51 protein-coding genes and 1 pseudogene (1 of these 52 only partly in view) are annotated in these 56877 nt (G+C 73.4%); 32 read left to right on the top strand and 20 right to left on the bottom strand.

Annotation, left to right across the window (positions count from 1 at the left end; genetic code table 11):
- Both B1H29_RS03020 and B1H29_RS03015 read left to right on the top strand, forming a co-directional pair.
- On the top strand, positions 1-883 hold the 3' portion of the coding sequence (locus B1H29_RS03020; protein WP_055421249.1) for a hypothetical protein. 596 nt of this gene lie to the left of the window's left edge; only the last 883 of its 1479 coding nucleotides appear in the window; its start codon lies off the left edge, out of view; the stop codon is at positions 881-883.
- 95 nt (positions 884-978) lie between these two features.
- Complete coding sequence (locus B1H29_RS03015; protein WP_055421250.1) at positions 979-1467, top strand: DUF5709 domain-containing protein; 489 nt, start codon at positions 979-981, stop codon at positions 1465-1467.
- Between the two features lie 145 nt (positions 1468-1612).
- Here the strand turns inward: B1H29_RS03015 and B1H29_RS03010 are convergent, their stop codons facing one another.
- Both B1H29_RS03010 and B1H29_RS03005 read right to left on the bottom strand, forming a co-directional pair.
- Positions 1613-1834, bottom strand: coding sequence for a hypothetical protein (locus B1H29_RS03010; RefSeq protein ID WP_055421251.1), 222 nt, complete (start codon positions 1832-1834; stop codon positions 1613-1615).
- Positions 1835-2041: 207 nt separating this feature from the next.
- Entirely contained in the window at positions 2042-3256 is a 1215-nt protein-coding gene (locus tag B1H29_RS03005) for a glycoside hydrolase family 64 protein (protein ID WP_055421252.1), read from the bottom strand.
- A 372-nt stretch (positions 3257-3628) separates the two neighbouring features.
- Between B1H29_RS03005 and B1H29_RS03000 the strand changes: the two are divergent.
- A pseudogene (locus B1H29_RS03000) lies at positions 3629-3886 on the top strand (hypothetical protein); the annotation flags it as partial.
- Between the two features lie 6 nt (positions 3887-3892).
- Here the strand turns inward: B1H29_RS03000 and B1H29_RS02995 are convergent.
- The gene (locus tag B1H29_RS02995; RefSeq protein ID WP_055421253.1) at positions 3893-4777 is read right to left on the bottom strand and encodes a Gfo/Idh/MocA family protein; all 885 of its coding nucleotides are present in this window, start codon (positions 4775-4777) and stop codon (positions 3893-3895) included.
- A gap of 639 nt (positions 4778-5416) precedes the next feature.
- Between B1H29_RS02995 and B1H29_RS02990 the strand changes: the two genes are divergently transcribed.
- The 13 genes from B1H29_RS02990 (at position 5417) to B1H29_RS02930 (ending at position 23949) form a co-directional block, all read left to right on the top strand.
- Positions 5417-6349: a bis(hydroxyethyl) terephthalate hydrolase gene (locus tag B1H29_RS02990; protein ID WP_055421254.1), complete on the top strand. Its 933-nt coding sequence runs from the start codon at positions 5417-5419 to the stop codon at positions 6347-6349.
- Positions 6350-6568: 219 nt separating this feature from the next.
- Entirely contained in the window at positions 6569-9316 is a 2748-nt protein-coding gene (locus B1H29_RS02985) for a helix-turn-helix transcriptional regulator (RefSeq protein ID WP_055421255.1), read from the top strand.
- A gap of 117 nt (positions 9317-9433) precedes the next feature.
- Complete coding sequence (locus B1H29_RS02980) at positions 9434-10720, top strand: PucR family transcriptional regulator (protein ID WP_055421256.1); 1287 nt, start codon at positions 9434-9436, stop codon at positions 10718-10720.
- Positions 10721-11220: 500 nt separating this feature from the next.
- The gene (locus B1H29_RS02975; protein WP_055421257.1) at positions 11221-12021 is read left to right on the top strand and encodes an alpha/beta fold hydrolase; all 801 of its coding nucleotides are present in this window, start codon (positions 11221-11223) and stop codon (positions 12019-12021) included.
- 22 nt (positions 12022-12043) lie between these two features.
- On the top strand, positions 12044-13273 hold the full coding sequence (locus tag B1H29_RS02970; RefSeq protein WP_199832450.1) for a SpoIIE family protein phosphatase: 1230 nt from the start codon (positions 12044-12046) through the stop codon (positions 13271-13273).
- A gap of 184 nt (positions 13274-13457) precedes the next feature.
- Positions 13458-15464, top strand: a complete 2007-nt coding sequence (locus tag B1H29_RS02965; RefSeq protein ID WP_055421259.1) for a flavin monoamine oxidase family protein — start codon at positions 13458-13460, stop codon at positions 15462-15464.
- A gap of 526 nt (positions 15465-15990) precedes the next feature.
- The gene (locus tag B1H29_RS02960; protein ID WP_199832451.1) at positions 15991-17388 is read left to right on the top strand and encodes an FAD-binding oxidoreductase; all 1398 of its coding nucleotides are present in this window, start codon (positions 15991-15993) and stop codon (positions 17386-17388) included.
- 618 nt (positions 17389-18006) lie between these two features.
- Positions 18007-18798 carry an ABC transporter ATP-binding protein gene (locus B1H29_RS02955; protein WP_055421260.1) on the top strand — a complete coding sequence of 264 codons (792 nt, stop codon included), beginning with the start codon at positions 18007-18009 and terminating at the stop codon, positions 18796-18798.
- Positions 18795-19595 carry an ABC transporter ATP-binding protein gene (locus B1H29_RS02950; RefSeq protein ID WP_055421261.1) on the top strand — a complete coding sequence of 267 codons (801 nt, stop codon included), beginning with the start codon at positions 18795-18797 and terminating at the stop codon, positions 19593-19595. Before B1H29_RS02955 ends, B1H29_RS02950 begins: the two co-directional genes overlap by 4 nt.
- The gene (locus B1H29_RS02945) at positions 19592-20488 is read left to right on the top strand and encodes a branched-chain amino acid ABC transporter permease (protein ID WP_055421262.1); all 897 of its coding nucleotides are present in this window, start codon (positions 19592-19594) and stop codon (positions 20486-20488) included. The genes B1H29_RS02950 and B1H29_RS02945 overlap by 4 nt, the downstream gene beginning before the upstream one ends.
- A 115-nt stretch (positions 20489-20603) precedes the next feature.
- Entirely contained in the window at positions 20604-21707 is a 1104-nt protein-coding gene (locus B1H29_RS02940; protein WP_055421616.1) for a branched-chain amino acid ABC transporter permease, read from the top strand.
- The gene (locus B1H29_RS02935; RefSeq protein ID WP_055421263.1) at positions 21704-22984 is read left to right on the top strand and encodes an ABC transporter substrate-binding protein; all 1281 of its coding nucleotides are present in this window, start codon (positions 21704-21706) and stop codon (positions 22982-22984) included. Before B1H29_RS02940 ends, B1H29_RS02935 begins: the two co-directional genes overlap by 4 nt.
- Positions 22985-23130: 146 nt before the next feature.
- Positions 23131-23949, top strand: a complete 819-nt coding sequence (locus B1H29_RS02930) for an SAM-dependent methyltransferase (RefSeq protein WP_055421617.1) — start codon at positions 23131-23133, stop codon at positions 23947-23949.
- Positions 23950-24002: 53 nt separating this feature from the next.
- On the opposite strand, the gene B1H29_RS02925 is transcribed toward B1H29_RS02930, so the two are convergent.
- Positions 24003-24923 carry a helix-turn-helix domain-containing protein gene (locus B1H29_RS02925; RefSeq protein ID WP_055421264.1) on the bottom strand — a complete coding sequence of 307 codons (921 nt, stop codon included), beginning with the start codon at positions 24921-24923 and terminating at the stop codon, positions 24003-24005.
- Positions 24924-25064: 141 nt separating this feature from the next.
- Positions 25065-25292: a DUF397 domain-containing protein gene (locus B1H29_RS02920; protein WP_055421265.1), complete on the bottom strand. Its 228-nt coding sequence runs from the start codon at positions 25290-25292 to the stop codon at positions 25065-25067.
- 179 nt (positions 25293-25471) lie between these two features.
- On the opposite strand from B1H29_RS02920, the gene B1H29_RS02915 reads away from it, so the two are divergent.
- From B1H29_RS02915 to B1H29_RS02905, 3 genes are all read left to right on the top strand, one after another.
- Positions 25472-26050, top strand: coding sequence for an ATP-binding protein (locus B1H29_RS02915; protein ID WP_055421266.1), 579 nt, complete (start codon positions 25472-25474; stop codon positions 26048-26050).
- Positions 26051-26078: 28 nt separating this feature from the next.
- Positions 26079-26627 carry a hypothetical protein gene (locus B1H29_RS02910; RefSeq protein ID WP_055421267.1) on the top strand — a complete coding sequence of 183 codons (549 nt, stop codon included), beginning with the start codon at positions 26079-26081 and terminating at the stop codon, positions 26625-26627.
- A gap of 187 nt (positions 26628-26814) precedes the next feature.
- The gene (locus tag B1H29_RS02905) at positions 26815-28584 is read left to right on the top strand and encodes an ABC transporter ATP-binding protein (protein WP_055421268.1); all 1770 of its coding nucleotides are present in this window, start codon (positions 26815-26817) and stop codon (positions 28582-28584) included.
- A 37-nt stretch (positions 28585-28621) separates the two neighbouring features.
- Here B1H29_RS02905 and B1H29_RS02900 read toward each other — a convergent pair whose 3' ends face one another.
- A complete protein-coding gene (locus B1H29_RS02900; protein WP_055421269.1) occupies positions 28622-29215 on the bottom strand; it encodes a TetR family transcriptional regulator in 594 nt (197 codons plus the stop codon).
- A gap of 186 nt (positions 29216-29401) precedes the next feature.
- On the opposite strand from B1H29_RS02900, the gene B1H29_RS02895 reads away from it, so the two are divergent.
- From B1H29_RS02895 to B1H29_RS02885, 3 genes are all read left to right on the top strand, one after another.
- Entirely contained in the window at positions 29402-29845 is a 444-nt protein-coding gene (locus B1H29_RS02895) for a nuclear transport factor 2 family protein (protein WP_055421270.1), read from the top strand.
- Entirely contained in the window at positions 29842-30687 is an 846-nt protein-coding gene (locus B1H29_RS02890; protein ID WP_055421271.1) for an NAD(P)H-binding protein, read from the top strand. The genes B1H29_RS02895 and B1H29_RS02890 overlap by 4 nt, the downstream gene beginning before the upstream one ends.
- 199 nt (positions 30688-30886) lie before the next feature.
- Entirely contained in the window at positions 30887-31150 is a 264-nt protein-coding gene (locus B1H29_RS02885) for a DUF5133 domain-containing protein (RefSeq protein WP_055421272.1), read from the top strand.
- A 102-nt stretch (positions 31151-31252) separates the two neighbouring features.
- On the opposite strand, the gene B1H29_RS02880 is transcribed toward B1H29_RS02885, so the two are convergent.
- Positions 31253-32221 carry a GlxA family transcriptional regulator gene (locus B1H29_RS02880; RefSeq protein ID WP_055421618.1) on the bottom strand — a complete coding sequence of 323 codons (969 nt, stop codon included), beginning with the start codon at positions 32219-32221 and terminating at the stop codon, positions 31253-31255.
- Positions 32222-32427: 206 nt separating this feature from the next.
- Here B1H29_RS02880 and B1H29_RS02875 point away from each other — a divergent pair, with 206 nt between their 5' ends.
- Both B1H29_RS02875 and B1H29_RS02870 read left to right on the top strand, forming a co-directional pair.
- The gene (locus tag B1H29_RS02875; RefSeq protein WP_055421273.1) at positions 32428-32931 is read left to right on the top strand and encodes a hypothetical protein; all 504 of its coding nucleotides are present in this window, start codon (positions 32428-32430) and stop codon (positions 32929-32931) included.
- Positions 32932-33039: 108 nt separating this feature from the next.
- Positions 33040-33255: a hypothetical protein gene (locus tag B1H29_RS02870; protein WP_055421274.1), complete on the top strand. Its 216-nt coding sequence runs from the start codon at positions 33040-33042 to the stop codon at positions 33253-33255.
- 110 nt (positions 33256-33365) lie between these two features.
- On the opposite strand, the gene tgmB is transcribed toward B1H29_RS02870, so the two are convergent.
- From tgmB to B1H29_RS02855, 3 genes are all read right to left on the bottom strand, one after another.
- On the bottom strand, positions 33366-34352 hold the full coding sequence (gene tgmB, locus B1H29_RS02865; RefSeq protein WP_055421275.1) for an ATP-grasp ribosomal peptide maturase: 987 nt from the start codon (positions 34350-34352) through the stop codon (positions 33366-33368).
- 16 nt (positions 34353-34368) lie between these two features.
- Entirely contained in the window at positions 34369-34560 is a 192-nt protein-coding gene (tgmA, locus tag B1H29_RS02860) for a putative ATP-grasp-modified RiPP (protein WP_055421276.1), read from the bottom strand.
- Positions 34561-34679: 119 nt separating this feature from the next.
- Positions 34680-35003, bottom strand: a complete 324-nt coding sequence (locus B1H29_RS02855; RefSeq protein WP_055421277.1) for a YkvA family protein — start codon at positions 35001-35003, stop codon at positions 34680-34682.
- Between the two features lie 219 nt (positions 35004-35222).
- Between B1H29_RS02855 and B1H29_RS02850 the strand changes: the two genes are divergently transcribed.
- Positions 35223-36653, top strand: a complete 1431-nt coding sequence (locus B1H29_RS02850) for a hypothetical protein (RefSeq protein ID WP_107095378.1) — start codon at positions 35223-35225, stop codon at positions 36651-36653.
- Positions 36654-36719: 66 nt separating this feature from the next.
- Here the strand turns inward: B1H29_RS02850 and B1H29_RS02845 are convergent, their stop codons facing one another.
- From B1H29_RS02845 to B1H29_RS02830, 4 genes are all read right to left on the bottom strand, one after another.
- Positions 36720-38849, bottom strand: coding sequence for a xanthine dehydrogenase family protein molybdopterin-binding subunit (locus B1H29_RS02845; protein ID WP_055421279.1), 2130 nt, complete (start codon positions 38847-38849; stop codon positions 36720-36722).
- Between the two features lie 28 nt (positions 38850-38877).
- A complete protein-coding gene (locus B1H29_RS02840; RefSeq protein ID WP_055421280.1) occupies positions 38878-39870 on the bottom strand; it encodes an FAD binding domain-containing protein in 993 nt (330 codons plus the stop codon).
- Positions 39867-40430 (bottom strand): (2Fe-2S)-binding protein, encoded by a 564-nt coding sequence (locus B1H29_RS02835; RefSeq protein WP_055421619.1) that lies wholly within the window; start codon positions 40428-40430, stop codon positions 39867-39869. The genes B1H29_RS02840 and B1H29_RS02835 overlap by 4 nt, the downstream gene beginning before the upstream one ends.
- A 355-nt stretch (positions 40431-40785) precedes the next feature.
- Positions 40786-41940: a hypothetical protein gene (locus B1H29_RS02830; RefSeq protein ID WP_055421281.1), complete on the bottom strand. Its 1155-nt coding sequence runs from the start codon at positions 41938-41940 to the stop codon at positions 40786-40788.
- A gap of 202 nt (positions 41941-42142) precedes the next feature.
- Between B1H29_RS02830 and B1H29_RS02825 the strand changes: the two genes are divergently transcribed.
- On the top strand, positions 42143-42937 hold the full coding sequence (locus B1H29_RS02825; protein ID WP_055421282.1) for an SDR family NAD(P)-dependent oxidoreductase: 795 nt from the start codon (positions 42143-42145) through the stop codon (positions 42935-42937).
- Here the strand turns inward: B1H29_RS02825 and B1H29_RS02820 are convergent, their stop codons facing one another.
- Positions 42938-44044: a YihY/virulence factor BrkB family protein gene (locus tag B1H29_RS02820; protein ID WP_055421283.1), complete on the bottom strand. Its 1107-nt coding sequence runs from the start codon at positions 44042-44044 to the stop codon at positions 42938-42940.
- Between the two features lie 367 nt (positions 44045-44411).
- Between B1H29_RS02820 and B1H29_RS02815 the strand changes: the two genes are divergently transcribed.
- From B1H29_RS02815 to B1H29_RS02800, 4 genes are all read left to right on the top strand, one after another.
- Positions 44412-44834, top strand: coding sequence for a hypothetical protein (locus B1H29_RS02815; protein ID WP_055421284.1), 423 nt, complete (start codon positions 44412-44414; stop codon positions 44832-44834).
- 5 nt (positions 44835-44839) lie between these two features.
- Entirely contained in the window at positions 44840-45616 is a 777-nt protein-coding gene (locus tag B1H29_RS02810; RefSeq protein ID WP_055421620.1) for a hypothetical protein, read from the top strand.
- A gap of 38 nt (positions 45617-45654) precedes the next feature.
- Positions 45655-46179, top strand: a complete 525-nt coding sequence (locus tag B1H29_RS02805) for a roadblock/LC7 domain-containing protein (protein ID WP_055421285.1) — start codon at positions 45655-45657, stop codon at positions 46177-46179.
- A gap of 62 nt (positions 46180-46241) precedes the next feature.
- Positions 46242-46616 (top strand): hypothetical protein, encoded by a 375-nt coding sequence (locus tag B1H29_RS02800; RefSeq protein WP_055421286.1) that lies wholly within the window; start codon positions 46242-46244, stop codon positions 46614-46616.
- A 75-nt stretch (positions 46617-46691) separates the two neighbouring features.
- On the opposite strand, the gene B1H29_RS02795 is transcribed toward B1H29_RS02800, so the two are convergent.
- Positions 46692-48056, bottom strand: a complete 1365-nt coding sequence (locus B1H29_RS02795) for an FAD-dependent oxidoreductase (RefSeq protein ID WP_055421287.1) — start codon at positions 48054-48056, stop codon at positions 46692-46694.
- A gap of 219 nt (positions 48057-48275) precedes the next feature.
- On the opposite strand from B1H29_RS02795, the gene B1H29_RS02790 reads away from it, so the two are divergent.
- Positions 48276-49745: an MFS transporter gene (locus B1H29_RS02790; protein ID WP_055421288.1), complete on the top strand. Its 1470-nt coding sequence runs from the start codon at positions 48276-48278 to the stop codon at positions 49743-49745.
- A 37-nt stretch (positions 49746-49782) separates the two neighbouring features.
- Here the strand turns inward: B1H29_RS02790 and B1H29_RS37040 are convergent, their stop codons facing one another.
- Positions 49783-49929 (bottom strand): hypothetical protein, encoded by a 147-nt coding sequence (locus B1H29_RS37040; protein WP_107095379.1) that lies wholly within the window; start codon positions 49927-49929, stop codon positions 49783-49785.
- Positions 49930-50082: 153 nt separating this feature from the next.
- On the opposite strand from B1H29_RS37040, the gene B1H29_RS02785 reads away from it, so the two are divergent.
- Positions 50083-50256 carry a CsbD family protein gene (locus B1H29_RS02785; RefSeq protein WP_079160684.1) on the top strand — a complete coding sequence of 58 codons (174 nt, stop codon included), beginning with the start codon at positions 50083-50085 and terminating at the stop codon, positions 50254-50256.
- Between the two features lie 116 nt (positions 50257-50372).
- Here B1H29_RS02785 and B1H29_RS02780 read toward each other — a convergent pair whose 3' ends face one another.
- From B1H29_RS02780 to B1H29_RS02770, 3 genes are all read right to left on the bottom strand, one after another.
- Positions 50373-51215 carry a chitosanase gene (locus tag B1H29_RS02780; RefSeq protein ID WP_055421289.1) on the bottom strand — a complete coding sequence of 281 codons (843 nt, stop codon included), beginning with the start codon at positions 51213-51215 and terminating at the stop codon, positions 50373-50375.
- A 129-nt stretch (positions 51216-51344) separates the two neighbouring features.
- A complete protein-coding gene (locus B1H29_RS02775; RefSeq protein ID WP_199832437.1) occupies positions 51345-54098 on the bottom strand; it encodes a SpoIIE family protein phosphatase/ATP-binding protein in 2754 nt (917 codons plus the stop codon).
- Positions 54099-54186: 88 nt separating this feature from the next.
- Positions 54187-56742 (bottom strand): SpoIIE family protein phosphatase, encoded by a 2556-nt coding sequence (locus tag B1H29_RS02770; protein WP_055421290.1) that lies wholly within the window; start codon positions 56740-56742, stop codon positions 54187-54189.
- Between the last annotated feature and the right edge of the window lie 135 nt (positions 56743-56877).

The following is a 56877-nucleotide window of genomic DNA, read 5'->3' as shown; positions in this document are numbered from 1 at the left end:
CCTGCCCCTGCTCGTCCTCGTCCTCGTACGCCGCCACTGGCTGCTGCTGCTCGCCCTCGCGGGCGGTCTCGCGGCCGGGGGAGTGGAGTGGGTGATCGAGGCGTACGGCTGGTACGGGGGCTTCGGGGAGCGGCTGTCTAGGGCCTCCGAGATCCAGGGCGGCCTCGGCTGGAACATCGCCGTCGACGACCAGATGCGCAGCCTGGGCGGCCGGGGCCTGTGCCGTCCGTGCACCGGCTCGATGCCGCACCCGGTGGTCACCCTGTGGTGGGTCGTCCTGCCGGCCGTCGCGGTCCTCGGGGTCGTCGTCGCGGTCCGGGCCCGGCGGGCCGCCCGCACGGTGATCCCGTTCGCCTGCGCGGTGACGGCCGCGCTGCCGTACCTGTTCATGATCGGCTACGCGGCACCCCGCTTCCTGCAGCCCGCCTACGCCCTGCTCGCCGTCCCGGTCGCCGGCGCGCTGTGGCACCTGGTCGGCACCGCGCGCGGCCGGTGGCGGCCGGTGGTCGCGCCGCTCGTCGCGCTCGCGCTGGCCGGCCACCTGGCGGTGCAGTTCGCCGTCCTGGTGGGCACCGTGGACCGCAACGTCGCGAGCCGTGAGGACTGGGCCCGCGTCGCCGGCGAACTGCACCGGCTCGGCGTCCGCCCGCCCTGTCTGATCACCGGCCACGAGTCCATCCCGATCGGCTACTACACGGGCTGTTCCTCCGGCGCCACCAGCGGCAACAACGAGAACACCACCGCCGCCGAGATCGTGGACACCGCCCGCCGCATCCCGGTGGCCGCCGTCACCGGTCCGGGCGGCACCCCGCCCGGCTACGCCCGCGACTGGGCCCCGCACCGCATCGCCGACCTCAGCATCCGCGTCGCGCCCCGGGAGTGAGGATCCCGGCCGGAACGGGTTAGAGAGCGCGTATCGGGAAACGCGAACCGCACACCCAGACCACCGAGCCGACGCAGCGCGAGAGGGAGGCGGCGATGGGCACGGACCCGATGGCCGACGACGTCTACCAGCCCACCGGAACCAACGAGGAGCAGGAGGACGCCGCGCCCCTCGACCTCCAGGACGCCGTCGACGAGCGGACCTACGACGACACGCTCGACGAGGGCTACTCCCCGCCGGAGAAACCCCTCGGCGTGACCAAGCACGGCACCACGGCCGCCGAGCAGCACGACGGCGAGACCCTCGACGAACGGCTCTCCCAGGAGACGCCCGACGTGTCCGCCCCGGACGGGGACGGCGTGGGCGACGAGCCCGGCGGCGAGGGCGAGCCGGTCGACCCCGAGGCGGGCACCGCCCGCTCCGGCCGCCTGGTCGCTCCCGACGAGGGCGCGCACGCCGACACGACGAAGGAGACCGTCGCGCAGGACGTCGGCGTCGACGGCGGAGCCGCGGGCGCCGAGGAGGCCGCCATGCACGTCGTGGAGGACGAGACGGAGCTGCCGGACAGGGAGGACGGCCGGTAGGCCCGGCCGCGCCGCCGACCCCTTCGAGCGCCCACCCGTCGCAGGGCCCGGACCGGTGCCGCCCGCGCCGGTCCGGGCCCTGTGACGCCCTGTGGTGCGCAGTGACGCCCTGTGGCGCCCTGTGATGCCGGGCGGCCGCCCGGGGTCAGGGCAGCAACTTGTCGAGGGCGGCGGGCCCCTCCTCGTCCAGCTTGCGCCTGGCCCATTCGAGGTTCTTCGGGGTGACGTCCCGGCCGGCCGCGAGGACGAGGTCCTCCGGGGACACGTCCGTGCCGTTGCGGGTGTGGAGCAGGTCGTCCGGGGTGACGCGGTCGTCCCCCGCGCGGGCTTCGGACGGTCGGGAGGCGTCAGGCTGTGACGTCGACATGATCAGTGCTCCTCGGATCGCTGCTTCGGTGCCGTGCTGTTGTCGGTCCCGAATATCCCGATAACACCATTCAATGCGGAAGCGGCCCCCGCATCCGGAGGCCGACGTGATCCAGCCCGGCCCGGCGCGCCGCGCTTGCGCCGGATCCACCAGCGGCACGCGGTCGGGCCGCCCGGCCTCCCGCACGCGGGGCGCCCCCGGTTCGGCCTAGAACGCGGTGAGGGTCAGCCGGAACCCGGTGGGTGCCGTGTCCTGGATGTAGGAGGCGAAGTCCGCCACGTCGTCGAAGGCGAAGCCGTACGCCCTGCCGTCCTCGGTGGCCGCGTGCACGGCCTTGGCGTAGTGGTTGGTCAGCGCGGTGGCGTAGAACGCCGCCGGGTCGGTCGTCGGGTGGTCGGCCGAGGAGAGCAGCGTGGAGCGGTTGAAGCCGGCGCCGAGGACCGCGGCGACGGGACCGGTCGTGCCGTCGTTGGGCGCGGCGATGGCGCCGTCGCAGAACAGCACGTCCCGGGTGGACGGCTTGGCGAACGACACCTGGGCGGGCCCGTCGAAGGTCAGCCGGTCACCACGCACCCGGCCGGTGAAGGTCCCGGCGTTGGTGGTGACCCTGAGGTCCTTGCCCGTGTAGGTGCTCCACACCTCGTCGATGTACGGGGCGAGGTAGTCCTTGGGGAAGAGACCGGCGTCCAGGCCGTGCCCCGGCGCTATCACCCGGGTGTCGTCCACGACCAGCGGGGCGAACTCCTCGACCCGGCGCATCGCCTCGAAGGCGGCCGCTCGTCCGCCGGCGCGCACGGTGCCCGTCGTCTGGTCCTTCGCGCCGGTCAGCCGGATGGCGAGCGGCACGCTGAACATGTCGACCATGGTGGTGTTGCAGAACATCCCGGCGGAGTTGTAGGTGAACTCGGCGCAGTCGTGCAGCACCCCGTAGTTGGGGTCGGACTCGACCCAGCCCGCCGGGTACTGCAGCGCCGGGTCGCCGGCGCCGTCGGTGACCACCTTGAACTTCAGTTTCCCCCCGAGCGACACGTAGATCCGGCCGGAGAGGTACGGCAGGTTCAGCTTCGTCTCGCCGCCGCCGGCGAGGCCGATCGCGTAGTCGGTGTAGCCGTCGGCGCCGTTGTCCGACAGCGCCACGGGCGCGACGGTGCCGTCGGGCGTGACGCGCACCTGCCGGCCGTCCTGGTTGCCGACGATGTAGACGTGCACGTCGGCGTCGCCGAAGGAGCCGGTGCCGTTGACGATCGTCAGCGGCAGGGCGCCCGCCGCCTCGGCCTGGGGGGTGGCCGTGCCGCCGTCCGAGCCGACGCCGGCGAGGGCGTGCGGGGCGACGGCGGCGGCGACGGGCGCGGCCACGACCGCTCCACCGAGGGCGACGAGCAGCTTGCGGCGGCCGAGCGGGCGCTGGTGACGAGGAGTCATGTGGGGGGTCTCCATACTGATCGGGGCATGACAGTGCGAAAGCGGAATTCTGAGAGCGCTCTCGCAACGTGGGCCGATGGTACGCACAACGGATGGCCCGGCCAACCGTCCCCGGGCCCCCTCAAGGCCGTTGCCCCTGCTGGGACTTGGGGTGCCCGCCGCCGCGCAGGGCACGCTTAAGCGCCGTTTAAGCCCGGGTTAATCCACGCCGGAACACCGGTGGCCGTGCTCGCTCGGTGTCCGTGCTGTCGAGCCACGCCCCGAGACGGACGGAAGGAGGGCAGAGCCGTGCAGTTCACCTCACTCCCGCGCTCCCTCCCCGTCGTCCCGGCGTACCTCGACTGACAGCGGGAGCGCGCCACGCACGACGCATGGCTGTCGGGCCGGTTCCGCGCCGGTCCGGCGTTCGGTGCCGTCCAGGACCTGTGCGCCCGCGAACTCGCCCTCGCGGAGCGGGACGGCGAGGGGCACTGGGACCGGTGGGAGGAGGTCTACGCCGAGATCGAACGACGTGTGCGGCTGGTTACTCCCGACGGGCCGGTCGCCGAGTATCTGCTGCACATCCAGGGCGACAGGGCTTGGTTCCGGTGGAGCGACGAGCCGTTCGAGCGGGAGCGGGCCGACACCTGACGACGGTCACCGAAAGTCGCTCAGCACAGCCTCGGCCTCGGCGAGGATCTCGGTGACCCGCAGGCCGAACGCGGCGTCGCACGGGTGGGGGCGTCCGCCTTCGGCGGAGGCGAGAAGCGCGTCCGCGGCCCGCAGCAGAGCGGGCACCGGCCCCTCGGTCGCCTCCGGCAGGAGCGTCACGCCCGCCCGGCCGCGCAGCTCCACCGTCGCACCCGCGGCGGCCGGCGGCGCCGTCAGACTGAGCGTGAGCGTGCTCGACGCGCCGCCGGTGTGGTCGAGGACGACATGGACGGTGTCCCCGGGGCCCGGCGCCGCCGCCGTCACCCGCCGGGCGTCACCGAGGACCGGCAGCAGCACGGACAGGGCGTGCGGTCCTACGTCCCACAGGGCGCCCTTCTCCCGCCGCCACGGCGAGTCCGCGAACGGGCTGTCGCCGGTGAACACCGAGCCGAGCCACTGCGCCCGCCCCGTGAACCAGTCGCCCCCGGCGGCCTGTTCGGTGATCCACGCCTCGGTCTCGGGCTGGAACCGGGTGGTGAAGAAGACGACGGAGGCGACGCCCGCCGCGCGCACCGCCCCGGCCACCGCCCGCCCCTGCGCCACCGTCGCCGCGAGCGGCTTGTCGAGCAGCAGATGGCGCCCGGCGCGCGCCGCGCGCTCCGCCAGTTCCGCCTGCACGGCCGGAGGCAGTGCGACCGCGACGGCCTCCACGTCCGCCAGCAGGGCGTCGACGTCGTCGTAGGCACGCGTGCCGTGCCGGTCCGCCAGTTCCTCGGCGGCGTCCGGGCGGCGCCCCCACACGCCCACGAAGTCCAGGCCGTCGTGCCGGCGCAGGGCGGGGGCGTGCGCCGTGTCCGCCCAGGGCCCGGTGCCGAGCAGTCCGATACGCATGCCGTCGCCTCTCCGCAGTGCCGAACCCGAACCCGGGCACGCCGATGTTCATCCCTGACGACCGGCGCGCGCCGGCCCGGCCGCTGCCGAGCGTGCCACACCGACCTGGTGCCCGGGCAAGACCGCGGCCTACGGGACGGCGGCCGGGCGAGCTGTCCGGCGGGGGCGGTGCGGGGGCGGGGCTGCGAGGTGCCCTGGGTGCACCTCCGGCCGCGGCCCGGCTCCCGGGGTGTCCGCGCGAGCGGGGAATACTTCGGGTGTCCCGTATTCCCGGGTGTGGTGCGTCCCGGGTGTCCCGAGCAGCGCTCTGCGCCGCCGCTGGGCTCCCGGGACGCCGTACGCGAGCCGCCCTCGTCCCCGCCCGACCCACCCGGCCCCAGGTCTGCCCGGCCTCAGGTCTGCCCGGCCCGAGGCGGTCGTCTCTCCCGGGCGTGTCCGTCCCCCGGGGCCCGCAGCCCGCCCGTCGCGTGAGGCCGGTGATTCTGCCGATCCCCGGGACCGCGTCGCGCGCCGACAGTGGCACCGCCAGCACATCGGCGACGCCCGTCCGGCGGATGTCCCGGGACGCGACCCCACGTGTTCCGGGCCGTGTGCGATCACCGGCCGGGCCCCTCGCCACGACAGAGAGGACGACTCCTCGTGGAGCAGAACCCCCACACCCACGCGGCCTCCCGGGCCACACGCCCGGCGTTCCGCGGAACGCGGCGGCGGCTCGCCGGCGTCACGGCGGCCGTCGCCGCCGTCGTCGCGCTCAGCACCCTCACCAGCCCCGGCGCCCAGGCCGCCGACAACCCGTACGAGCGCGGCCCGGCGCCCACCGAGTCCAGCATCGAGGCGCTGCGCGGCCCGTACTCCGTGTCGGACACGAGTGTCTCCTCGCTCGTGGTCAGCGGCTTCGGCGGCGGCACGATCTACTACCCGACCAGCACCAGCGACGGCACGTTCGGCGCCGTCGTGATCGCCCCCGGCTTCACCGCGTACCAGTCCTCCATGGCCTGGCTCGGTCCGCGGCTGGCCTCGCAGGGCTTCGTCGTGTTCACCATCGACACCAACACCACGCTGGACCAGCCCGCCTCCCGCGGCCGCCAGATGCTGGCGGCCCTGGACTACCTCACCGAGCGCAGTTCCGTCCGCGGGCGGATCGACGGCAGCCGGCTCGGCGTCATGGGCCACTCGATGGGCGGCGGCGGCACCCTGGAGGCCGCGAAGTCCCGTCCGTCGCTCCAGGCCGCGATCCCCCTGACCCCCTGGAACACGGACAAGACCTGGCCCGAGGTCACCACCCCGACGCTGATCGTGGGAGCGGACGGCGACACGATCGCCCCGGTCTCCTCCCACTCCGAACCGTTCTACTCCAGCCTGCCGTCCCGGACGGACCGCGCCTACCTGGAGCTGAACAACGCGTCCCACTTCTCGCCGAACACGTCGGACACGACGATCGCGAAGTACAGCGTTTCCTGGCTCAAGCGGTTCATCGACAACGACACCCGCTACGAGCAGTTCCTGTGCCCGCTGCCCCGGCCGAGCCTGACCATCGAGGAGTACCGGGGCAACTGCCCGCACGGCTCCTGACACTTCTCACGGCACCAACCGGCGGTGGTCGCGGGCACGTCGCGGCCGCCGCCGGCGTGTTGTGCCGCCGCACGGCCCGGGCCCGGGACCGCTGGGCGGCGGCACAGTGCGTATCCCGGCCGTACGGTGCACAACCGCAGGTGACAGGGCGGACCCCCCGGCGGGTGAGGGCGGACCGATGGCTTCCGTGTCAGGTTACGCGCGCGTAACCTCCCGTGAATGACCGGAGAGACGACCGTACGTACGGCCGTGCGGATCCACGGCCGGAGCGCGCAGCAGCAGGCGGTGCGTGCTCTGTTGGACGGGCTGGGCACCCACGGCGGCCACCTCGTCGTGACCGGCGAACCCGGACTCGGCCGGACCACGCTCCTCCAGTGGGCCGCCCGCTCCTTCCGGGCCGGCCCCGTACTCCACCTCGGCCCCGGCCCGGACCGCGGTGCCCGCGCCACCGGTGAGGAACCGCTCGACACGCTGCGGGCGGCGGCCGGCGGGGCACCGCTGCTCGTGTGCGTCGACGACGCGCATCTGTGGGACGCCCCGGCCCGGACCGCCCTGGGCCGCGCGGCCGAACACCTGGGCGGCACGGCCCGCGTCGGCGTGCTCCTGTCCGTCGCCGGACACCGCGCCGTCGACCCGGAGTACGCCCACCTGCCCGTCGTACGCCTGGACCCGCTCACGCCGCCGCAGGCCGAAGCCCTGCTCGACGACGCGACCGACGGCGCCGCCGACCCGGCCGTGCGCGAGCAACTGCTTGCCGAGGCGGAGGGGAACCCGGCCCTGCTCCTCGCCCTCGTCCGCCGGCTCACACCGGCCGAACTGCGCGGGCACCGTCCCCCGCCCAGACCCCTGGCCGACGCCGCGGCCCTGACCGAAGTGGCGGGAGAGGCGCTGACCGGTCTGTCCGCGGACGCGCACGACCTGCTGCTGACGGTGGCGGCGGCCGTACGCGCCGCGGACGGCCCGGACGTCGACGCGAGCCTGGTCCTCGACGCCGTACGGCACCTGCGGCCGGCGTCCACGCCGGCCCCCTCCCCGGGACCGCTCCCCGCGCCCCTCGCCCTGGCCGACGACCGGCTCCGCTTCCACGGCCCGTTGGTTCGCCGTACGGTCCACGCCACCGCGGCGCCGGACCGGCGCCGTGCCGCGCACCGCGCACTGGCCGATGTGCTGGAGGCCGGCGGCCGGCGGCTCCCGGGGCTGCTGCACCGCTCCTGGTCCCTGACCGGCCCGTCGCCCGCGCCGTCGCTCGCGGACCGGCTGGCGGCGGTGGCGGCCGACGCGGCGGTGCCGGCTTCGTACCGGCTGCGCGCCACGGCGTACGCCCGTGCCGCCGAGCTGACGGCCGACGGTCCGGCCCGGGCGGAGCGGTACACGGCCGCGGCCGAGCAGGCCCTGCTCGCCGGCCACCCCGACCGGGCCCGCCCGCTGCTGGCCGCCGCCCGCGGCTGCGCCGCACCCGCCGGGGTGCGGGGGCGGGCCGAGCTGGTGCGTGGCCTGACGGAACTCCGGGACGGGCCGGTCGGCGACGCCCATCAGTCGTTGCTGCTGGCCGCGTCCCTGCTCGCCGAGGACGCACCGGCCGACGCCGCGAGCGCCGCCCTGGCCGCCGCGGACGCGGCCTGGGCGGCGGGAGACCTGCCGCTGTGCCTGGCCACCCTCGCGCCCGAACCACGGGCGAAGACGCGGGCTGCCGCGCACGCCGAAGCACCACCCCCCTCGGCGCACGCGGCCGGCGCCGTGCGCGACCACCGGGTCGGCATGCGGGCGCTGCTCGAAGGGCGGCTCGACCGGGCCGTCGTACCGCTCGGGCAGGTGGTGGAGCGGGCCAGGACCGACGACCGGCCCGAGGGGCTGCTGCGGTCGGCGGCTGCCGCACTGCTGCTCGGGGACGTGGACGCCGCCCGCCGGGCCGGGGCACGGGCCCTGGCCGCCGCTCGGCAGCTCGGCTCGGACGCGCTGGTGCCGCAGGCCCTGGAGTACCTGGCCTACGCCGAACTGCGCGCCGGCCGGCACCCGCAGGCCCGCACCCACGCGGAGGAGGGGCTGCGCACCGCGCTGCGGGCCGGGCAGCGCAACACGGCGGCCCACCACCGGGCGGTGCTGGCCCTCGCGGCGTCGATCGAGGAGGAGCCGGACGTCGTCGCCCGGCATGTGACGGCCGCGCTGGCCACCGCCCGGCGGCACGGACTGGCGCAGGTGGCCACCCTCGCGGAGTGGGCGGCGGCCCGGGCCGACCTCGGCCGGGGGCGCCCCTTCGACGCCGCCGACCGGCTCGGTCTCCTGGTCCTTCCCGGGCCCGGGCGCGGGCACTTCGCGGTGTGGCGGCTCGCCGTGCCGTGCTTCGTGGAGGCCGCGGTCCTCGCCGGACGCCACGAGGACACCCGCGCGGTCCTGACGGATTTCGCCGGGTGGGCGGCGTTCGGCGCCGATCCGCAGGCCGCCGCGCAACTGGCCCGCTGCCACGCCCTCCTCGCCCCGCCGGACCGGGCCGACGACCTCTACCGGCGCGCGCTCGCCCGGCACGACGAGGCGGGCGGCGACTTCGAACGGGCCCGTACGGCGCTCCTGTACGGCAAGTGGCTGCGCCGGCGCCGCAGGCCCCGCGAGGCCCGCGGCCGCCTCGGCAGCGCGCTGGCCGGCTTCGACCGCTGCGGTGCCGGCGTCTGGGCCGCACAGGCGCGCGGCGAGCTGCGGGCGCTCGGAGCGGCCCCGCACGGCGGGGGCACCGGTGCACTGTCCCGCCTGACGCCGCAGCAGTTGCGCATCGCCCGGCAGGTCGCCGAGGGCGCCACCAACCGTGAGGTCGCGCTCACCCTCGCGGTGAGCACCCGCACCGTCGACTACCACCTCCGCAAGGCCTTCGCGGCACTCGGCGTACGGTCCCGCCTGGAGCTGGCCCGCATGGTCGAGCATGCCGAGCAGGGCGGACAGGCCGGGCGAACCGAAAAGACCGGTGCACAACCCTAGGGACCGACCGGACGGTATGCCATCCTTCGGGGCAGGACGAGTCAGGGGGCAGGCCCGGCGCGGGCGGTCAGCCCGTCGCGGGGCGCCTCCGCAAGCCCTGGCCTGGGGAGGACCGCGATGCAGCACGCCGTACGGTCACGAGCAGCGATCCGCACCGGGCTGACGCCCGTACCACGCCCGCGGACGCCGAGCGTCGCGTCACTGATGGACGCCGACGCCCTGCGGGTCCTGCACCGGGCCGCCCGCGCCCTGCTCGACGACCTGCCCGATCTGGCCGACCGGCTGGTGGCCCTGTTGCAGGAGCAGGAGCCGGCCTACCGCGCGGCCATCACGAAGGACCCCACCGCCACCTGGCAGGAGGTCCACCGCTCGCTGCGGCACAGCGTGGCCTCGCTGCTCGACCCGCGCGGCGCGCGGGACGCGGCCCGCCGCTGCTCCTGGCGGATCGGAGCCACCCGCGCCGAGCAGGGACTGCCGCTGGACGCGCTGCTGCACGCCTTCCGCCTCGGCGGCTCACTGGTGTGGCAGCGGCTGATCGAGGAGACCTCCCGCCACGCACCCGAGGACGTACGCCTCCTCGTGCACGTGGCCGCCGACGTGTGGAACTTCGTCGACGAGCACTGCACCATCGTGGCGGACGCCTACCGGCAGGCCGAGTGGCAGCTCGCCCGGCGCCGCGAGAACCGGGCCCGGCTGCTGGCGGCCGGTCTGCTCGACGGCACCAGCCGCATCGCCGACCTGCCCGAGGCCGCACAGGCGCTGGGCCTGCCGGAGCAGGGCCGGTACGTGGTCGTCGCCGTCACCGGCGGACGCCCCGCGCGGTCCGACGCCGCCCGGGCCGCGGCCGTGGCGCCCGGCGCACGCGTCCACTGGCACGCCGGAGCGGAGGTCGACTACGGCATCGTCCTGGTCGGCGCCGGCGACGACGGACTCCCGGCGCCGGAGGAACCCGGGTCCGGGCCGCGCGCCCCGTTCCCGGGGGTCCGGATCGGTGTCGGCAGCCCGGTCGACGGACTGGCGTCCGTCGGCGACGCCCGCCGGCACGCCGACACGGCCCTGGACATCTGCCCCGAGGCCGGTGGCACGGTCCGGCTCACCGACCATCTCCCGGCCGCCCTGCTCGTCTCCAGCCCCGAACTCGGCCGTGCCCTCGCCGAGAAGGTGCTCGGCCCCCTGCTGCGCCTGGAGCCCGCCGACCGTGAGGTGCTGCTGGACACCCTCACCACCTGGCTCGACTGCGACGGCTCGGCACAGCGGGCCGGTGAACGCCTCTACTGCCACCGCAACACGGTCCTCAACCGCCTCCGCCGCTGCGAACAACTGACCGGCCGGTCCCTGGCCCGCCCGGCGGACGTGGTGGAGATGAGCCTGGCCCTCACCGCCCGACGAGTACTGCACGACTGACGCACACACTCCGCCCCCCGGTGCCGATCCGACCTCGTCCCGGCTCCGGGTGGTGCCCCCGCCGGCCGTGGAACCCGGCGCCGACGTCGCCCGTACCGACCGCCGGGAGCTCTTCGTCGGCGCGTGGGCACCCACCTTCTTCGGCCTGGGCCTCGTGCTCGCCCACCTCGAACGGCAGGACGGCACTCTCGTCGACGCCGAGGTCCGCACCTTCCGCGAACGACGGAGGGCCGGCCGCACAGGACGCGCGACGGCGCCGCCCTCGCGGGCCCAGCGCCGTCGCGGGGCGTCGGCCCGGGGGTGTGAACGCTGCCGCCCGTCGCTGACCGCCGGACAGCGGCGGGAGGCGCCGGCACGTGAGCATGTGCGCAAGCGCGAAGACTCCCGCGTGCGGGGGTCGCGAAGACTCCCGCGTGCGGGGGTGAGGCGGTTGGGGCCGCTGAGGCCGCTGAGGCGCAACGCACAACGTGAGTCCGGCCGTGGCGTGTCACGATGGGTGGATGGACATACTCCGCAGGAACAACGTCCGCGTGATGGGGCCCGAAACCGGACGGCCCCTCGTCCTCGCGCACGGCTTCGGCTGTGATCAGAACCTGTGGCGTCTCGTGGCCCCCGGTCTCGCGGAACACTACCGCGTCGTGCTGTTCGACTACGTCGGCTCCGGCCGCTCCGACCTGGCCGCGTGGCGGGAGGAGCGCTACACGACACTGGACGGATACGCCCAGGACGTGTTGGACGTGTGCGAGGAGCTGGACCTGCGGGACGCGGTCCTCGTGGGGCACTCGGTCAGCGCCATGGTCGGTGTCCGCGCCGCCGCCGCGGCACCAGGCCGCATCGGAACGCTGGTCATGGTGTGCCCCTCACCCTCCTATATCGACGAGGAGGGCTACCGGGGCGGCTTCAGCGCAGCGGACATCGAAGAGTTGCTGGACTCGCTGGAAGCCAACTACCTCGGGTGGTCCGCGACCATGGCCCCGGTCATCATGGGCAATCCCGACCGTCCGGAGCTGGGTGAGGAACTCACCACCAGCTTCTGCGCCACCGACCCGGAGGTAGCGCGGGTATTCGCGCGCACCACGTTCCTCTCCGACGCACGACAGGACCTGAAAACGGTCACCGTCCCCACCCTGATCCTCGACTGCGAGCAGGACGCCATCGCCCCCCGCGAGGTGGGGGCCTACGTCCATGCCGCCATTCCCGGTAGCCGTCTGGTCACGTTGCCCGCCATCGGCCACTGCCCCCAGTTGAGTGCTCCGCAGGCCACTGCAGACGCGGTAACGGCGTTCTTGGAAGCCTCGTAGTGTGTCTCGCCCCGACCCGGACCTGCCACCCGACGGCGAGGCACAGCCATCCATCGACTCGGATGTCGTCGCCCTGCTGGAGGACAGTACTGAGGAGCTCTACGAGTCCGCTCCCTGCGGATACCTGTCCACTCTGATGGACGGCACCATCGTCAAGATCAACAAAACGCTGTTGGACTGGCTCGGCCTCTCGCGGGACGAGGTCGTGCGGCGCAGACGCTTCAGCGATCTGCTGACCGTGGGAGGCAAGCTCTACCACGAGACCCACTACGCGCCCATGTTGCGCATGCAGGGGGTGGCCGGAGGCATCGCGCTGGAAATGAAGGTCGCGGACGGGGCGCGGCTTCCGGTACTGATCACGTCGACCGTGAAACGCGGTGCGGACGACCGGCCCCTGCTGGTCCGCACGACCGTCTTCGACGCCACCGACCGGCGTTCCTACGAGAGGGAACTGCTTCGCGCCCGCCGCGAGGCGGAGAAGGCCCGCCGCCAGGCGGAGGCCGACCGCGAGCAGCTACGCGAGGCGCTGGCCGTACTGCAGCAGAGCCTGCTACCGGCCAGTCTGCCGGTCGTGCCCGGTGTGGAGACCGCCGTTCACTACCACACGGCCTCTCCTGTACGGCTGGGCGGGGACTTCTACGACCTGTTCCCCCTCGGCGACGAGCGCTTCGCCTTCTTCCTCGGCGACGTCTGCGGGAAGGGCCCGAAGGCGGCGGCCGTGACCTCCCTGGCGCGCTACACCCTGCGCACGGCGGCGCTCCAGGGTCTCGACCCCGAAGCCGTGCTGTCCACCCTCAACGCCGCGCTGCTCGAGCGGTACGCCGATGGTGACCCGCGTTACTGCACCGTCATCTTCGGCGTCCTGGAACCCGAAGGCCGGGCGGTCGGTGTCCGCCTGGCCTCGGGCGGACACCCGCCCGCGCTGATGCTCCGTGCGGACGGTGTGGCGCAGTACCTGCCGACACCCGCCGGGATGCTGGTCGGGGCCTTCCCCCAAGCCTCGTTCACCACGGTCCGCACCGCTCTCGAGCCCGGCGACACGCTGCTGCTCTACACCGACGGCGTCACCGAGGCGCGTACGGGGGCGGACAACGACCTGTACGGCTACGACGCGCTGCAGTCGTTCGCCACCGGTCTGGCCCCCGCGCAACCACGCGCCGTGATCGATGCCTTCGCCGGTCTCCTCGTCGGCTTCGGCGACGGGCTGAACGACGACACGGCCCTCCTCGCCCTGGGGCGCCCGCACCAGTAGACCTGTCGTCTGGATCATGCCGGCGTCGCGGGGCGCGGCACGGCCCTGCACCGGAGCAGGGGCGTAAGTGCGGGCCCCAGGTGAACACGGGTACCGGCTACGGACCCGGTTCGAGTGGTTTGAGCGTCTCGTCCGTGTGAGGGCACTACCTCCAGGGCGCTCGTGCACACAAGAGTGATGCGCGATGAACACTCAGAATGCGAACACCTCGGCTTCCGGCACTCACGACTCGTCGCTGCGGCGACCGGCACCGCATCTCACCACGCCCTCGCGGCGCTCGGTGGTCACGGTGACCGGCACTTCGGCGCTCGCCGTCGGGCTCACGGCCGCCTCCGCCGCCTCCGCGACGGCGCTCAGCCCCGCCACCGCGCCCGCGATCCCGCCGGCCGTGGTGCCGCCCGGCACCGCTCCCCAGGCGTACCGGGCGGTCGCCCGCGCCATCGCCGTGTACGACCAACACGACAAGCCTCTGGTCCCGGCCTATGTGAAGGCCGTCAACGGCGGTCTGCCGGCCAGCCGGGGGAAGGCCACCAAGCGCGTTCTGATCGTCGGGGCCGGACCGGCCGGACTGCTGGCCGCCGACCTGCTCAACCGGGCGGGACACGACGTTGTCGTGATCGAGGCCAACGGCAACCGGGTCGGCGGCCGTGTCAAGACCTTCCGCAGGGGAGGTCACGAGAAGGGCCGGCAGCCGTTCGCCGACCCTGCGCAGTACGCCGAGGCCGGGGCCATGCGGCTGCCCGACAGCCACCCGCTCCTCATGGCACTGCTCGAGAAGTTCGACCTCCCCCGCCAGGAGTTCTACCTGGTGGACGTCGACCCCGACGACCCGGCGAAGAAGACCAACCGCACCTGGATCCACGTCAACGGCGTCCGTGAGCGCCGGGCCGACTACGAGAAGAACCCGGAAAGGGTCAACGACACCTTCCACATCACCGGCGCCGACCGGAAGAGGACCGCCGCCGCCATCCTCGCGGAGGCGCTCGAACCCGCACACCGGCTCGTCCGGGGCAAGGAGGGAACCGCTCTCGTCGACGGGTGGGCCGAGGTCCTCGAGAGGTACGGACACTGGTCCATGTACCGCTACCTCACCGAAGCCGCGGGGCTCGACACCAGGACCATCGACCTGGTCGGAACCATCCAGAACCTGACCTCACGGCTGCACCTCTCGTTCCTCCACAGCTTCCTGTCCAGCGCACTGATCGACCCGAAGACCAAGTTCTGGGAGATCAAGGGCGGCACCGCACTGCTCGCCGACGCGCTGTACGCGCCGGTGAAGGGAAAGGTGCGGCTCGACCGGCGTGCCGTGCGCGTCGAACGCGCCGGCGGCAAGGTGCGGGTGCACACCGTCTCCGAGGACTGCCAGACAGGCAACGGGGGCACCACACAGGTCTTCGAGGGTGACGAGGCGATCATCACCGTTCCGTTCTCCGGACTGCGGCACGTCACTTTCGACCCCCCGCTGTCCTACGGCAAGCGCCGGGCCATCACGGAGCTGCACTACGACGCCGCGACCAAGGTGCTGCTGGAATTCTCCCGACGCTGGTGGGAATTCACCGAGGCTCAGTGGAAGCAGGCCCTCGACACCATTGAGGACGGCCTCTACGACAAGTACCGGGCGGGCAAGGTCACAGACGGCCGGTACCTCGGCGCACACAAGTCCGTGAAGAACCTGGGTGTGACGATCCCCGACGCGTACAAGCACTGCTTCGCCGCCTTCCGGCCCGCCGCGGACGGTGAACCCGAAGCCGCTCACGTCCGTGGTGGCGGTTCCGTCAGCGACAACGCCAACCGCTTCATGTACTTCGAGCACGCCCAGCCCATGGACGGCAGTGACGGCGGCATCATGCTGGCCTCTTACAGTTGGTCCGACGACGCCCTGAAGTGGGACGCCTACGCCGACGAGGAGCGCTGTCTGCGCGCCCTCGCCGGGGTGCAGGCGGTGTTCGGCCGCCGGTGCGAGGTCTTCTTCACCGGCAGGTGCCAGACCCAGTCGTGGATGCGTGACCACTACGCCTACGGCGAGGCGTCCGTGCTCTTCCCCGGCCAGCACACGGAACTGTTCCCCGACATCCCCACGTCCGAAGGCCCGCTGCACTTCGCTGGGGACCACACCTCCGTCAAGCCGGCCTGGATCGAAGGCGCCCTCGAGTCAGCCGTCCGCTCCGCCCTGAAGGTCCACACGGGCTGACGGAGAGGGCACGACGCGCACCGCGGGTCGCGGCCGTGCGCCGGCCGCGACCCGGAGCGAGTCCCCGCGGACGCGGGGCGGACACCGGGGGTACGGCGTCCGAGGCGGCCCTCGGGAGGAGGCACGGCGTCTCGCAGCGGACCGGCCGCGCCCAGTGAGTGCGGCCTCTGCGAGTAGGTGACCGGTCTCGGCCGGCTGCACACGCGCGGGGACTCCTCGGCCTCCTCGACGCCGGGGGTCTGCGGCGGGCGGGGGTTGCCGTGGGCGTCGGGGCGTGAGAAGGGTGGCGGACGATGACGTCCGCGCCCGCCCGCAGGGTCCGCACGGATGTCCATGACCCGCTTCATCCACAACTTTCCGCCGACGTGCGGAGTGTGGCGGACGGGTGAAGACTGGAGGCGGGCAGGGACGCACTCGCCGCATCGGTGCCGAGGCGCAAACAAACCCACGCCCGTCTGCGTGGACGTGATGTGTCTCCCATGGGTGCGGGGCTCATCAAGTTCATGTGGAAAAGGGGTCCTCGGCCATGGGCGGCATCGACGACACTGCTGTCGGCAGTCTGCGGGAGGCGCTGCGGGGACCGGTGATCACCCCGCCGGATCCGGGCTACGACGAGGCCCGCAGCATTTACAACGCGATGATCGATCGGCGGCCGGCCGCTGTCGCGCAGTGCGTGGACGTGGCGGACGTGCAGGCGACGATCTCCTTCGCCAAGGACACCGGAGCCGAGCTGGCGGTGCGCGGCGGCGGTCACAGCGGGCCGGGTCTGTGCCTGGTCGACGACGGGCTGATGCTCGACCTGTCGCCGATGCGCTGGGTCAGGGTGGATCCGGACGCGGGCACCGTCCAGGTCGGAGGCGGCAGCCAGCTCGGTGACGTGGATCATGCCACGCATGCCTTCGGACTCGCCGTGCCCGCAGGGATCATGTCGACCACGGGCGTCGGCGGTCTCACTCTGGGAGGCGGACACGGCTACCTCACGCGCAAGTACGGTCTGACGATCGACAGTCTGCTGTCGGCCGACGTGGTCCTCGCCGACGGTAGCTGCGTCACCGCGTCGGCCGAGAACCACCCGGACCTGTTCTGGGCGTTGCGGGGTGGCGGCGGCAACTTCGGCGTGGTGACGTCGTTCACCTTCCGGCCGCGACCGGCACACACGGTCGGAGTCGCGGTGACGGTGTGGCCCGTCGACCGTACGCCGGAGGTGCTGCGCTGGTACCGGGAGTTCCTGCCCGCCGCTCCCGAGGACCTCTACGGATTCTTCGCGGTGCTGGTCGTGCCGCCCGGCCCGCCCTTCCCCGAGCCGATCCACGGGCAGAAGGTGTGCGGGGTGGTGTGGTGTTACACGGGGGACCTCTCCGCCGAGCGTCTGGAGCAGGTGCTCGCAGTGGTCGGCGAACCGGCGCCGCCTGCCTTCCACTTCACGACCCCCATGCCCTACCCCGAGCTCCAGACGATGTTCGACACACTGATCCCCAAGGGCCTGCAGTGGTACTGGCGCGGCGACTTCTTCGACACGGTCTCCGACGCCGCCGTCGACGTACACCACACATTCGGGGAGAACATCCCGACGGATCTCTCGACCATGCACCTGTACCCGGTGGACGGTGCGGCTCACCAGGTCGGAGCCGATGACACGGCCTGGGCCTATCGCGACGCCGTCTGGTCCGGAGTGATCGGTGGCATCGACCCGGACCCCGCCCGTGCCGACCTGATCCGGCAATGGTGCGTGGACTACTGGACCGCTCTGCACCCGCACTCCATGGGCGGCTCCTACGTCAACTTCATCGGCGAGCAGGAGAGCGCGGACCGGGTCCGGACCACCTACCGGGGGCACTTCGATCGGCTGGCCTCGATCAAGGGTGCCTACGATCCGGACAACCTGTTCCACGTGAACCAGAACATTCCGCCCGTCCCGGGCTGATGGCGCGAACCGTCGAACGCCACCCCCTTACGAGCACGCCGTCCGTCATGCGGCACGATGCGAGGCCCCTGGCGCTCTGACACGGCGCGGACCCCGGCGCTCGGGTGGGTACGGAGAGGAGATTCGCGTCGGGTGTGACTACGGGCCCGACGTGCTGGCAGTGCGCCGGGCGCCCTCTCGCGGTGTGGTTCGGGGACACCGAGATCCGGCGCCTGCGCTCGGGCCGTGTCCCGCGATGGCCGCTCCCCCTCCACGGGCTCGGGCGGGCCCCACCCTCACCGCTGCCCGCTCTCGGTGCGGGCCCGGTGCCCTGGCCCGCGCGCGGGTGCCGTCGCAGCGCGCCGGCGTGACCGCGAACACCGACGTCCGGAACGCGGCGGCGGCGTCGCCCGCCAGGTGCTCGCGCCTCCCCGGCGATCCGGCACCCGCGTCGACCCGGCCCGGCTCCGATGCGGCGCCGCGGCCCGAGCCTGGGCATCCGCACAGACTCTCCGTCCCGGGACTGGGACGCCGCAGCGACCCGGGCCGCGGCTCTGTACCGCCACCGGCGCGCGTGCTGTCGTGAGCTCCCCCCTTCCCGTCACCGTGCCGACCCCGGCACGGTCCCAAGGAGCCGTGATGCCCGCAGCACCACCGGACGGCGAGCCCGCCCTGCGCGTCGATGGCCTCGACGTGACGTACGGGCGCGCACTGTCCGCCCTCCGTTCCGTGTCCCTGACCGTCCCCTACGGCGGCGTGGTCGCGCTGCTCGGTGCCAACGGCGCCGGCAAGACGACGCTGCTGCGGGCGGTCTCGGGCACACTGCGCCTGCACCGCGGCGCGATCACGGCCGGCCGGGTCCGCTACGGCGACACGGCCCTCGAAGGCCGGGACCCGGTCGCCGCCGTACGCGCCGGAGTCGTACAGGTACCCGAGGGCAGGCGGGTGTTCGCCGGACTCAGCGTCGACGAGAACCTGCGGGCCGGCGGGCTCGGACTCGGCCGGCGCGCCCCGGCCCAGGTCCGCGAGTCCCGGGAGCGGGTCTTCACCCTCTTCCCGCGGCTCGCCGAACGCACCCGCCAGGCCGCCGGCCTGCTGTCCGGCGGAGAGCAGCAGATGCTGGCCATCGGCCGTGCCCTGATGGCCGCACCCCGCCTGCTCCTCCTCGACGAGCCCTCCCTCGGGCTGGCCCCGATGATGGTCGACCGCATCGCCGAGGTCGTCCGCGAGATCAACACCCAGGGCACCGCCGTACTCCTCGTGGAACAGAACGCCGGCATGGCGTTGTCCCTCGCCGAACACGCCTACGTCCTGGAGGTCGGCGAGATCCGGCTGGCCGGCGCCGCCGGCGAACTCGCGCGGACGGACGCCGTGCGCCGCCTCTACCTGGGGGACACCACCGAGGCCACCGACGGCAAGGGGGCCGCGTGACCACCCGAACCGCCGCACCCCCCGCGCTCGAGGTCCGGAACGTGACCGTGCGCTTCGCCGGGCTGGTCGCCCTCGACGACGTCTCCTTCACCGTCGCCCCGGGCACCGTGCACGCCGTCATCGGCCCCAACGGCGCGGGCAAGTCCACCTGTTTCAACGTCCTGTCGGGCCTCTACCGGCCCACCGCGGGCACCGTGCGACTCGGCGACGCCGAACTGACCCGGCTCGCCCCGCACAGGATCGCCGCCCTCGGCGTGGCCCGCACCTTCCAGAACATCGTCACCACTCAGGGCACCGTCGCCGACAACCTGATGCTCGGCCGCCACGCCCTGTCCCACGCCGGCTTCGCCGCCAGCGCCCTGCGTCTGCCGCGCGCCGTGCGCGAGCAGCGTGAACACCTCGCCAAGGCCCGTGAGATCGCCGAACTCACCGGCCTGGGCGCCCACTTCGACGCACCCGTCGCCCTGCTGTCCTACGGCGACCGCAAGCGCGTCGAACTCGCCCGTGCCCTCTGTCTGGAGCCCCGTGTACTGCTGCTCGACGAACCCGTGGCCGGCATGAACGCCGCCGAACGCGCCCGCATGACCGAGGTCGTCCGGGAGATCCGCGCCGAACTCGGCCTGTCCGTAGTACTGGTCGAGCACGACATGGGACTGGTCATGCGGCTCGCCGACGAGGTCACCGTGCTCGACTTCGGCAAGGCCATCGCCCACGGCACCCCCGCCGAGGTCCGGCGCGGCCCCGAGGTGCTGCGCGCCTACCTCGGCACCGGCACGACCGGGGAGGACGCGGCATGACCGGCTTCCTCGACAACCTCCTCAACGGCCTCGCCCTGGGGTCCGTCTACGCCCTGATCGCCCTCGGCTTCGTCACCATCTTCAAGGCGTCCGGCGTGCTGAGCTTCGCCCACGGTTCCCTGCTCCTGCTCGGCGGGTACCTCGTCGCCGTCCTGCACGACGACATCGGCTTCGCCGGGGCGCTGGCCGTCGCCGTCCTCGTGACGGCGGCCGTGGCCGGGGCCCTGGACCGGCTGGTGCTGCAACGGGTCGGGACCGACCCGCACTCCGCCCACGTCCAGACCATCGTCACCATCGGCATAGACATCGTCCTGGTCACCGACCTGGCCCGGCGCATCGGCGGCGACCTGCTGCCGCTCGGCGACCCCTGGGGCAACTCGGTGACGGACCTGGGCCCGGTGACCGTCGCCGACAGCCGCATCGCCGCGATCCTGGTGTCCGCCGTGGCCATCGGCGGGGCCTTCGCCCTCTTCAGGTTCACTCCCTGGGGCCTGTCGCTGCGCGCGGCGGCCGAGGACGGGGAGGCCGCCGCCCTCATGGGCGTACGTCTGACCCGCGTACGCACCGTCGCCTGGTGCCTGGCAGGCGGACTCGCCGCGCTCGCCGCGGTCTTCCTGGTCGCCTTCCCGGCGCCCGGACTGGAGCGCACCACCGGGCAGATCGCCCTGAAGGCCTTCCCGGCCGCCATCCTCGGCGGCATGGCCTCCCCGGTCGGCGCCCTGGTCGGCAGCATGCTGATCGGCCTCACCGAGGCCTTCGTCGCGGGCTACCAGTCCGACCTGCACGTCCTCGGCGAGGGCTTCGGCGACGTCGCCCCGTACGCCGTGATGGTGCTGGTCCTCCTGGTGCGCCCCGCCGGGCTCTTCGCGGCGAAGGGAGCGGCCCGTGTCTGAACTCCCCGACTCCGGTCTCTCCAAGTCCGGTCTCTCCAAGTCCGGTCTCTCCAAGTCCGGTTTCCCCGGGTCCGGTCTCCGCCCAAGACGCGACCTCCTCAAGCGGGGCGCGCTCCTGCTGCCCGCCCTCCTCCTGTGCGCCCTGCCCTTCTACCTCGACGCCTTCTGGCTGCGCATCGGCCTGTTCTCCATGGCCGCCGCCATCGGCGCCGTCGGCCTGGGCCTGCTCAGTGGTACCGCCGGACAGCTCTCCCTCGGACACGCCTTCTTCCTCGCCGTCGGCGCCTACGGCTACGTATGGCTGGCGGGGGAGCCCGGACCGGGGCTGCCGCCCGCCGTCGCCGCCGTCCTCGCGGTGCTGCTCGCCGGTGCCGCGGGCGGCCTGTTCAGCCCCGTCGCCGGCCGGGTCAAGGGCATCTACCTCGGCGTGGCCACCCTCGCCCTGGTCTTCCTGGGCCACCACGTCCTGCTCACCGCGGACTCCGTCACCGGCGGCTTCAACGGACGTTCGGTGCCGCCCCTGGAGATCGGCGGGTTCACCTTCGCCGAGACCGACCCCGAACTGACCGTCCTGGGCGTGCCGTTCGGCGCCGAGGAACGGCTCTGGTACCTGGGTCTCGCCCTCTTCGCGCTCACCTGGTTCACCGCGCGCGGACTGCTGCGCGGACGCCCCGGACGCGCCCTGGTGGCGCTGCGCGACAGTGAGACCGCGGCGTCCGTCATGGGCGTGCACGTGGCCCGGTACCGCTCGGCCGCGTTCGTCGTCTCCTCGATGTACGCGGGCCTCGCCGGCGTCCTGCTCGCACTGTCCTTCCGCCGAGTCGTGCCCGACTACTTCTCCCTCCTCCTTTCCGTCGACTACCTCGCCATGATCGTCATCGGCGGCCTCGGCTCGGTGGCGGGAGCCACCGCCGGCGCCGTCTTCGTCACCGCGCTGCCCCTGCTGATGACCCGCTACGCCGACCAGTTGCCGCTGGTGGCGACCCCGGGCTCCGGCGACGGCTCGATCGGTCCGACCGAGGCCTCCCGCTACCTCTACGGCGCGGCGATCGTCGTGATCCTGCTCTACGCCCCCGACGGCCTGCACGGACTGACCCGTCGGACCCGCGCCCGCCTGCGCCGCAAGCCATCCGTCACCGGTCCTCCGGACGCCGGTGCCACACCCCGGCCCCCGGGCACCACCGCCAACACCGCACGAACCAAGGAGCACACCCCGTGAACGTCACGCACCCCAGGCCCCGCACCACCCGGACCGCCGCTCTGGCCGCGGCACTGGCCGCCGTGCTGCTCGCGGGCACCGCGTGCAGCACGAAGGCGGAGGGCGGGAGCACCGACGAAGCCGCCGACGGCGTCAAGGCCGGCCCCGGAGTCAGCGACAAGGCCATCAAGCTGGGCGCGCTGACCGACCTTACCGGCCCCTACGCCACCCTCGGCAAGAGCATCGTGCAGGCCCAGCAGATGTGGGCCGACGAGACCAACGCCGCGGGCGGCATCTGCGGCCGCAAGGTCGAGATCGTCGTCAAGGACCACGGCTACGACGTGCAGAAGGCGGTCACCGCCTACGCCGACATCTCCCCGGACGTCGTCGCCCTGCCCCAGGTGATCGGCTCGCCGGTGGTCGCGGCCCTGCTCGACGACATCGAGCGGGACCACATGCTGACCTTCCCGCAGGCCTGGGCCGCCTCGCTGCTGGGCAGGGACTCCGTCCAGGTCCTCGGCACCACCTACGACCTCGACATGATCGCCGCCGTCGACTTCCTGACCCGCACCAAGAAGATCGCCAAGGGTGACACGATCGGCCACGTCTACTTCGAGGGCGACTACGGCGCCAACGCGCTGGAGGGCTCCGAGTGGGCCGCCGAGCAGGCGGGGATGAAGGTGGTAGGCCAGAAGATCAAGGCCACGGACACCGATCTCACCGCGCAGGTCTCGGCGCTGAGCAAGGCCGGGGTGAAGGCGATCCTGATCAGCGCGGGCCCCGCCCAGACCGCCTCCCTCGCCGGCGTGGCCGCCGCCCGGGGCCTGAAGGTGCCGATCGTCAGCAGCGCTCCCGGCTACGCCCCGCAGTTGATGAAGACGCCCGCGGCGGCGGCGCTGGAAGCCATGGTCCACGTGGTCAGCGCCGCACCGGCGGTCAGCTCCGACCTGCCCGGCGTCAAGAAGATGGTCGCCTCCTACAACAAGAAGTACCCGGGCGAGCCGGTCGACTCGGGAGTGCTCTCCGGATACAACGCCGCCCAACTGATGGGCTCCGACCTGAAGAAGGCCTGTGAGGGCGGCAGCCTCACCCGTCAGGACGTGGTCAAGGCGCACCGCTCGCAGAAGAACGTCGACACCGGCCTCGGCACTCCGCAGAACTTCACCCTCGTGACCGAGCCGGCCAGCCGGTCCACCTACGTGCTGAAGCCCGACGCCGAGGCGGTCGGTGGCCTGGTCGGCCTGGAGGAGGCGCACAAGGCGCCCGGCGTCGACGCGTACCTGGCCGCTCGCGGCTGACCGACCCGAGCGGGCGCCAAGTCGACTGCGTGGCAGTCGACTTGGCGCCCGCTTCGCCGGGGCACTGGTTCCTCCGAACGCAGGGTCTCTAGGATGTACTCTCGGTCAGGCCAGAGCAGTTGGCGCGGTACGGAGCTGGGGGAATGATGCAAGCCGACAAGCGGTTGTCCACGGAGATCGACGCCAACGTGCCCACGGCCGCACGTATGTACGATTACTATCTGGGCGGCAAGGACAACTACGCGGCCGACCGGGCGGCGGTCGGAGAGCTGGACAAGGTCGTACCCAGCACCCGTCGGCTCGCGCTGAACAACCGGCGCTTCCTGCAGCGGGTCGTCAGGATCCTCGCGCAGGAATACGGTATCCGCCAGTTCCTGGACCACGGCTCCGGCCTGCCCACGCAGGACAACGTCCACCAGATCGCCCAGGGCGTCGCCCCCGACTCGCGCGTCGTCTACGTCGACAACGACCCGATGGTGCTGGTCCACGGCCGCGCGCTGCTCGACCAGAACGAACGCACCGCCGTCATCCACGCCGACATGCGTTCGACGGAGGAGATCTTCTCCCACCCGGACACCCAGCGCCTGATCGACTTCTCGCAGCCGGTGGCCGTCCTGTTCAACTCGGTCTTCCACTGCATCCCGGACAGCGAGACCGACGGCCCGATGGCGGTCGTCCGCCGCGTGACCGAGCGGCTGGCGCCCGGGAGCTACGCGGTGATGTGCCAACTGGTCAGCGAGGACGCCGAGGTGCGCGAGTCCGTCACGGAGTTCATGGACCGGGCGACCCAGGGGCACTGGGGCCGGGTCCGCGAGCCGAAGGACGTCGAGGCCCTCTTCGAAGGCATGGACATCCTGGAGCCGGGCCTGGTCGAGGTCTCGACCTGGCGCCCGGACACCGACGTGGTCCCCCGCCAGCTCACCGACGAGTGGATCGAGTTCGGCGGTCTGGGACGCATCCGCTAGCAGAAGAGCACGAGGGGCCTCGCACTACGCGTGCGGCTCTCTTGTGCGCTGCGCTACTTGTCGGGGTAGCGCAGCGCCATCGTCTCGCGCAGCAGCTCGAGTGAATCGCGCGGAGTGAGCGCCTCATCGGCCAGGCGGTCCAGCGCGACCCGGTACTCCTCGGTCTCGTCACGGTCCTCGAGGAAGTTGGCGCTCTTGATGTGCTCCAGGTAGACCACGTCGGGCAGGTCGATGCCGCCGAACCGCAGGTAGGTGACCGGAATCGCGGGTGCCGATGCGTTCGTCACGTCCAGCGGCACGATCTGCAGCGTCACATGCGGCTGCCCGGCCATCTCGACGAGGTGCGTGAGCTGTTCACGCATGACCTCGCGGCTGCCCAGTACTCGCAGCAGCACGGACTCGTCGATGATCGCCCACAACTGTGGCGCGTCAGCGCGGCCCAGCAACTCCGCACGGCGCATGCGCAGTTCGACACGCCGCTGGACCTCACCGGAAGGCGCGTTCGGCAGGCCCCGCTCGACCACGGCCCGGGTGTAGGCCGGCGTCTGGAGCAGTCCGGGAACGTACTGGATCTCGAAGGTCCGGATGGTCGCCGCGGCCTCCTGCAGTCCGACCAGGCGGTCGAACCACTCAGGCATCAGACGTTTGTCGTACCGCTGCCACCAGCCCGGTTCCCCGGCGCGTCGCAACAGCTTGAGCAGGACCGAGGCCTCGTAGGCATCGGTGCCGTACCGCTCCAGCAGTGCGCGGACGTCCGTCTCCGTCGGGGGCTTGCGGCCCTTGCCCGACTCGATGCGCGAGAGCTTCGCCGCGCTGAACCCGAGGTCGCGCGCCGCCTGGTCCTGGGAGAGGCCGGCGTCCTCGCGGAAGCCCGCAAGCTGAACGCCGACGAGCATCTTCAGCAGAGTCGGAGCCGGCTCGGCCCGTTCCAGATACGGCTCGAGACGGGAGAGGCGATGCGACGCGGCGGACATCCTGACTCCCAGCAGACCGGCAGACTTGAGAAACCACACTATCTCATCCCGCAGGTGCCCGCCGCATCTGCCCGTGGAAAACGGGTAGTTGGCCTCCGCTTGGCGCCGGCCATCCGCGTCGGCGGCCGTTCCCGCCCCCGCTCACAGCAGGTGGTCGAACTCGCCCTCCTTCGCCCCGGCCAGGAAGGCGGCCACCTCGGCGGGGGTGTAGACGAGCGCGGGGCCGTCCGGATCGCGGGAGTTGCGCATCGCGATGCCTCCGTCCACGAGGGCCACCTCGACGCAGTTGCCCTCGGCGTTGCTGTGCCGACTCTTCTTCCAGCAGGCGTCCAACAGGCTGGCCTGCACTCCGTTGCGCACTGGTGGCACCGCGGTCTCCTTGCCGTTCGGGGGAGTGGACCGAGCCTCGTCGGTCCCCGTGCGCTCCCATCCGATTTTTTCGCGCAATTTCTCGTGCAATTGCACGCGAGCGCTGTCAGCGTGGATAATAGCCGTGGCGTCAACCCCCTGGTCGGCGCCTTGTTCTGACGTCGCATCAGGGAGATGCCGTGTCGTCACCTGCGCATTCCGTGCTCCGGTCGCCCGGCGAACCCGCGTCGGAGGCAGGCGCGGCGAGCCCGCTCGGAGACCTTGCGCACACCGCGCGACCGGCCGCCCGCCGCGACGAGTGGCCGCTCCCAGCCCCGCACACCAAGCACTACCAGCCGGGCGGCCGGCCCGCTTCCGCGGTGCTGCGCATCGCGCGCGGCGGAGGGGGCTTCGCCCGGGCCCGGGGCTTCACGAGGGACACGTTGACCGGCTGGTCCCTGGACCGGTACGCCGACGACGCCGTCCTCGTGATCACCGAGCTGGTCTCCAACGCCGTGCGGCACGCGGTGCCGTCGGCGGCGGCCGGCACGCCCGAGGTCAGGCTGGGACTCGCCCTGGACCCCGGCCGTCTGACGCTGACCGTCTCCGATCCCGGGGACAACGCGCCCGTGTTCACCCCGTCCGGCGGCTCCGCACTCCAGGAGCACGGACGAGGCCTGTGCATCGTCGACGCCCTCGCGGAGGAGTGGGGCTGGACCCCGAGGCCTCCGGCCGGCAAGACCGTCTGGGCCAAGTTGTCGACCCGCCCCCTCACCTGATCCGACTGCCGCGGAAGGGCCCCACACCATGCGCAGCGCTCCGACACCCGAGCCGAGCACCCAGCGCACCGACCGTCAGCAGCAGCCGCCCGGCTCCCCCCGGACCGCCGCCCCCCTCGCGGGGCTGGACGGCGTGCCGTGGAGTGAGATCCAGGACTCCAGCGGCTCTGCCGCGGCGATTCCCGGGCTGCTGCGCAAAGTCGCCCGGGGCGACGCCGAGACCGCCCGTGCCGCCCTCGGCGATCTGCGCAAACGCATCTGCCAGTACGGCTTCGTCGTCGAACAGGCCACCGCCGCGACCGTTCCCTTCCTGTGGGAACTGGCGCAGTGGCCCCAGGTGAGCTGCCGGGCGCAGATCATCCAGTTGCTCAAGAACATCGCCGACGCCCGCCAGTGGGAGACCACCGCCGCCGCCTACCCCAAGCTGCTCAACCACCGGGAGAACCCCGTGGCGTGGGAGCGCGCGGCGCGGCAGGCCGTCCGCGCCCGGCGGGACGGGCTCGAGCGGCTGCTGGCCGAGGGCGACAGTGAGATCGCGCGGGCCACGACCGAACTGGCCCGCACACTCGGAGACTGAGGCCCGCGCCCTCCACGGGGGAGAAGGCGCGGGTCTCCGCACGACGCACCGGCACACCGACCCACCGCCACACCGTCTCGTACGCCGTTCCGGCCCGCGGAACGGTGTGGCGTACTCCTCGCCGAAGGGGTAGGAAAGCGCGGAAGGAAAGCGCTTGCCCCACTCGGTCACCAGGAGGACCACGCCCATGGCGTCGCCGCCCGAAAAGCCGCTCGACCACCGCTACCGGGGCGAACACCCGATACGCACGCTCGTCTACCTCCTGCGCGCCGACCGCCGCCGTCTGGCGGGGGCGGTCGCGGTCTTCACGGTCAAACACAGTCCCGTCTGGCTGCTGCCCCTCGTCACCGCGTCGATCATCGACACGGTCGTGCAGCACGGCCCGATCGGCGATCTGTGGACCAGCACCGGGATCATCATGTTCATCCTGGTGGTCAACTACCCGCTGCACCTGCTGTACGTCCGCCTCCTGTACGGCAGCGTGCGCCGTATGGGCACCGCCCTGCGGTCCGCGCTGTGCACGCGCATGCAGCAGCTCTCCATCGGCTACCACTCGCGCGTCAGCGCGGGCGTCCTGCAGGCCAAGGTGGTCCGGGACGTGGAGACCGTGGAGCAGATGGTGCAGCAGACCGCCGAGACGGGGCTCGGCGCGGTCACCGTGCTCACCGGCGGCCTGGTCATCATCGGCGTGCGCACACCGGAGTTCCTGCCCGTCTTCCTGGTCGTCGTGCCCGCCGCCTCCCTCCTCGTGGCCCGCCTCCGCGCCCGGCTGCGCTCCCACAACGAGCACTTCCGCCACGAGGTGGAGGCGCTGTCGTCCCGGGTCACGGAGATGACCCGGCTCATCCCGGTCACCCGCGCCCACGGCCTGGAGGGCAAGGCACTGCGCCGCATGGACGGCACCCTGGACCGCCTGCTGACCTCCGGAATGCGTCTCGACCTCGTCAACGGCCGCTTCGGCTCCCTCTCCTGGGTCGTGCTCAACGTGGTCGGCGTACTGGTCCTCACGGGCGCCGCGCTGATCTCGTACCACGGCGTCTGGGGCGTCACCGCAGGCGACGTCGTCATGCTCAGCGCCTTCCTGACCACCCTCACCGGCTCCACGACAACGTTGGCGGGGCTGGCCCCGGTCATCACCAAGGGCCTGGAGTCCGTCCGTTCGGTCGGCGAGGTGCTCCAGGCTCCCGAGTTGGAGGACAACGAGGGCAAGGCGGAGCTCGCCGCCCTGCGCGGCGCCGTCACCTTCGAGGGCGTCGGGCACGTCTACGAGAGTGACGGGCGGCCCGCGGTGAGCGACTTCACGCTCACGGTCCAGCCCGGCGAGACCGTCGCCCTGGTGGGGGCCTCCGGTGCCGGCAAGTCCACCGTCCTCAACCTGGTCATCGGCTTCCTGCGGCCGACCTCGGGCCGGCTGCTGCTCGACGGCACCGACATGAACACCCTCGACCTGCGCACGTACCGGCGCTTCGTCTCGGTGGTGCCGCAGGAGTCCATCCTCTTCGACGGCACGGTCCGGGAGAACGTCGCCTACGGCATGGACGACGCCGACGAGGAGACGGTGCGGGCTGCCCTGCGCGACGCCAACGCGCTGGAGTTCGTCGACCGGCTGCCGCAGGGCCTCGACACCCTGGTCGGGGAGCACGGCGCACGGCTCTCCGGCGGCCAGCGCCAGCGTCTTGCCATCGCCCGCGCCCTCATCCGGGACCCCAGGGTGCTCATCCTCGACGAGGCCACCTCGGCGCTGGACACGCGCTCGGAGGCGCTCGTCCAGCAGGCGCTGGCCAAGCTGCTGCGCGGACGCACCACGTTCGTCGTCGCCCACCGGCTGTCCACGGTGCGCGGCGCGGACCGGATCGTGGTCATGGGCGAGGGCCGGATCCAGGAGGCCGGCACCCACGACGAACTGCTGGGCAGGGGAGGGGCGTACACGGCGCTGCACAGCGGCCAGGTCGCCTGAACACGGCCTCGGCGGCGCACGGGCCGCGTCCCGGACGTCAGGCCCCGGCCCAAGTTGTGCCGAGTACCCGGGCGGCGAAGTCGGCCAGTCGGGCCCGCATCCGTTCGCGGGGCACGTCCTCCCGGCCGGCCAGGTGCTCGACCAGGTCGGCCCGGACGGCGGCGAGCAGCGCGTGGGCGGCGAAGTCGCCGTCGGTGAGGCCGGGAACCCGCTCCAGCATGGTCCGCAGCAAGGCGTGCCAGCGCTCGTAGTGGCTCGCCCCGTACGGGCTGTCGCCGCCGGAGGCCTCCAGGGCCAGCGCGAGGGGGCGGTTGTCGAGTTTGAAGCACAGGAGCGCGTCGAGCACGGCGGGGACGCGCTGCGCCGGGGGAGTGCCGGGGCCCAGCGGGGGCGGACCCGTCTCGACGGCCTGCTCGATCGGTTCCATCCGTGCCGCGTACAGCGCCTTGATCAGCCCGGTCCGGTCGCCGAAGGCCCGGAAGAGCGTTCCCTTGCCGACTCCGGCCGCTGCCGCGACGTCCGCCATGGTGACGTCCTCCGGGCTCTCGCGGCGGACGAAGAGGGCGTCGGCGGCCGCGAGGACGGCCGCCCTGTTGCGGGCGGCGTCCTTGCGTGGCTTGCGCTCGGTCACAGGGTCTCCTCCGTAGCGGGCGGGGTGCCGGTGGGTGTGCGTGCGTGTCGGTGTACGTCGGCGTGCGCTGGCGAGCATCGGCGTGCGCAGGCGTACACCGGCGCGCGTTGCAAAGCGGACCGCTGGTCCGTATCGTTTGAAGCGGACCGCCGGTCCGTATTCTATGCGACGGAGGGAAACCCACCCATGCCCACGCCCACCCCGCCCACCGTGCCCGCCCCGGCGGCGGACCTGTACCGCCACAGCCTGCGGCTGCTGCTGGACAAGGACATCGACGCCTGGGTCGGCCTGTGGTCCGACGACGGAGTCATGGAGTTCCCCTTCGCCCCCGAGGGCCGGCCCCGGCGGCTGGCGGGCCGGGAGGCGGTCGCCGCCTACATGCGCCACTATCCCGACCACATCGACCTGCACGACTTCCCCGAGCTGCGGATCCACGAGACCACCGACCCGCGGACCGTCGTGGTGGAGATGCGCGGCGTGGGCCGGGTGGTGCGGACCGGCGCGCCCTTCGACATGACGTACGTCGCCGTGGTGACCGTCCAGGACGGGCGGTTCACCTCCTACCGCGACTACTGGAATCCGCTCGTTCTCCAGGAACCCGGCACGGACTTCGCCGGGAGCGCCCGATGACCGGCACCGGCACCACACTGGTGGTCGGAGCCACCGGCACCACCGGCGGCCGCACCGCCGCGCAACTGATCGCCGCGGGCCACCGCGTGCAGGCCGGGAGCAGGCGCGCGGTCCCGCTGCCGGGCGCGGAGGCGGTCAGCTTCGACTGGTACGACACCGACACGCACGACGCGGCCCTCGACGGAGCCGACCGCGTCTATCTCGTTCCGCCGCCGGGCGAGTGGAACCCGGCCGCGGTCATGCTGCCCTTCCTGCGCAGGGCACGCGACGCGGGCGTGCGGCGTGCGGTGCTGCTCAGCTCCTCGGCCGTTCCCGAGGGCGGCCCGGCGGTGGGCGCGGTGCACCGGGCGCTCCCCGGCCTGTTCGAGCAGTGGGCGGTGCTGCGGCCGTCCTGGTTCATGCAGAACTTCACCGGGGCCCACGCCCACGCCGTCAGTATCCGGGAGGAGGGCGCCATATTCACCGCCGCCGGGAGCGGCCGCGTGGGCTTCGTCGACGCCGACGACATCGCCGCCGTCGCCGTGCGCGCCCTCACCGACGACCACGCCCCCGGTACGGATCTGGTCCTCACCGGTCCCGAGGCCCTCGGCTACGACGACATCGCCGCGATCCTCACGCGGGCCGGGGGCCGGACCGTGGTCCACCGGCGCCTGACGAACGAGCAGTTGCGTGCCCGCCTCGCGACACTGGTTCCGCCGGACTTCGCCGCGATGCTGGCCGACATGGACCGCGCCATCGCCGGGGGAGCCGAGGACCGCACCACCGACACGGTCCAACGCGTCACCGGCCGCCCGCCGCACGGCTTCCGGGAGGTGCTGGAACGGGAGCTGCGTGCGCGGTGAGTCACGCGTGAACGGGCGGAGCCCTCAGGGACCACGACGGCGCTCCTGAGTGCACTCGGTTCAACTATCCGAACTCGGCAGGGAAGTGGTCGGACAGGAAGCGACGGATTCCCGTCAATCACGAGCACGGACGCGCACGGTGTGATTGCTTCGGCCGGGTTCGGGCATACGCAGCGAAACTCGAGAGAAAGGGCGCTTCGTGCTCGAACCGGACCCGAAGGTCGTCAGGGAGTTGCTGACGCGGTACGCGTCACTGCGGATCGCTCAGGCGGAGAGTCAGAGGCCGACGACGGGGCGGGAACTGGCGGACGTCAGCTACACGTTGTGCGTGATGATGGCGACGACCAGCATCCACGACGCGGTGGCCAAGGCGGACGCGCTGCTGCTCGCCAAGGGACGGACACCGGACGCAGTCCGCGCGGCGGACCCGGACGGGGAGAGCGGCCTGTCGCTGGCCGTGTGACACCGCCGTACCCGGGGCCCGCCTTGGGGATCAGACTGATCAGGCCGACCGGTCCGATCAGTCCGACCGGCCAGACCGCCGGGCCGATCCGCAAGGCGGGCCCTACGCGCGCGCCGCGGGCGCGGCCGGCTTCCCGTGGAACGCCGCGCGATAGGCGTACGGAGTCGTGCCGACCACCCGGCGGAACCGCTCCCGGAATGCCGTGGGGGAGCCGAATCCCGCCTGCCGCGCGATCCGCTCGACCGAGTGGTCGCCGTTCTCCAGCAGATACTGGGCCCGCCGCACCCGCGCCCGCAGCAGCCACTGCAGCGGAGTGGTGCCCGTCTGCTCGCGGAACCGGCGGCTGAAGGTGCGCTCGCTCATACCCGCGCGGGCGGCCATCGCGCCGAGGGTGACCTCCCCGCCCAGGTTGTCCTCCATCCACTCCAGCAGCGGCTCCAGGTCCGAGCCCCGCGGCACGGGCGGACGCTCGTGCACGATGAACTGGGCCTGTCCGCCCTCCCGTTCCAGCGGTACGACGCACATCCGGGCGGCGTGCGCGGCGACGGCCGACCCCAGGTCCCGGCGGATCATGTGCAGGCACATGTCCAGACCGGCGGCGGCGCCCGCCGAGGTGAGGATCTGCCCGTTGTCGACGTAGAGCACGTCCGGCTGCACCTCCACGCGCGGATGGCGGCGGGCCAGCTCCGCCGCGGCGATCCAGTGGGTGGTCGCCCGCAGCCCGTCCAGCAGCCCCGCCTCCGCGAGGACGAAGGCGCCCACGCACACCGACGCGATCCGCGTACCGGCGCCGGCCGCCCTCCGCAGCGCCGCGAGGACCCGCTCCGAGGGCGGGCCGTGCTCCTCCGAGCGGCCCGGCACGATGATCGTGTCGGCGGATTCCAGAGCCTCCAGACCCCGGTCGATACGCAGGGCGAGCCCCTCCGTGCGCACCTCGGGCGACTCCGCGCACAGCCGGACCCGGTACGGGCGGCGCCCGTCGGGCAGCCGCGTCCAGTCGAACGCCTGCATGGGCGCCGCCATGTCGAACGGCACGACGTCGTCGAGGACCAGGATCGCCACGCAATGCATGACCGCCACGATAGGCGGGTTCCCGCCGGGGCCAGAACCCCGCGCACACCGCCCGCTCCGCCTTCTTCCGGTCCATCACCCCCTGGTGAGGGCGTTGGCGAGAATCCGTTGGAAGCTGTCATTTCAGCCTCTGTGCGATCACCCGGCCGCTTCCTAGCGTGGCTCCCACCGCATTCCACCGAACCTGCCCACCGGAGCTCCGACCGATGACCAAGATCCTGCTGTCCCTCCACGTCCTGGCCGCCATCATCGCCGTCGGGCCCGTCACCGTCGCGGCCAGCATGTTCCCGCCGGCCGCCCGACGAGTTGTGGCGGCGGTGCCCGCGGGGGCCGGGGCCGGGACCGACCCCGCGGCCGCCGGGGGCGCCGGGGACGTGGGCACCGTCCGGCTGCTGCACCGCATCTGCCGGGTCTACGCCGGCCTCGGCATCGCGGTGCCGGTCCTCGGCTTCGCCACCGCCGCGGCGATGGGTGTCCTGGGGGACGCGTGGCTCATCACGTCCATCGCCCTGACCGCGGCCGCCGCCGGCATCCTGATCGCCTTCGTCCTGCCCCGCCAGGAGGAACTGCTGGAGCAACTGACCGGCCGCGAGCCCGTCGAGCACGCCCGCACCGCCCGGCTCGCCATGTTCACCGGACTGTTCAACCTGCTGTGGGCCACCGTCACGGTCCTCATGATCGTCCGGCCCGGCTCCACGACCGGCGCGTGAGCCGCCGTCACCTCCTGGACCGAATGCACACCACAGGAGGGACGGGCGCCTAGACTGCTCAGTCGCGCCTCCGTGCGGGGGCGGACGACACGAAAGGCACGTTGACGGGTGTTCCAGGATTCCCCCATCTACGACCGACTCGTCGCCGAACGCGGTGACGTCCCCGAGCAGGTGCGACGGGATGCCGAGCGCGTGAGCAGGGAGCTGGAGGTTGTCATGCGCCCGTTGCACTCACCCGGCCACCTGCCCGGCGCCGAACGGCAGCCGTCCCCGGGCGCCGGCTGGCAACGCACCGCCCTGCTGCCCGGCCCGCGCCCGCACTAGCACCTGCCCGGCGGATCAGACCGCGGACACCGGGTACGCCACGCCCTCCCTCACTGCCGCGAAGGCGTGTGCGGTGCCGTCGTCGGTGGCGGCAGTGCGGTGCACCGCACTCATCCGACGGCCGTCGTGCCCGGGCCGCCGGCGTCCACCGGATCCCCGGCGCCGGGCCGGGCCAGCCACTCGGCGATGGTGCGGGCGATCGGCTGACCGGTGTCCACCTCGACGAAGCCGAACTGCCCCGACTGGTTGCACTCCAGGAACCACCAGGTTCCGTCGCCGTCCTCGGCGAAGTCGAGGGCACCGTAGGCCAGTCCCGCCGCGCGGAGGTAGGCGCGGACGGCCTCGGCGACGCGGGGCGGCACCTCGGCGGGCCGCCACGGCTCGGGGGACGCCGAGAATCGGACGTCCACGTCGTCGGGGTCCAGGCCCGCGAGGGTCGTCTTGCGCGCGGCCAGCAACTCGTCGCCGACGACCGTGAGACGGATGTCGGCACGCTTGGCGACCCGGCGTTGCAGCAGCGTCGGGCCGTGGGCGACGGCGGAGAAGTCGGCCTCGGGCGGCACCCTGCTGGTCGGCACCGCCAGGGGCGGGTCCTGCGGATGCGCGCCCGAGACGGGCTTGACGACCAGGTCCGGGTAGCGCTCGGCGAACTCCCGGGCGGCGCGTGGGAACGTCGTGATCAGCGTCGCCGGCACGGGCAGCCCGCACTGCTGCGCGAGACGCAGTTGCCACGGCTTGTACCGGGCCCGGTGCGCCGCGTCGGGCTGGTTCATCCAGCGCGCCCCGCAGTCACGGAGCATGCCGTAGAGCGCCTGCCCGGACTCCTCGGTCAGCCACGCGGAGGGCTCGGCGGCCCGCGTGGCCGCGCCGCCCGGCCTGCGCACCCAGACGGACCGCAGCCCGCCGATGCTCACCAGGCGGCCCCCCGAGGACAGATGGCCCCGGAACGAGCCGTGCACGAACTCGCCGGAGAGCGCGACGGAGTCGGTCAGGTCGGCGGGGTCCAGGCGGACCACCGGTACACCCGACGCGTTCAGGTGCACCACCACCATGTCGGCGGTGACGTCCTCTTCACAGGTCAGGATCAAGACGGTCATTCTCGACGGCCCGTGTTCAGTCGTCGAAGTGAGTCTTCGACCCCGCGGTGGAGGTCGTGGTCCCCAGGTCTCTCAACAAGGCGTGGTCACAGGCGGCCACCCGCCCGTCCGAAAGCACGTTCAACTGCAGCCCGGAGTCGTAGACGTACGGAGTCGTGGCGTCCAACTCCACTGCCGGGCGTGCGTAGTTGAGCGCGAACGGTTTCATCGTCTCTCCCTGGTCGGTGCTGCGCCGAGCAGGCGATGGTTCCTTTGCGCCGTCGCCTGGTCCGCCGACTGCCTTCGGCTTCCAGAGACTTATACGAATCGAACGGGTGATTGGTTTCCTTACGCAGCGTAGTCATGAGGCGGGCCGGTGCTTTCCCGCCGGTCCGCGGTCTCCCTCCGCCCGCCGACAGAGCCGCGCGCGGAGCGCAGGGCGAGGAGCAGTACACCGATGTCGTCCAGGTAGACGGGATCGGGCACCAGGTCGGCCGGCAGTACCAAGTAGAGGACGGCGCCCCAGAAGACCCACCTCGGACCGGTGGGCAGCCCGGCCCGTCGGAGGTCCCGCCGGGTGCGGACCAGCCGCACCAGGACGCCGACCGCCGCCGCGAGGACGGCTGCCGCGAGCAGCACCACCGCGGCGATCACCATCGTGGTCGTATCCACCCGCCCCTCCTTCTGGTGCGTGCTCGTGACGCGCGGCACGCGCCTTGACTCCCCGGATTCCCGCTCGGGCCGGTGACAAGCCCGCACGCAAGGGTCTCTCATCCCTGTGGCCTACTCCAGTGGCACGGTGCGCGGGACGTGCTTAGTAATGGTCAGCACACAGCGCGAGTCGCATGTCGGGGACGCAGGGCGGCCGCACCCCCACCACACGGAGAGATCATGACTACCGGCTCTTCAGCACCCCGTTCGCCCGAGTACGCCATATCCGCCGTGGACCTGCCCACCGGGGAGACGACCACGGCCACCGGCACGCACCCGGTGCGTCCGTCGGCCGGGCGAGCCGACGCCGAGGTGTCGAGCGTCCACCCCTCGGCCGCCCCTACACCCGCCCCCCAGTCACCCGCCCGCCAGTCACCTGCTCCCCAGGCAGTCCAGCCCGCAGCCGCAAAACCCCCGCCCGTCCCCCGTGAACCCGCCCCCGTCCCGCGGGAGCCCTTCCCCGAGGAGACCTCCGTCCAGGAACCCGTTCCCCACGACGCGGTGGTGCGCGAGTTCGGCGATCCCGTCGGCGACCTGGTGCGGGCCGCCGTGGCCGACCGGCCGCTGGAGGAGGTGGTCGACCTGATCACGACGCTGGAGCAGTCACCCCGGTACGCGCAGGCCACCATCGACGCGCTGCGCGCCGTCGGCGTGAACCGCTCCGTCGAGGACGTCACCCGGCTGGTCGGCCTGCTGACCCGGCCGCCGCGCCAGTCGGACAGCGCGGACGAGGCGATCCGGGCGGCGGCGGAGTGCCGTTCGGTCGAGGACGTCACCCGGCTGATGGAACTGCTGCACCGCACCCCCCTGGAGCCGCACTGCGGGCAGGAGGCCGTACGGGCCGCCGCCACCGGCCGGCCCGTGGAGGAACTGGTCGAGCTGATCGGCCAACTGGCCATGGACGGACGGGTACGCCCGGACCGCCCCGACGCCCGGCACCTGCGGGCGGCCCTGGACACAACCGCCGACGACGAGCCGGAGCCCACCCACCGTCCGGCGGGACTGGCCGGCGCCTTCGCCGCGGCCGACCGCCGTGGCCGCGAAGGCCGCAGGACACCGCGCCTGGGCCGCCGGCGACGTGACCGCAACCAGGACCGCGCGTCGCGCGAGCGGGACCCCGCGTCACATGACCGCGACCCCGCGACCCGTGACCCCGCGCCCCGAGACCGTGCGGCGCGCCGGTCCGCCCGGGGTGCGGCCTGGTCGGTCTGGCTCACCGCGGCCGTCCTGGCCGGGTGCGGCGTGGCCTACTTCCCACTGCACCACAACGACGCCTCCGCCCGCGCCTACGGGGCCGCCCTCGGACTGTCGGCGCTCTGCCTGGTGCTGGCCCTGCTGCTGACCGTACGACCCGCCGTACCGCTGCTCGCCGCGGCGGTCGTGGGACCGGCGGCGCTGGCCGCGGCCAGGCTCTACGGCAGCACGACACCGTCGGCCCGAGTGTCCCCGGCCGTGGACCTCACCCTCGCGCCCACCTGGATCGCCGTCGCGGTCGCCGTACTCGCGTCGCTGGTCGCGCTCATGGCGCTGTGCGTACGGGTGGCCTCTCAGGCGCCCGCCAGGCGCCGGCAGGCCCGGCCGACGGCGGGAGCGAGCCGCGCGGCGGACTGACCGCCCGCTCCGCCTCGCGCGGCACGTGGTCCGCGCCGGACCTCCGGCGCGGACCACGTGCCGCGCTCACGTTCCCAACATGCCGGCCGGATGCTCGTGTTCGAGCAGACCGGTGAGCACCCGGTCCGGAGTGAGGGGGAGTTCACGGAAGCGGATGCCCGTGGCGTGGTGGACGGCGTTGCCGACGGCCGCGGCCGAGCCGACGATGCCGATCTCGCCGATGCCCTTGCTGCCCATCGGGTTGAGGTGGGCGTCGTCCTCGTCGATCCAGTGCGCCTCCACCGCCGAGACGTCGGCGTGCGCGGGCACGTGGTACGAGGCCAGGTCGGACTCGGTGAAGTCGCCGAACGCCGGGTCCACCGTGCTGTCCTCGGTCAGCGCCATGCCCAGGCCCATCGTCATACCCCCGATGAACTGGGAGCGCGCCGTGCGGGCGTTGAGGATGCGTCCCGCCGCGAAGACGCCGAGCAGCCGCCTCACCCTGACCTCGCCGCTGACCGTGTCGACGGTGACCTCGGCGAAGTGCGCGCCGAACGCGTGGCGTGCGAAGGGACTCTCGGCGTCGGCGGCGCCGGAGGTGTCGGCGTCGGCCGCGATCCCCTCGTCGGGCAGCGGCCCGGAGTGCTCGGCCAGGCGGCCGGTCAGCCGCACGCACGCCTCGTGCACGGCCCACCCCCAGGAGGCGGTGCCCGAGGAGCCGCCGGCCATGGGCGCGAAACCGATGTCGCTGTCGGCCACTTCGATACGGACCCGGTCCAGCGGCACGCCGAGGGCGTCGGCCGCGACCTGGGCACAGACCGTCCGGGCGCCCGTGCCGATGTCGGTGGCGTTGACGCGCACCAGGAAACCGCCGTCGGGCAGGGCCCGCGCGGACGCCGCGCACGGCGACACCAGGACCGGATACGTGGCCGCGGCGACCCCGCTGCCGACCAGCAGGGGACCGGCGCTGCGGGATCCCGGTCGCGGATCGCGGCCCTCCCAGCCGAAGCGGCGGGCGCCCTCGTGCAGGCACTCCACGAGATGCCTGCTGCTGAACGGCTTGCCGCTGTCGGGCTCGGTCTCCGGCTCGTTGCGGATCCGCAGTTCGACCGGGTCCATACCGAGTTCGACGGCCAGTTCGTCCATCGCGGACTCGAGCGCGTACATGCCGGGGCACTCGCCCGGGGCACGCATCCAGGACGGCGTGGGCACGTCCAGCGGCACCACGCGGTGGCGCGTGCGCAGGGCGGGGGCGGCGTACATGACGCGCGCCGGGACCGCCGCCTGTTCCACGAACTCCTTCACCCGGGAGGTGTGCGTCGTCACCTCGTGCACGAGGGACGTGAGCCGGCCGCCCGTGCCGGCCCCCAGGCGCAGCCGGTGCAGGGTCGGCGCACGGTGGCCGACGACGGCGGGCAGGTAGCGGCGCGGCAGCGCGACGGTGACCGGCCGGCCGGTCTCCCGTGCCGCCATCGCGGCCAGCACCACGTCGGGGCGGGGCGTGCCCTTCGACCCGAAGCCGCCGCCCACGTGCTCGGCCAGGACGGTGATCCGCTCCTCGGGCACCTCGAACATCCTGGCGAGCTCCGCGCGCACGGCGCTGGTGCCCTGGCTGGAGGAGTGCACGGTCAGCCGGCCGCCGTCCCACCGCGCCGTGCTGGTGTGCGGCTCCATCGGATGGTTGTGCAGAGGCGGTACCCGGTACTCGACGTCGAGCCGCGTCGCCGAGGACGCGAAGGCGCCGTCGGGGTCGCCGTGTTCGGTGACGGCCGGAAACCCGCCGTTGGCCGACTCGGGGACGTACGCCTTCGGATGTGCGGCGGTGAGCGTCACGTCGTGGCCCTCCGCCTCGTACGTGACACGGACGGCGGCGGCACCGGCCCGCGCCGCCTCCAGGGTCTCGGCCACCACCAGGCCCACGAACCAGCCCCGGTGCGGGACCTGCGGGCTCTGCAGCAGGGCGAGGGTGGGGTCGTCCGGGTCCCCGAGCCGGGGCGCGTTCTCGTGCGTGAGCACGGCGAGCACGCCGGGCAGCGCGAGCGCCGGGGCGGTGTCGACGCCGGTCACCCGTCCCCGCGCGACCGCCGCCGGCACGGGCCAGGCCTGGGCGCGGCCGGGAGCGTCGTACTCGGCGGCGTACCGGGCGGTGCCGGTGACCTTCTCCCGCCCCTCCCGGCGCTCGGCTGGGGCGCCCAGGACGGTCTCGGTGCCGGTCATGGAGTCCTCCTCGTGGACGCCGGGGTTCTCAGGTCGTGGTCGGCGGGGCGAGCCGGCCCAGTACGTCCAGCGCCAGCCGGCGGGCCAGCGGCACCTTGTAGGCGTTGTCCCGCAGCGGCTCGGCGGCGGCCAGCTCCAGGTCGACGGCGTGCTCGAACGCCGCCGTGGTGGGCGCCGCGCCCACCAGCGCGTCCTCGGCCCGCCGGGCCCGCCAGGGCCGGTGCGCCAGCGCCCCGAAGGCGACCCCGGCCCGCTCCACCACTCCGTCCGCCACGTGCAGCACCGCGGCGACGGAGGCCAGGGCGAAGGCGTACGACGCCCGGTCCCGCGCCTTGCGGTACTCCGACGGCAGCCCGGCCGTGGCGGACGGCAGGACCACGCCGGTGATCAGCTCGCCGGGGAGGATCTCCGTGTCCCGCTCCGGGTGCTGCCCCGGCAGCCGGTGGAAGTCGGCGGCGGGAACGCTCCGCGTGCCCTCGGGCCCGTGCAGTTCCACGCGGGCGTCGAGGGCGGCGAGCGCCACCGCCATGTCCGAGGGGTGGGTGGCGATGCACTGCTCGGAGTGGCCGAGCACCGCGTGATCGCGGTGCACGCCTTCCAGTGCGCCGCAGCCGGTGCCGGGCGCCCGCTTGTTGCAGGGCTTGGACAGGTCCTGGAAGTAGGGGCAGCGGGTGCGCTGCAGCAGGTTGCCGCCCGTGGTGGCGGCGTTGCGCAACTGCCCCGAGGCGCCCGCGAGCAGGGCCTGCGAGAGCGCGGGGTAGCGGTCGCGGACGGCGGGGTGGGCCGCGAGGTCGCTGTTGCGCACCATCGCGCCGACCCGCAGCGCGCCGTCGGGCAGTTCCGCCACCGCGTCCAGCGGGAGCCGGGTGACGTCGACGAGCGCGGCGGGCGTCTCCACGCCCAGCTTCATCAGGTCGACGAGGTTGGTGCCGCCGCCGAGGTAGCGGGCGCCGGGGTGGGCGGCGAACGCGTCGGTGGCCTCCTCGACGCTGCCGGCCCGTACGTAGGCGAAGGGCTTCACGGGATCACGTCCTCGACCGCGTCGGCGATACGCGGATACGCACCGCACCGGCAGATGTTGCCGCTCAGCCGCTCCCGGATCTCCTCCCGGCCCAGCGGCACGGGCTCGCCGGAGGGCGTCCGCGGATCGGTGACGTGCGACGGGTGCCCGGCCGCGGCCTCGGCGAGCGCGCCGAGCGCCGAGCAGATCTGGCCCGGCGTGCAGTACCCGCACTGGAAGGCGTCGCGCTCCAGGAACGCCCGCTGCAGCGGATGCAGTTCCTCGCCGTCCCCGGCGAGGCCCTCGACGGTGGTGATCTCGCAGCCGTCCAGGGCGACGGCGAACAGCAGGCAACTGTTGACGCGGCGCCCGTCCACCAGGACCGTACAGGCGCCGCACTGTCCGTGGTCGCAGCCCTTCTTGGCGCCCCCCAGCCCGAGGTCCTCCCTCAGCAGGTCCAGCAGGACCCGGCGGTGGTCGACGCTGAGGGTGTGCGGTTTGCCGTTGACGCGGAGCGTGGTCTCGGACCGGGACGTTTGAGGTGGGGAAGCGGGGGCGGTGCCCTCGTGCTGGCTGTCCATGGCGTCGGTGACCTTCCGGGACGGGCCGTGCTGCCGTGCCGTCCGCGTATCCACCTCGAGCCGGCTGACACGTGAGGGTGCCCTCAGTCGGCGGGCCACCGCCGGACCGGCCCCAGGCGGCGCCAGGACCACGGGACCCGAGGCGCGCGCACCTCCGGCTCACGTCGTGCGCGAGGCCCGCGAAGCCCTGGCGGCGGTCGTCCCCGCGCCCGCGCCGCCACCGGACGCACACCGCTCACCGAGGACGAACGGCACACCCTGGGCCCCGGCACGGACCGGGTCCGTTCTTCGGCCGCAGGCGCCGCCTCGGCCGGCCGGCGTCCCGGCCGGCGCCGGTCACCGGGCCCGGCGGAAGTCAGTCGTCGCGTGCGGCGGGCGGCCGGGCGGTGCCCGGGGCGTCGGCCTCGGGACGGGGCGCCCGGCCCGGGACCCTGAACCGTTCCAGCGTGCGGGTCAGACTCCGCAGCGGCGACGCCTGGGACGCCTGGGTGGGCGGGGGGCCGGCGGGGGCGGCCGCGGCGGACTCCCGGTAGGCGGCCAGGGCCTCGGCCGCGCGCTCGGCCGCCTCCCGGTACAGGTCCCGGGACTGCGTCATGGCCTCCAGCGCCTCGGCGTACATGGCCACCAGCCTGCGCTCGCGCTCCAGTTCCTCCGCCATGGTCAGCAGCCGCCAGTCCTCCCGCAGTGCGGTGAGGGCCTCCTCCGCGCCCTGTGGCAACGGTCTTGCCAGCGCGGCGAAGGAGGTCACCGCCGCGATCAGGGCGGCGGGCTCGGAGCCGTCCAGGAAGACGGTGCGGACCGAGAAGTCGCGGGCCTCGTAGCCGGACGGGGCGGGGGTGCCGGGCAGCACCACGGCGCCGCCGCGCGGCACCTGGACGCCGAAGTCCTCCAGGGCCCAGTTCACCACCCGTAGCTGCTGCGGGGCGGCACGGTGCTCGACCACGCGGTGGCGCAGGCCGGACGGCAGCCGGTCGGCGAGCGGAATTCGGCCGCGGTGGTCGGGCGTCATCGCCTCGTGCACGACGACGTGGATGTTCCACGAGCTGCGCCCGGCCTCCTTGAGCAGCCGACGCAGCGCCTTGTCGTCGTCGGGCAGGGTGTTGATGCCCCGCAGCCGCAGCCCCGTGGCGGCGTCGCGGTCCCAGGTGACGTCCGGGTCGTCGGGCCAGAACATCGTGGCGGGGGAGGGCCAGTCGGGCTCCCAGGCCTGCTCGGCCTCCGCGAGGAGGGTCCACTCCTGCCCGCCGGCCGAGCCGGGCTCCAGGATCAGCCTGGCCCGCACGGTGACCTCCCCCGGGGCCTTCCAGCGCGCCTCGAAGATCCGGACGCCGGGGGTCTCGTCGTCCGGCCGCTTCTCGGGCAGTTCCAGGAAGTCGTCGATGCGGCGGCTGTCCTTGAGCCGCCGCAGGGTGTGACGGACGGTGTCCTCCGCCGTGGAACCGACGTGGCGCCCGCGAGCGGGCCACACCGTGGGCGGAGTCGTGGGGCGGGCGGTGGATGAGGTCGGCATGAGTCCATCGGGAGGCGGGAGCAGGGGTACGGACACACGCAAGTATCGTCGCCGCAGGTCAGCGGAGCGCACCCGGGGGTCCGCCGACCGGGCGGGTCGCGGCACGGCCCGCGGTGCGGTCGGCGGGGTCCGCGGAGCGCCATGGGCGAGGGTGGACAGGAACACGACGACCGACCGTACGGCACGACAAGGGAGCGACCCGATGAACCTCGACCTCGGCGGACGGACCGCGCTGGTGACGGGCTCCTCGCAGGGCATCGGAGCGGCGATCGCCGCCGGGCTGGCCCGGGCCGGCGCCACGGTGGGCGTCAACGGACGTGACGCCGGCCGACTGGAGGAGAGCGTCGGGAGACTGCAAGCCGAGGTGCCGGACGGCGTGTTCGTGCCGGTCGCGTCGGATCTCGGCACCGCCGAGGGGGCCGAGCGGGCCCTTGCGACGCTGCCCGACGTGGACATCCTCGTGAACAACCTCGGCGTCTTCGGCGCGGTGCCCGCGCTGGAGATCAGCGACGACGAGTGGCGCCGCTACTTCGAGATCAACGTCCTCGCGGGCGTCAGGCTGACGCGCGCACATCTCCCCCGGATGAGGGAACGGGGCTGGGGCCGGGTGCTCTACGTCGCGAGTGACTCCGCCGTCGTGATCCCGGCCGAGATGATCCACTACGGGGTGTCCAAGACCGCGCTGCTCGCCGTGAGCCGTGGCTTCGCCAAGGAGGCGGCGGGCAGCGGTGTCACGGTGAACTCCGTCATCGCGGGGCCCACGCACACCGAGGGGGTCGAGGACTTCGTGTACCAGTTGGTCGACCGCGACCTGCCGTGGGACGAGGCACAGCGCGCCTTCATGCGCGAGCACCGCCCGCAGTCGCTGCTCCAGCGGCTGATCGAGCCCGAGGAGATCGCCCACCTCGTGGTGTACCTGAGCTCGCCCCAGGCGTCCGCCACGACCGGCGCGGCCGTCCGTGTCGACGGGGGATACGTCGACTCGATCCTCCCGTAGTCACTCTCCCGGTGCCGCGCGCCGCCGGTCCGCGTCGTCCCAGGCCCGGGTGTCGCGCGGCTCGACGTACGGTTCGTCGTCGGGCGGGTAGCCGCCGTCGATCACACGCTGCCGGGCCAGTTCGGCGTCGAACTCGAGGCCGAGCAGAATGGCCAGGTTCGTCACCCACAGCCACACCAGGAAGATGATGACGCCGGCCAGGGTGCCGTACGTCTTGTTGTACGAACCGAAGTTGGCCACGTAGAACGCGAAGCCGGCGGAGGCGAGCAGCCAGATCAGCAGGGCGACGACGCTGCCCGGCGTGATCCACTTGAAGCCCTTGAGCCGGGCGTTCGGGGTGGACCAGTACAGGATCGCGATCATGAACGTGACGAGCACGACCAGCACCGGCCACTTGGCGATCGACCATACCGTCATGGCGGTGTCGCCGACGCCGAGCGCGGTGCCCACCTGCTGGGCCAGGCTGCCGGTGAACACGACGATCAGCGCGCTGACCACGGCGAGCACCAGCAGCACCACGGTCAGGGCCACCCGCAGCGGCAGCACCTTCCACACCGGACGTCCCTCGGGCACGTCGTACACCGCGTTCGCCGCGCGGATGAACGCGGCGACGTAGCCGGACGCCGACCAGACCGCACCGACCACGCCGACCACCGCCAGCACGGAACCCAGACCGGCCTTGGCCTGCAACTGTTCCACCGCGTTGGTGATGACGTCCCGCGCGGCGCCCGGCGCCAGCTTCTGGATGTTGTCGAGCACCTCCTGGGTGGCCGACTGCCCGGCGATCCCGAGCAGGGAGACCAGCACCAGCAAGGCCGGGAACAGCGACAGGATCCCGTAGTAGGTGAGGGCGGCGGCCCGGTCGGTCAGCTCGTCGTCCTTGAACTCGGAGACCACGCGCCGCAGCAGCGCGAACCACGAGCGCTTGGGCAAGTCGGTGGGGGAGCCGGGGGCGGCGCGTTCGGTGGAGGCGTCCGGACCGTAGTCCCCGGGCGATGTCTCGTCCGCGGTGCCGTCCGACGCGTCGTTCTTCGTGTCGTCGGTCGTGTCGTTCTTCGTGTCGTTCTTCGTGTGCTTCCCGCGATGGGGGAGATGCAGTCGGGCCATGGACCCCGGGTTGCCCGTCCCGGCGTACCCACGCCCCCGTGCGCGGGAAGCGCGCCGGGTGTGCGGCCGCCACCCGCGACCGCGCCCTTCACCCGTGGTCCCGGGCGGCGCGCCGTCCCCACAATGGTGCGCGCGGACAGGCGCCGCCCGCCATCCGCTCAGGGGCGGGCCTGTCCGCGCCCCCTCGCCCGCAGTCCCTCGCCCGCGGCCCCTCGCCCGCGGCCCCTCGCACGGTCGAAATAACGCAGTATGCCGGAGCGCGGGCACGTTCCTCTGGAAAATGCCAAAGCGCTCACCGGATGCGTGCACTTTCCGTAGTCTCGGCGTCACGTTCGCGGTACAGCCGTGCGGGGAGAGGGGATCCGGCGTGCCCGGAATCGACGAGAGTCTGCTGGAAGCCATGCGGCTGCCCGGCGCACGGGGCGCGTCGCTGGTCGACTGGATCAGCGGGCTCGCCCTGGGCGCCGTCGGCATGGCCCCGGGCGGCGACTGGGAGGCGACCGCGGCGGAGACCGCGGAACTGGCCCGGCACGTCGCGGAGAGCGGCTCCCTGGCGGCGGTCGGCGCGCCCGCCGCCGGCGCCCCCGGTCCCACGGCCGCGCCGGACAAGGAACCGCCGGTCGAGGACATGATCGCCACCACCACCGACGCCTACCACCTGCTCAGGTTCGTCAGCACCCCGTTCGACAGCACCGTCTTCCTCCACCTGTGGCTGGACCGCAACGACGGAAACCTCGCCCTGGCCCGCATCCGGCTGGCCGAGTTGGCGGATCGTCTGGTGCTCGGGTGACCAGGGTGACGACCACCTGGACCACGCACGAGACCACGTCGGCCGCCCTCGGCGCGCTCGCGGACGAGGGGGCGACCGGTGCCCTGTCGGGCGAGCGGGGCATCGTCTACCTGTCGGCGGGCCGTGTGGTGCACGCGGAATCCGCCTTCACCCCGGACCTCGGGGCGCTGCTCACCCGCAGCGGCGCCGTCGCGGCGGACGGCTGGTGGGCCGCGGTCGACAGCGGTGGTACACGGCACCGGGTCGGACACCGGCTCGTGGACAGCGGCCGGCTCGCCGCCGGTGCGCTGGAGGTCTGCCACCTGGGCGCGCTGTTCGACGCCGCGTACTTCGTCCTGGCCCAGGACACCCGCCCGCACCGCTTCCGGCCCGGCGCGGTGCACTGGCTCGGCGCGGTGCGGTCCGTACCGGTGGACGCCGTCGTCCGCGAGTGCGGACGCCGACGCGCCCTGCTGGACCGCATATGGCCGGACCCCGACATCGACACCGTCCCCCTCACGCGAGTGCCCGACGCGAGGGCGACTGCCCTGCCGGTGCGGCGCGGCCGGACCCTCGCACAGGTGGACGGCGTCCGCACCGCCGCGGAGATCTCCTCGGCGCTCGCCTGCCGCACTTACCACACCCTCGTCGAACTGCGCCGCCTGGCCGCCGACGGCCTCGTCGCCGCCGCGCCGCCCGCCCCCACGCCCCTCGCGCCGGGTCCCGACCTCGGCGGCGGCGTGTGGGACGACCCGGACACGGCCCTGCTGCGACGGCTTCGAGACGCCTTGGAGGCCCTGTGATCCGCGCGCGCCGACAGCGTGCCGAAAGGAGACTGCTCATGGCCGTCGAGAGCGACGTCCTGGACGAACTGCACCGACTGCGCACCCGCGTACCCCAGTTGACCGGATCGCTCGCGGCCACCGTCGACGGGCTCGTGCTGGCCCACGACGCGCCGGGTACCGAACCCGAGGGCCTCGCCGCGCTCACCGCCGCGGCCCTCGGCGTCGCGCACCGCATGGCCGACGCCACCGCGCGCGGCGGGTTCCGGGAGCTGCTGCTGCGCGGGACCGACGGCTACGTCGCCACCTACGCGGCCGGTCCGGCGGCCGTGCTCACCCTGCTCGCCGACGGCCGGGTCAACGTGGGCCGGCTGCACCTGGAGGGCCGGCGCGGCGGCGCCCGGATCGGGGAGCTGGTCGCCGCCCACGTGGGCCGGGAACACGGCCGTTCCCCGGCGGCCGAACACGTCACGGCGCCCGCCGGGGAGACGGCCCGCCCCATCGGCACCCTGCCGGTGCGCACGCCGCAGCGACCCGCCTACCGACCGAGCCCCCAGGGCGGCGGCCACCGCCGGCCGACCTGATCAACCGATCGCCACCGACCACTACCGACACGTATTGACCGCGTCCGGAAAGGAAGCCACCCATGGCCAACCTGGAGACCTCGCTCAAGGAATGCCTCAGCTCCATCGACGGAGCGACCGCCGCCGCGCTGGTCGACTACACCAGCGGGATGGCCCTCGGCACGCTGGGCGGCGGCAAGGACTTCAACCTGGAAGTCGCCGCGGCCGGCAACACCGACGTCGTGCGGTCCAAGCTGCGCACGATGGAGCACCTCGGTCTGAAGGAGGAGATCGAGGACATCCTGATCACCCTGAACACCCAGTACCACATGATCCGCCTGCTCAAGGGCCGTGGCGGCAACGGGCTGTTCCTCTACCTGGTGCTCGACGCGAGCCGAGCCAACCTGGCGATGGCCCGCCACCAACTGCGCCGGATCGAGAACGACCTGGAGGTCTGACCCCGTCGGACCGCCGAACCGGGCGCGGGCCCGGCGGGAAAGTATCCCGCCGGGCCCGCGCCCGGGTGCCGGGGTTCAGGCGCCGCTCTCCCGGAGCATGTCCTCGCGCTCGACCAGCTTCACGCGCTCGCGCCCCTGCGGCTCACCCAGCGCCTTCTCCGCGGCGTCGAGCTTGTACCACCCGTCCCAGGTGGTGAAGCGGACGTTCCGCTCGGCGAGGAAGGCGTCCACGGCCTCCGGGGCGGGCGAGGCGGGCGTCTGCAGCCGGCCGTTCGCGAAGTCGTCCAGCAGGTTGGACACCGTCTCGTTGGCGTCGCCCTTGGTGTGGCCGATCAGGCCGACCGGGCCGCGCCGGACCCAGCCGGTGACGTAGGTGGACGTCAGGTGCTCGCCGGACTCCTGGACGACCCGGCCGCCCTCGTCCGGGACCGTGCCCGAGTCGATGTCCCAGGGCAGCTTGGGGAGCTGGTCGGACAGGTAGCCGACGGCCCGGTAGACCGCCTGGACGTCCCAGTCCTTGAACTCGCCGGTGCCCTTGACGTTGCCGGTGCCGTCCAGGGCGGTGCGCTCGGTGCGCAGGCCGACGACCTTGCCGTCCTCGCCGAGGATCTCGGAGGGCGACTCGAAGAAGTGCAGGAACAGCTTGTGCGGCCGGTCACCGACGTCGCGGATCGCCCAGTTCTCCAGGGTCTTGGCGACCATGTCGGCCTGCTTGTTACCGCGCCGGGTGGTGATCGAGCCGTCGTCGTAGTCGATGTCCTCGGGGTCGACGATGACCTCGATGTTGGGGGAGTGGTCCAGCTCCCGCAGCTCCATGGGGCTGAACTTCGCCTGCGCCGGGCCGCGGCGTCCGAAGACGTGGATCTCCAGCGCCTTGTTGGCCTTGAGGCCCTCGTGGACGTTCGGCGGTATCTCCGTCGGCAGCAGTTCGTCCGCCGTCTTGGCCAGGATCCGGGCCACGTCGAGGGCGACGTTGCCGACGCCGAGGACGGCGACCTTCTCCGCCTCCAGCGGCCAGGTGCGCGGGACGTCCGGGTGGCCGTCGTACCAGGACACGAAGTCGGCCGCGCCGTACGAGCCGTCGAGCTCGATGCCGGGGATGGAGAGTGCCCGGTCCGCCGTGGCGCCCGTGGCGAAGATCACACCGTCGTAGAAGGCGCGCAGATCGTCCAGGCTGACGTCGGTCGGGTAGTCGACGTTGCCGAAGAGGCGGATCTGCGGCTTGTCGAGCACCTGGTGCAGGGCGGTGATGATGCCCTTGATCCGCGGGTGGTCGGGGGCGACGCCGTAACGGATCAGTCCGAACGGGGCGGGCATGCGCTCGAAGATGTCGATGGACACACCGGGATCGGCGGCCACCTCGGACTTGAGCAGGGCGTCGGCGGCGTAGATCCCGGCCGGGCCGGATCCGACGATGGCTACCCGCAGAGGGCGGGGCATGTTCAGGTTCCCTTCGAGCGGTGATAGATCGACTCTCGGGGAAGCCTAAGCTAAGGCAAGCCTAAGTCGGTACGCGGGTCCGGTCTATGAGTACATAAGGGCGGCTTATGGGTTCTCATGGGTCGGCTTTGGGCCCCGGGTTTCAACCCCCGGTGGCGGGTGACGCAGGCGTGAGGCGCGACGATCGCGTCCCGCGCCCGCCTCACGAGGGGAGCCCGCGTGCACCGTCCGGACGACCGCCCGGATCCGAACCGGTGGCGGGCCCTGTGGGTGACCCTGGTCGCCGGTTTCATGACCCTGCTGGACGTGACCATCGTCGCCGTCGCCCTGCCGTCCATGCAGCGGGGGCTGCACGCCTCCGCGGCGTCCGTGCAGTGGGTCGTGTCCGGCTACGCCCTCGCGTTCGCCCTGACCCTGGTGACGGCCGGCCGGATCGGTGACGCGTTCGGCAGACGCCGGGTCTTCCTCGTCGCGCTGGCCGCGTTCGTGCTCTTCAGCGCCGCGGCGGGCGCCGCGCCTGGCATCGGGCTGCTGGTGGCCGCCCGGCTCGCCCAGGGAGTCGCCGCGGGCAGTATCGCGCCGCAGAACTCGGCACTGATCCAGCAGATGTTCCGGGGCGCGGAACGCGGGCGCGCGTTCGGGCTGTTCGGTGCCACGGTGGGGGTCTCCAGCGCCGTGGGGCCGGTCGTCGGCGGTCTGATCCTGGCCCTGGCCGGCCCCGGGGGCTGGCGGTGGATCTTCTACGTCAACGTCCCGGTCGGCGTTCTCGCCCTCCTGCTCGGCTTCCGCCTGCTGCCCCGGGTGTCCCCCGGCGGCCGAGGGCGTCCGGACCCGGTGGGCGTGGTGCTCCTCGGCGCCGGGATCCTGGCCCTGATGCTGCCGCTCGTGCTCGCCGAGAGCGGGGGAGTGGGCAGGGTGTGGTGGCTGTTCCCGGCGGGACTGCTGGTCCTGTTCGCCTTCGCACGGTGGGAGCGCCGCGTCGCCCGCCGCGACGGGCAGCCACTGCTGGAACCCGGCCTGCTCACCGAGACCCGCGGTTACGTCACGGGAGCGGGCCTGGCCGCCCTGTACTTCGTCGGGTTCAGCGGGGTGTGGCTCGTGTTCGCGTTCTTCTTCCAGAACGGGCTGGGCTTCTCGCCCCTCATGTCCGGCCTGGCGGTGACCCCGTTCGCCGTGGGCTCCGCCACCGCTGCGGCCGTGGCGGGCCGACTGGTCGACCGGCTGGGGCGGCTGCTGACGGTCTGGGGGCTCGTCGCCGTCATGCTGGGACTCGGCACCACCGCGCTGGTGCTCTGGCTCGCGCCCTCCGACCGGGCCGCCTGGATCGCGGCGCCGGCCCTGCTCGTCGGCGGACTGGGCAGCGGCTGTGTGATCTCACCGAACATCACGATGACGCTGCGGGACGTCCCGGTGCGGATGGCGGGCGCCGCCGGAGGAGCCCTGCAGACGGGCCAGCGCCTCGGCGGCGCCGTGGGCACCGCGGCACTGCCGGGGCTGTTCTACTTGACGCTCAACGCGACCCACGGCGACTACCACCGGGCCGTGGCCCTGTCGGTCGGCGCAGGGGTCGCCGCCATGCTGTGCGCGCTGACCGTCGCGGTCCTCGACTGGCGGCGGGACCGCTCCGACCGCGCCGGGCGCTGCCCGCCGGAGACGTCCCACAGCGACCCCCACGCGGGTCGGGGCTGAGACGAACCTCCGGGGACGGCGTACCGGCCCCACGTGCTCAGCGGCGCTTGCCGAACTTCCGGAGCATCGCCTGGGCCTGCGCGCGGCGGCGGGGGTCCGAGGCGGCCCGGCGTACCTGCTCGGTCGCGCGGCGGCCCTGCGGGCTGCGCGCGAAGCGCTTGATCCGGTCCAGCATTCCGGCCATGACGTTCCTCCGAGTCGACGACTGATCCGCTTGTCCGTCCTCCTACCCCGCGGCCCCGCGCTCACCCCGGCGGCCGGCCCCGGGTTTGAGTCCGCCGCCACGGGCGACCCGCAGTGCAGGACATCGGAAGCGAACGCCGTGAGGTGAGCAGTGGTGGCCGGCAATCAGAAGTCCAAGGCCAAGATGGAGCAGGCCGAGGGGAAGGCCAAGGAAGCGGCCGGCCGGGCCGTCGGCAACGAGAGGATGACGGCCGAGGGCCGCGCCGAGCAGTCCAAGGGCGACGCCCGGCAGGCGAAGGAGAAGGGCAAGGACGCGTTCCGGCACTGACACCGGAACCGGACGGCGGCACACACGGGCCGCGGAACCAGGCGTACGGCCGGTTCCGCGGCCCGCGCCGTGCCCGGGGCGACCCCCGGGCAGCGGGGCGGCGTGCGGGGACCGGGTCAGCCGATGTGGTAGGCGTCCCCGTACACGTGCCAGTGCAGCGGCGGGTCGAGGTCCAGGTTGCCCTCGCGCAGGAAGACGCGTTGTGCCGTGTCGACCCGGCTGGTGTCGCTGTGCGCCTCCTCCTGCTTCATGGCCCACACCCGCGCGTCGAGGAAGGCGTGCAGGTAGGCGGTCTCGTCGCCGCCCCACGCCGGGGGCCGGGCCCGGCCCAGGGCACGTTCCCGGATGCTGCCGAAGCCGGCCGGGTCACCGCCGTCGCCGTGCATGACGATCGCGTCGTAGTACGCGAACTGCCCGAGCGTCCGCAGCCCGTCCGCCTTCGCCCGCCGCACGGCCGGACCGAAGTAGACCCGGTCGCGCTCGTCGTCCTGCGCCCGCCGGAACTCCGGGTCGCGGGCGGCCCGGCGCCAGTCGCCGGGGTAGCCGGGGTCGAGCCCCTCGTGCGAGTCGGTGCCGTCGACCTCGCGCAGCGCGGGCAGGTAGCGCGCGAGCACGTTGCCGGGGCTGCGGTCGCTGTGGAGCCGCACCAGGTCGAGCATGTCGCCGGTGCCGGAGCAGAAGCCGATGATGCCGGCGGTGTAGCCGCGACCGTCACCGATGTCCTCGATGTACCGGTACTGCGCCTTCCAGTCGAGCGAGGAGTTCTCCGCGCTCGACACCAGTCGCATGGCGATCTCCTTCTTCGCCGGGTCGTCGAGCCCTGCCGCGCGCACGGGCGCCGCCGTGGCCCGCGAGGGGGCGAGGAGGGGAACTGTCGCCAGGGACGCGCATGCCATGGCGAGCACGGTACGGCGCGAGGTGCCTGCGGGGCGCGCCGGGTCGGGGGACGGGTGCCTCACGGGATCTCCAGGTGTGGTGGGGGGTGGGAGTGCCGGGCACTGATAGGAAAGTTTCCTACCAGAAAATCGGCGCACCGGGCACCCACCGTGCGCGAAATCGGTACGGACCGAGAGCGGCACCCGAGTCCGTCAGGGCACCGGCTGCTCCGCCCAGATGACCTTGCCGGCCGGCGTGTAGCGGGTGCCCCAGCGCTCCGCGAGCTGCGCGACCAGGAACAGTCCGCGCCCGCCCTCGTCCGTCATGGCGGCGTAGCGCAGGTGCGGCGAGGTGCTGCTGCTGTCGAAGACCTCACAGATCAGACTGCGGTCGCGCAGCACCCGGACGTGGACGGTCTCGCCGCCGTACCGGATGGCGTTGGTGACCAGCTCGCTCAGGATCAGCTCCGTCGTGAACGTCAGCTCGTCCAGCCCCCACTCGGCGAGCCGCCGGGTGACCCGGGCGCGCACCTCGCCGACCGCCGCCGGGTCGTTCGGCACCTCCCACTCGGCGACCCGGTCCGGGCCGAGCGCCCGGGTACGGGCGACGAGCAGGGCGATGTCGTCGCCCGGCCGGTTGGGGAGCCGCGCGTCCAGGACGGCCCGGCAGGTCTCCTCGGGCGACTCGCCGGCCGCCTGGAGCGTCTGGCGCAGGTGTTCCAGGCCGACGTCGATGTCGTGCTCCCGGTCCTCGACGAGCCCGTCGGTGTACAGCACCAGCCTGCTGCCCGCCGCCAGGCGCAGCTCGGTCGGCTCGAACGGGAGGCCGCCCAGGCCCAGCGGGGGACCTGCGGGCACCTCGGTGAACTCCACGCCGCCGTCGGGCCGGATCAGCGCCGGCGGCGGGTGACCCGCCCGGGCGATCACACAGGTGCTGGAGACCGGGTCGTAGATCGCGTAGAGGCAGGTCGCGCCGGTGACCGGGGCGGCGCCGTCGTCGCCCGCCTCGTCCTGGTCGATGCGGGCGACCAGCTCGTCCAGCAGACCGAGCAGTTCGTCGGGCGGCAGGTCGAGGGCGGTGAAGTTGTGCACCGCCGTCCGCAGCCGCCCCATGGTGGCCGCGGCGTGCAGTCCGTGACCGACGACGTCGCCCACCACCAGCGCCACCCGGGCTCCCGACAGCGGCAGCACGTCGAACCAGTCCCCGCCGACCCCCGCCTGCGCGGGCAGGTACCGGTAGGCGACGTCCAGGGCGTTCTGCTCGGGCATCCTGCGGGGCAGCAGACTGCGCTGGAGGGTCACCGCCATGCTGTGTTCGCGGGTGTAGCGGCGCGCGTTGTCGATGGAGACCGCGGCGCGCGCGACCAGTTCCTCGGCGAGGACCAGCTCGTCCTCGTCGAAGGGCTCGGGCTTCTCCGAACGCCAGAAGCTGACCACCCCGAGCATCAGGGTGCCCGCGCGCAGCGGTGCGGTGATCAGGGAGTGGACGCCGTACTCCACCACCTGTGCGGAGCGTTCGAGGTCCTGCGCCTGCCAGCCCGGGGCCTCACCGAGACGGGGTTCCAGGACGGGCCGGCCGCTCTCCAGGGACCGGCCCTGCGGAGAGGAGGCGACGAAGCGGATCTGCCGGCCCACCGGGTAGAGCGGGACCTCCTCGCGGATGCCGCCGAGCGCGGTACGGCGCAGCGGGGTCACGCCCTCCGGCTGTCCGCCGGCCAGGACGGTGTCGAACAGGTCCACGCTGACGTAGTCCGCGAACCGGGGCACGGCCAGCTCCGCCAGCTCCTCGGCGGTGCGCGTGACGTCCAGGCTGGTGCCGATGCCCACACCGGCGGCGTACAGGATGTCCAGGCGTTCCCGCGCGGACTCGGCCCGGCCGGACAGGGCCCGCAGCTCCGTGGAGTCGCGGAGCGTGGCCACGCTGCCGGCCGGGCCGCCCCGTACGTCGGTGGGCCGCTGGTTGACCGCCAGCAACCGGTCCTTGACCAGGTGCACCTCGTCGGTGGCGACCCGCCCGGAGGCCAGCAGCTCCGCCGTGTCGGCGGGGAGCCCGAGGCCGAGGACGTGCCGTCCCTCGGCGTCGTCGGGCAGGTCGAGCAGGCGCTGCGCCTCGTCGTTGGCGAGCAGCAGTACGCCCTCCCCGCCGACGATGAGCACGCCCTCCCGGACGCTGTGCAGAACCGCGTCGTGGTGTTCGTACATCCGGGTCATCTCGTGCGGCCCCAGGCCGTGCGTCTGCCGCAGCAGCCGCCGGCTGACGAGCGCCGTGCCCGCCGTCGCCAGGGCGAGTCCGACGCCCGCCACGATCAGCACCGGCGGTAGCTGCCGTTCGGCGGCGCCGCCCACGTTCTCCGTCGTGATGCCGGCCGAGACCAGGCCCACGACCCTGCCGTCGGGCGCCTCGACGGGCACGATCGCCTGGACCAGCGGTCCGATGGTCCCCTCGATCTGCTCGGTCACCGTCTCCCCGGCCAGCGCGGGGGCGATGTGCCCCACGAACTGCTTGCCGATGCGGTCGGGCTTGGGGTGGGTGTAGCGGATGCCGTCGGTGTTCATGACGACGACGAAGTCCACGCCCGTAGCCCTGCGCACCGCCTCGGCCCGGGGCTGGAGCACGGCGGTGGGGTCGGGGCTGCGCAGGGCCTCGCGGATGCCGGGGGAGTTGGCGAACGTGCCGGCCACGGCGACGGACCGGTTGCGGGCCTCGACCGTGCTGTCGTGCCGCACCTGGAGCACGAGCGCGACGGCCGCGGCCACCACGAGCAGCAGCACGATGACCACGTTCATGACGAAGACCTGGCCGGCGACACTGCGTCCGGACATGGCCGAGCGCAGTGCCGTGGCACCGCGCCGCCGTCCCGTGTCCGCCCCCCGCCGTGACCGGTCCGCGTCTCGCCGGTGCCGGGCGAGCGGGCCGCTGGGACGACGGGGTGACCGCTCTCCCGATCGACCCATCAGTCGGACCATGTGCCCATGTCTACACTGCCGGGCCTTAGGAGGCGAGAGGCACTCCCGGTGACCGGGTGGCGGCCGGGGCCCGGGCCCGCGGCCCCCGTCACCGGGGGTCTCCGTGTCGGTGGCGGCGGGTGGCGAGCAGCAGGGCGATGTCGTCGGGACGGTCCGTGGTGTGGCGGGCGGCGACGGCGATCCGGTCGGCGACGCCCGCCAGCGACGGGCTTCCCTGCCGTGCGGCGGGCGCACCGGCCTCGGCCAGGGCCAGCCCGAGGGCGGCGATGCCGTCGTCGATGTCGGTGCCGGGCCGCTCCACCAGCCCGTCCGTGTAGAGGGCGAGGACGGCACCGGGCTCCACCCGGAACTCCGTCAGCGGGTACGGCGTGCCCGGGTCCACGCCGAGCACCATGCCGCCGGGCAGGTCCAGAGCCTCGGTGCGTCCGTCCGGGTGGCGCAGGAGCGGCGGTGGGTGTCCCGCGCGGGCCGCGCGAGCCTGTCCGGTGGCCGGGTCGAGCCGGATGTAGCAGCAGCTCGCGAAGAGCCCCGGGTCCAGATCGGCCAACAGGTGGTTGACGCCGCTCAGCACCTCGTCGGGCGGGCGGTCGCCGAGGGCGAAGGCGCGCACGGCGCTGCGCAGTTGCCCCATCGTGGCCGCCGCCTGTACGCCGTGCCCCTGGACATCGCCGATGACCAGGGCCATGCCGTCCCCGGAGGCGACGACGTCGTACCAGTCCCCGCCCACGTCCATGCCCTGGGTCCCCGGCAGGTAGCGCCCCGCGGTCTCCAGCAGGGGGTGCGCGGGCAGCCGCCGGGGCAGCAGGGCCCGCTGGAGTCCGCGGGCGAGCGCGGTCTCGGTCTCGTAGCGCCGGGCCTTCTCCATGGCGTGGGCGATCACCCCGGCGAGGGCGGTGAGCACCGTGCGTTCCTCGGTGCCGAAGCCGCGGGCACGGTCGAAGCCGAGGATGCAGGAGCCGACCGGGCGCCCGGAGGCGATCAGCGGCAGGAAGGCGCGGGCGCCCTCGGTGGCGTCCAGCGGGATGCCCGGGTACGCGGCGGCCAGCGCCTGCATCGAGTCGAAGAAGAGCGGCCGGCCGCTGGTCAGCGTCTCGACCCCGGGAAGCCGGGCGTCCAGGGCCACTCCCTCGAAGGGCGCGAGGAAGCCCGGTGGGAAGCCCGTCTCCCACGCCAGGTGCAGGTGCCGGTCCTGGAGCAGGTAGATGGCGAGCCGGCGGCCGCCGAAGGCCGGCAGCAGTTCGCGCATGACCACGGCGGACACCTGGCGGGCGGTGACCGCCTCGGTCAGGGCCACGGCCAGCACGATGGGGCGGTACACCGGTGCCGTCGTGGCGTCGACGGCCGGGCCGGTGCCGCCGGTACCGGGCGCCGTCCGCGGTGCGCCGTGCTCGGGCGTGAGACCGGCGGACGCGTCGGCCACCCGGTTGGCCGGGCGGAGCGTGCCCGTCAGGAGGTCCGGCCCGGGGTGCACGGAGACGGCGAGCCAGTCCCCCTCGTAGGGCTGCGGCGTGGTCCGGCGGCTGTCGTCGGGCGGGCGCCGGACATGGAAGTGGACCGGCTCCGGGGAGAGCAGCGCGCCGCGGAGGTGGTCCTCGTAGGCGGTCTGTCCCAGCCAGGGCACGGCCTCCCACAGGGAGTGGCCGAGCAGCCGTGCCCGCGGCCGCCCCAGCAGCCCGGCGGCGCGTGGATTGGCGTAGACGATCGTGCCCAGCCGGTCCACGCAGAACACACCGTCCGGAAGCAGGTCGGCCGCGGCGTCGGCGACGGCGCCGGCGGACGTGTCGCGCACGACGCCGCGCACCGGTCCGCCGACGGGCGGTGCGCCCGGCGGTTTCCACAACTCCGCCAGGAGCAGCGCGCCGTCCGCGGCGCGCAGGTACAGGGGCAGCGCAGGAGGCCGGCCGGCGGCCGTCTGACGCAGTGCGGCCGCGATCCGGTGTCCGTCGTCCGGGGCCAGGGCGCCGGTGAGTGCGCCGAGCCGCGTGGCGGCGGGTCCGCCGGCGGCCGCGGCCACGCCGAGCAGGGCGCGCAGCGGCTCGTCGAGGGTGACGGCGCCGGTGCCCGGGTCCCAGGCGAAACTTCCGGCGCGCTGCGCGTGCCGTCCGGCCGGGGGCGTCCGGAGGCACAGGGGTTCGTCGTCCCAGGCGACCGGCGTCTCCCGGTCCTCGTCCAGTTGGTCCAGGGCCGCGCCCAGCTCCCGCGCCAGCCGCTCCATTCGGTCCAGGCCCTCCAGCACTTCGGCGGTGTCGGAGGCGGGGGGACGCAGGACGGTCAGGACGCCGTACGTCCGCGCGGCGCCGGCGACGGGGACGTACAGGGAGCCGAACGGGAACGGCAGGCCGGCCGCGAACTGCGGGTACCGGCGCATCGTCTCCGTCGCGTTGGGCAGCACCACCCGGACGCCCAGCCGGTAGGTGTCGGCGACCGGGAACGGGCTGTCGGAGTGGAGCTGCCACCAGGACCGGAACAGCGGCCCGGGCAGTCCGGCGAGGACGGCCAACCGCAGCAGGCCGGGCGTGCGCGAGCGCAGATAGACCCCGCCCGCGTGGCCGCCGGCCGCGCCGATGGCCTGGGCGCAGGCGTCGATCAGCAGCGCCGTCAGCCGCCCGGGCCCGCGGTCTGCGTCCTCGGCGCCTGCGCTCATCGGCCTCACCTCGTCGGCCTCACCTCGTCCGTGCGCCGTCACGCGGGCGACACAGCAAGAATGCGCCACGACTCAAGGGTCGCGCACGCGGTGGGTCCGCACGGGTGACCGCGGCGGGCGTTGACCTGGCGGACG

This window comes from Streptomyces pactum, from assembly GCF_002005225.1.
Lineage (GTDB): Bacteria > Actinomycetota > Actinomycetes > Streptomycetales > Streptomycetaceae > Streptomyces > Streptomyces pactum_A.
This window is presented reverse-complemented; position numbering and strand designations above follow the sequence as displayed.

Bases quoted from the DNA above. Each gene is read 5' to 3' on its own strand.
- B1H29_RS03015 (WP_055421250.1), top strand. From the start codon at position 979: ATGGGCACGGACCCGATGGCCGACGACGTCTACCAGCCCACCGGAACC.
- B1H29_RS03010 (WP_055421251.1), bottom strand. From the start codon at position 1,834: ATGTCGACGTCACAGCCTGACGCCTCCCGACCGTCCGAAGCCCGCGCG.
- B1H29_RS03005 (WP_055421252.1), bottom strand. From the start codon at position 3,256: ATGACTCCTCGTCACCAGCGCCCGCTCGGCCGCCGCAAGCTGCTCGTC.
- B1H29_RS02995 (WP_055421253.1), bottom strand. From the start codon at position 4,777: ATGCGTATCGGACTGCTCGGCACCGGGCCCTGGGCGGACACGGCGCAC.
- B1H29_RS02985 (WP_055421255.1), top strand. From the start codon at position 6,569: ATGACCGGAGAGACGACCGTACGTACGGCCGTGCGGATCCACGGCCGG.
- B1H29_RS02980 (WP_055421256.1), top strand. From the start codon at position 9,434: ATGCAGCACGCCGTACGGTCACGAGCAGCGATCCGCACCGGGCTGACG.
- B1H29_RS02975 (WP_055421257.1), top strand. From the start codon at position 11,221: ATGGACATACTCCGCAGGAACAACGTCCGCGTGATGGGGCCCGAAACC.
- B1H29_RS02965 (WP_055421259.1), top strand. From the start codon at position 13,458: ATGAACACTCAGAATGCGAACACCTCGGCTTCCGGCACTCACGACTCG.
- B1H29_RS02960 (WP_199832451.1), top strand. From the start codon at position 15,991: ATGGGCGGCATCGACGACACTGCTGTCGGCAGTCTGCGGGAGGCGCTG.
- B1H29_RS02955 (WP_055421260.1), top strand. From the start codon at position 18,007: ATGCCCGCAGCACCACCGGACGGCGAGCCCGCCCTGCGCGTCGATGGC.
- B1H29_RS02945 (WP_055421262.1), top strand. From the start codon at position 19,592: ATGACCGGCTTCCTCGACAACCTCCTCAACGGCCTCGCCCTGGGGTCC.
- B1H29_RS02930 (WP_055421617.1), top strand. From the start codon at position 23,131: ATGCAAGCCGACAAGCGGTTGTCCACGGAGATCGACGCCAACGTGCCC.
- B1H29_RS02925 (WP_055421264.1), bottom strand. From the start codon at position 24,923: ATGTCCGCCGCGTCGCATCGCCTCTCCCGTCTCGAGCCGTATCTGGAA.
- B1H29_RS02910 (WP_055421267.1), top strand. From the start codon at position 26,079: ATGCGCAGCGCTCCGACACCCGAGCCGAGCACCCAGCGCACCGACCGT.
- B1H29_RS02905 (WP_055421268.1), top strand. From the start codon at position 26,815: ATGGCGTCGCCGCCCGAAAAGCCGCTCGACCACCGCTACCGGGGCGAA.
- B1H29_RS02895 (WP_055421270.1), top strand. From the start codon at position 29,402: ATGCCCACGCCCACCCCGCCCACCGTGCCCGCCCCGGCGGCGGACCTG.
- B1H29_RS02890 (WP_055421271.1), top strand. From the start codon at position 29,842: ATGACCGGCACCGGCACCACACTGGTGGTCGGAGCCACCGGCACCACC.
- B1H29_RS02880 (WP_055421618.1), bottom strand. From the start codon at position 32,221: ATGCATTGCGTGGCGATCCTGGTCCTCGACGACGTCGTGCCGTTCGAC.
- B1H29_RS02875 (WP_055421273.1), top strand. From the start codon at position 32,428: ATGACCAAGATCCTGCTGTCCCTCCACGTCCTGGCCGCCATCATCGCC.
- tgmB (WP_055421275.1), bottom strand. From the start codon at position 34,352: ATGACCGTCTTGATCCTGACCTGTGAAGAGGACGTCACCGCCGACATG.
- tgmA (WP_055421276.1), bottom strand. From the start codon at position 34,560: ATGAAACCGTTCGCGCTCAACTACGCACGCCCGGCAGTGGAGTTGGAC.
- B1H29_RS02850 (WP_107095378.1), top strand. From the start codon at position 35,223: ATGACTACCGGCTCTTCAGCACCCCGTTCGCCCGAGTACGCCATATCC.
- B1H29_RS02845 (WP_055421279.1), bottom strand. From the start codon at position 38,849: ATGACCGGCACCGAGACCGTCCTGGGCGCCCCAGCCGAGCGCCGGGAG.
- B1H29_RS02835 (WP_055421619.1), bottom strand. From the start codon at position 40,430: ATGGACAGCCAGCACGAGGGCACCGCCCCCGCTTCCCCACCTCAAACG.
- B1H29_RS02830 (WP_055421281.1), bottom strand. From the start codon at position 41,940: ATGCCGACCTCATCCACCGCCCGCCCCACGACTCCGCCCACGGTGTGG.
- B1H29_RS02825 (WP_055421282.1), top strand. From the start codon at position 42,143: ATGAACCTCGACCTCGGCGGACGGACCGCGCTGGTGACGGGCTCCTCG.
- B1H29_RS02820 (WP_055421283.1), bottom strand. From the start codon at position 44,044: ATGGCCCGACTGCATCTCCCCCATCGCGGGAAGCACACGAAGAACGAC.
- B1H29_RS02805 (WP_055421285.1), top strand. From the start codon at position 45,655: ATGGCCGTCGAGAGCGACGTCCTGGACGAACTGCACCGACTGCGCACC.
- B1H29_RS02800 (WP_055421286.1), top strand. From the start codon at position 46,242: ATGGCCAACCTGGAGACCTCGCTCAAGGAATGCCTCAGCTCCATCGAC.
- B1H29_RS02795 (WP_055421287.1), bottom strand. From the start codon at position 48,056: ATGCCCCGCCCTCTGCGGGTAGCCATCGTCGGATCCGGCCCGGCCGGG.
- B1H29_RS37040 (WP_107095379.1), bottom strand. From the start codon at position 49,929: ATGGCCGGAATGCTGGACCGGATCAAGCGCTTCGCGCGCAGCCCGCAG.
- B1H29_RS02775 (WP_199832437.1), bottom strand. From the start codon at position 54,098: ATGGTCCGACTGATGGGTCGATCGGGAGAGCGGTCACCCCGTCGTCCC.
- B1H29_RS02770 (WP_055421290.1), bottom strand. From the start codon at position 56,742: ATGAGCGCAGGCGCCGAGGACGCAGACCGCGGGCCCGGGCGGCTGACG.